We start from the raw sequence: 55,960 nt of genomic DNA, 5'->3' as shown, positions 1-55,960 counted from the left end.
CTGGTGTTCATTCCCCTTGCCGAGCGGATCGGCCTGATCGGCAAGCTGGGCCAGTGGGTCATCGACGAGGCCTGCCGCCAGATTGCCGAATGGGGACGCGATGGCCTGCGCATGCGCGTGTCGGTCAACCTGTCGCCACACCAGCTGCGCGACAAGGGCCTGGTCGACCGCATCGGCCAGACCCTGCAAGAGCATGGCCTGGACGCCACCCAGCTGCTGTGCGAGATCACGGAGACCGTGGCCATGGAAGACATCAAGGCCGTGCAGCGCACCTTCGAGGGGCTGGGCGCGATCGGTGTGTTCCTGTCCATCGACGACTTCGGCACCGGCTATTCCAGCCTGCGCTACCTGAGCCAGTTGCCGGCCCAGCAACTCAAGATCGACCGCAGCTTCGTGAGCGACCTGGAGCACAGCGCCAATGCGCGCGCCGTGGTCGCCGCCGTGGTGGGCCTGGCCCATGCCCTGGGCCTGCGCGTGGTGGCCGAGGGCGTGGAGACGGTGCTCCAGCGCGACATCCTGCTGGCCATGGACTGCGATGAGCTGCAGGGCTTTCTGTTTGCCCGGCCCCTGCTGCCCGCAGCCCTGCTCGCCTGGGCCCACGGCGCCAAGCCCGAGGGCGCGGCGGACTTCACGCCCTCGGTGGTGGGGGCACTGTCCCCGCTTTGAGGCGCCCGCCCGGCCCGGCAAGCGCTGCGGCTGCGCAAATCCCCCTGGTGTTTGGTTTATGGTCGGCGGATGGATGGAGAATCCCCCTCCGGCGCCTGAACGCATCCGGCAGCGTCTGCGCGCCCGGGGCCGCCCCCGCATGTGCCGCCACCCGGCCGCCGAAAAATTTATAAGTTGTTGATTTCAATGGACAAAGTGGATCTTTCCTCGCATACGCCGATGATTCAGCAGTACTTCACCCTGAAGGCTGCGCACCCGGACACGCTCGTCTTCTACCGCATGGGCGACTTCTACGAGCTGTTCTATGCCGATGCGGAGAAGGCCGCGCGCCTTTTGGATATCACGCTGACCCAGCGCGGCCAGTCCGGCGGCCAGCCCGTCATCATGGCCGGCGTGCCCTTCCATGCGCTGGAGAACTACCTGGGCCGGCTCATCAAGATGGGCGAGTCGGTCGCCATCTGCGAGCAGGTGGGCGACGTGGCCACGGCCAAGGGACCGGTGGAACGCAAGGTGGTGCGCGTGGTCACCCCGGGCACGCTGACCGACAGCGAGCTGCTCTCGGACAAGGCCGAATCCCTGCTGCTGGCCGTGCACCAGGGCCCGCGCGCGCGCTGCGGCCTGGCCTGGCTGAGCGTGACCCAGGGCCGGGTCTACCTGGCCGAATGCACGCAGGACGAGGTCGGCACCTGGCTGGCGCGCGTGGCGCCCAGCGAGGTGATCTACAGCGCCGGCGTGACCGAGCGCTTCGAGCAGCAGCTGCAGGTGCTGCGCCAGGGCGGCGCCTTCACCTGCCCCATGGGCCCGCGGCCGGACTGGCAGTTCGACGCCACGCTGGGCGAGCGCAAGCTGCTCGAGCACCTGGGCGCGGCCAGCCTGCAGGCCTGGGGCGCGCAGGACCTGGCGCAGGCCCATGCCGCCGCCGCCGGCCTGCTGGCCTATGCCGAACACACCCAGGGCCGCACTTTGACCCACGTGCACAGCGTGCAGGTGCAGCGCGGTGACGACCTGATCGACCTGCCCGCCAGCACGCGGCGCAACCTCGAGATCACGCGCACGCTGCGCGGCGAGGACGCGCCCACGCTGTTCTCGCTGCTGGACACCTGCATGACCGGCATGGGCAGCCGCCTGCTCAAGACCTGGCTGCTGGAGCCCCCGCGCGAGCGCACGGCCGCGCGCCGGCGCCTGGCCGCCACCGCTGCGCTGCGCGGTGCGGCGGGCGCGGGCGGCGGCAGCGGCCCCTGGGCCACGCTGCGCGGCGAACTCAAGGGCGTGAGCGATGTGGAGCGCATCACCGCGCGCATCGCCCTGCGCCAGGTACGCCCGCGCGAACTCGTGGCCCTGTGCAAGACGCTGCACAAGGCGGCCTTGCTGGCGCAGGCCGGCCAGGCGGCCGAGCCCTACCTGGCGGAGATCTTCGGCCAGCTGCACCCGCCGGTGGACTGCCCCGAGCTGCTGCTGCGCGCCATCACCGAAGAACCTGCCGCGCTGGTGCGTGACGGCGGCGTGATCGCCACGGGCTTCGACAGCGAGCTCGACGAGCTGCGCGCCATCCAGACCAACTGCGACGCCTTCCTGCTCGACCTGGAAACGCGCGAGAAGGCGCGCACCGGCATCGCCAACCTGCGCGTGCAGTTCAACAAGGTGCATGGCTTCTATATCGAAGTGACCAGCAGCAACCTGGACAAGGTGCCCGACGACTACCGCCGCCGCCAGACGCTGAAGAACGCCGAGCGCTTCATCACGCCCGAGCTCAAGACCTTCGAAGACAAGGCCCTGTCGGCCAGCGAGCGCGCGCTGGCGCGCGAGAAATGGCTGTACGAGCAGGTGCTGGACCAGTTGCAGCCCCATGTGCCCGCCCTCACCCGCCTGGCCCAGGCACTGGCCGCCCTGGACGTGCTGTGCACGCTGGCCGAGCGTTCGCTCACGCTGAACTGGTGCGCGCCGCAGTTCGTGGCCGAGCCCTGCATCGAGATCGAGGACGGCCGCCACCCCGTGGTGGAAGCGCGCCTGGCCGAGATCTCGGCCGGCAGCTTCATCGCCAACCACACGCGGCTCAACGCCAACACGCGCATGCAGGTCATCACCGGCCCCAACATGGGCGGCAAGTCGACCTACATGCGCCAGGTGGCGCTCATCGTGCTCCTGGCCAGCATGGGCAGCCATGTGCCGGCCAGCGCCTGCCGCCTGGGACCCATTGATGCCATCCACACCCGCATTGGCGCGGCCGACGACCTGGCCAACGCGCAGTCGACCTTCATGCTGGAGATGACCGAGGCCGCACAGATTTTGCACGCCGCCACGCCGCACAGCCTGGTGCTGATGGACGAGATCGGCCGCGGCACCAGCACCTTCGACGGCCTGGCCCTGGCCAGCGGCATCGCCACGCACCTGCACGACAAGACACGCGCCTTCACGCTGTTCGCAACGCACTACTTCGAGCTGACCGAGCTGCCCGCCAAGGCCAGGCATGCGGTCAACATGCATGTGAGCGCAGCCGAGGCGGGGGCCGACATCGTCTTTTTGCACGAAATACAGCCCGGCCCCGCGAGCCGCAGCTACGGCATCCAGGTGGCCAAGCTCGCGGGCGTGCCCGGCCCGGTGCTCAGCCACGCGCGCCACGCGCTGGCCGCGCTGGAGGAACGCGCGGGCGAGGACGAGCTGCAGGTGGACCTGTTCGCGGTGCCGGCCATGCCCGAGAGCGCGGGCGCCAGCCCGGTCGAGGCCCTGCTGGCCAGCATCCAGCCCGACGCGCTGAGCCCGCGCGAGGCGCTCGACGCGCTCTACCAGCTCAAGAAGCTGGTGGGGTGATGGAAGCTCATTCCAGCTTCAAACCAATGTCCTTGATGAGCTGGCCCCAGCGCGCGCGCTCGACCTTGGCGTAGGCGTTCATCTGCTCGGGGGTGCCGGGTACGGCCTCCACGCCCAGGGTCTGGAAGCGGGCCTTGACCGGGGTGGAGTTCAGGGCCTGCTGCAGGGCCGCATTCAGGCGCTGCACCTCGGCGGCGGGCATGGCGGCGTTGACCGACAGGCCCTGCCAGGCAAAGGCCTCGAAATCCTTCACGCCCTGCTCCCTCAGCGTGGGCACCTCGGGCAGGGTCTCCATGCGTTTGGCGCTGGCCACGGCGATGGCGCGCAGGTTGCCGCCCGTGATGTTGGGCATGCCGCCGGCCGATTCGACGAACATGAAGGGCACCTGGCCGCCCATGATGTCCTGGATGGCGGGGGTCACGCCGCGGTAGGGCACATGCGTCATCTTCAGGCCTGTGCGCTGGCGCAGCAGCTCCATGGCCAGGTGGTGGGGCGTGCCCGCGCCGGGGGATGCGAAGTTCACGCCCTCGGGCTGGGCCTTGGCCCAGGCCAGGAACTCCTGGAAGTTGCGCACCGGCAGCTTGGGCGAGACCACCAGGATCAGCGGAAAGCGCACCAGCATGCCCACCGAGGACAGGTCCTTGTCCACGTTGTAGCTGAGTTTGCTGTAGAGCCAGGGGTTGGTGGCCAGCACCGCGTAGTCGCCCGTGAGCAGCAGATTGCCCGGCGTGGCCGAACGCGCCACATAGTCGGCCGCGATGTTGTGCGCGGCGCCGGGCTTGTTGACCACCACGATGGGCTGGCCCAGGGTCTTTGCCATCTGGTCGGCCACGGAGCGGGCCACGATGTCGCTGCCGCCGCCAGGGGCCATGCCCACCACCCATTCGAGTGGGCGCTTGTCCTGGGCGCTGGCCAGCGGGGACAGGCAGGCGATGGTGAGCGCGGCGGCAGCGCACAGGGCGGAACGGCGGGTGGAAGGGCGGATCGTTGGCATGGTTTGTCTCCTCACGGTGTGGTGGGTTGGAAGGCGCGGGATGGGTTGAATTAATAAATTAATTAACTAGCTCATTGATGAAATGAAAGCCGTAGTGGTGCCTTGGAAGGGCGCCGGTTCAGTAGGGGCTGGACTGCGCCGCAGCCTGCACCGGCGCGCGCTGCGCGAAATGCCCGGCCAGCTCGGTCGCGGCACGCACCAGCAGCGTGGTGTCCACCCCCACGGCGACGAACAAGGCCCCGGCGTCCAGGTAGGTCTGCGCCAGCGCCCGGTCGGCCATGAGGATGCCGGCGGCCTTGCCGGCCCGCCTCACGGTGGCGATGCCGTCCAGGATGGCGCGCTGCACCGCGGGGTGCCCGGGCTGGCCCCGGTAGCCCATGGAGGCGGACAGGTCGGCTGGGCCAAAGAACACGCCGTCGACGCCCTCGGTGTCGGCAATGGCCTGCAGGTTCTGCAGCGCCAGTGGCGTCTCGGCCTGCACCAGCAGGCACATCTGGCCGTTGGCGCGATTCAGGTAGTCCTCCACCTGGTTCCAGCGCGAGGCGCGGGCCAGCGCGGCACCCATGCCGCGCACGCCCTCGGGCGCATAGCGCATGGCGCGCACCATCAGCGCGGCCTGCTCGGGCGTGTCCACCGTGGGGATGAGCAGGGTCTGCGCTCCCACGTCCAGGTACTGCTTGACCAGGGCCACATCGCCCTGCACCGGGCGCACCACGGGGTGCACCGAGTAGGGCGCCACGGCGCGCAACTGGTCGAGCACGGTGCGCACGTCGTTGGGTGCATGCTCGCCATCGAGCAGCAGCCAGTCGAAGCCGCAGCCGGCCAGGGCCTCGGCGGCGTTGGCATCGGCCAAGCCGACCCACAGGCCGATCTGCGGGCGGCCTGCGCGCAGCGCGTTGCGGAAATGGTTTTCAGGGATCTGCTGCATGGCGTGTGTGCTCAGGCAAAACGGAACGACACCGAGCCCAGCGGCCCGTAGTCCACATGGAAGTTGTCGCCCTGCGCGGCCGCCACGGGCCGTGTGAACGAGCCGGCCAGCACCACGTCGCCCGCGTTGAGCTGTTCGCCATGCGGCGCGATCTTGTTGGCCAGCCAGGCCACGCCCGTGGCCGGGTGGTTGAGCACCGCGGCCGCCAGGCCCGTCTCCTCGATCACGCCGTTCTTGTGCAGCAGCGCGCCCACCCAGCGCAGATCCACGTCCATGGGCTTCACGGGGCGCCCGCCGAGCACAATGCCCGCATTGGCGGCAAAGTCCGAGATGGTGTCGAACACCTTGCGCATGGCCTTGGTGTCGCGGTCGAACTGCTCGATGCGCGCGTCGATGATCTCCACGGCCGGCACCACGTAGTCGGTGGCCGAGAGCACGTCGAACAGCGTCACGCCCGGGCCCTTGAGCGGCCGTGCCAGGATGAAGGCCAGCTCTACCTCCACGCGGGGGGCGATGAAGCGCTTGAAAGGGATGTCGCCGCCCGCGTCGAAGAACATGTCGTCCATCAGCGGTGCGTAGTCGGGCTCGGTGATCTGGCTGGCCTGCTGCATGGCACGCGAGGTCAGGCCGATCTTGCGGCCCTTGATCGTGCGGCCGTCGGCCAGCTCCAGCTGCACCCAGGCGCGCTGGATGGCGTAGCCGTCTTCGATGGTCATGCCGGGGTGCTGGGCCGAGAAATGGCGCAGTTGCGTGCGCTCTTTGCGCGCCTCGTAGAGCTGCTGCGCCAGGGCGGTGATGGTGTCGTTGGAAAGCATGGATGGTCAGCCCTGTGCAGGCTTGTGGAACAGGGGATGAAGGGAGCTGTGCTTGGCGTCGAAGACCTCGGGGCCCTCGTCGATCTGCAGGGTGACGCCGACAGGGCGCGACGCGAGCAGCGGTGCGAAATGCGCCTTGGCCACGGCCGACAGCGCCTGCCCCACGGCCTGGTGCGTCGCGGCGCTGCGGCCCCGGCCCATGCGCAGGTTCAGGTACACGAAGCCATAGCCCGGCGAGGGGCCGCCGGCGGGCGCGGCATCCCCCTCGTCTGCCACCGCATGGTGGGCGGCCGGGTAGGCCAGCACGCGGATGCCGCCGGTGGGGAACACCGGCTTGCCCGCCTCGTCCACCTGCTGGCGCATGGCAGTGGCCAGGGTGCGGCACAGCGCGCCCATGTCGCTGCCGCCCAGCGCCACGGGCCGGTCCAGGTCGGGGGTGTAGAGGATCACCAGGTGGGGCATGGCACGCTCCTCACAGCCGGCTGGCCGATGGCTGCTGGCTCGACGCCTGCGGCCCGGGCACGGCAGCGCCCGTCTGCGGCGTGACCGGGAACACGGCATTGATCTGCCCCGTGCCCGAGGCGCCGAAGTACGGCGTGAGCACCTCGGCGCGGCCGGTGTAGTCCGACCAGCCCAGCGCGCCCATGAGCATGGCGGTGTCGTGCATGAAGCCCTCGCCATGGCCCTTGGCCGCGTACTCGGGCAGCATGGCGCAGAAGGTGGCCCAGTCTCCCTGCTCCCACATCTCGATGACGCGCTGGTCCAGGGTTTCGAGGAAGGGGCTCCAGATCTTCGTGGCGAAGTCGGGCGCCGTGCCGTTCTGCGCGAAACGGTGGCTCAGGCTGCCGCTGGCCAGGATGGCCACCGTGCCCTCGTACTGCTCCTCGATGGCCTGGCGCATGGCCCAGCCCAGGCGCGCGCTGTCGTTGAGGTAGTGCACCTGGCACAGGGCCGAGACCGAGACCACCTTGAAATGCTGGTCCGCGTTCATGTAGCGCATGGGCACCAGGGTGCCGTACTCGGGCGCCAGCGTGGTCGCAGGGTGGGCCAGCGTTTCCACGCCCTGGGCGCAGCAGGCCTTTGCCAGCAGTTGCCCCAGCGCCGGGTTGCCCGGGAAGGCATAGCGCATATTGCTGATGAAGTGCGGCAGCTCGTTGCTGGTGTACACACCTTCGAAATGCGGCGCGCAGTTGATGTGGTAGTTGGCGTTCACCAGCCAGTGCGTGTCGAACACCACGATGGTGTCCACGCCCAGTTCGCGGCAGCGCCGGCCGATCTCCACATGGCCGTCGATGGCCGCCTGGCGAAAGCCCTTGCGCGGGCCGTCGAGCTCGCTCAGGTACATGGACGGCACATGCGTGATCTTGGCGGCCAGTGCGAGGGTACCCATGCTCAGACTCCCCAGTGTGGAATGTGGTGGCTGCCCAGCGAAACGGCGACGTTCTTGGGCTCCAGAAAGACCTCGTAGCTCCAGGTGCCGCCCTCGCGCCCGGTGCCGCTGCCCTTGGTGCCGCCGAAGGGCTGGCGCAGGTCGCGCACATTCTGGCTGTTGACGAAACACATGCCGGCCTCGATGCCCGCGGCCACGCGGTGGGCACGGCCGATGTTCTCGGTCCACACATAGCTCGACAGGCCGTACTGCGTGTCGTTGGCCAGGCGGATGGCCTCGGCCTCGTCGGCAAACGGGATCAGGCAGGCCACGGGGCCGAAGATCTCCTCCTGCGCGATCTTCATGCGGTTGTCCACGTCGGCGAACACGGTGGGGCGCACGAAGTTACCCCGCTGCAGGTGGGCCGGCAGGTCCGGCGCCTCCAGCCCACCGCACAGCAGCGTGGCGCCTTCCTTGGGCCCCAGCTCGATGTAGCTGCGCACCTTGGCCAGGTGGGCCTGGCTGATCATGGGGCCGATGGTGGTCTTGTCGTCCATCGGGTCGCCCACGGTGATGCGCCGGGCGCGCGCCGCGAACTTCTCGGCGAAGTCGGCGTAGATCGACTTCTGCACCAGGATGCGCGAGCCCGCGGTGCAGCGCTCGCCGTTGTTCGAGAAGATCATGAACACGGCGGCATCGAGCGCGCGGTCCAGGTCCGCGTCGTCAAAGATGACGAAGGGGCTCTTGCCGCCCAGCTCCATGCTGAATTTTTTCAGGCCCGCGGCCTGCACGATGCGGTTGCCCGTGGCCGTGGAGCCAGTGAACGAGATGGCGCGCACATCGGGGTGGGCGCACAGCGGCTCGCCCGCCTCCTTGCCAAAGCCGTGCACCACGTTGAGCACGCCGGCCGGGATGCCGGCTTCGAGCGCCAGCTCGCCCAGGCGCGCGGCCGTGAGCGGCGACAGCTCGCTCATCTTGAGCACCGCCGTGTTGCCGAAGGCCAGCGCAGGCGCAACCTTCCACGTGGAGGTCATGAAAGGCACGTTCCACGGCGAGATCAGCGCGCACACGCCCACGGGGTGGAACAGCGTGTAGTTCAGGTGCGTGGGCGTGGGGTAGGTGTGGCCGTCCACGCGCGTGCACATCTCGGCAAAGTAGTAGAAGTTGTCGGCCGCGCGCGGAATCAGCGCCTTGCCCGTCTGGGCGATGACCTGGCCGGTGTCGCGCGTTTCGGTGGCGGCTATCTGCGGCACCTCGGCCGCGATCAGGTCGCCGAGCTTGCGGATGAGCTTGGCGCGCTCGGGCGCGGGCAGGCCGGCCCAGGCGGGAAAGGCGTCCTTGGCCGCGGCAACGGCCGCGTTCACCTCGGCCGCGCCGCCGCTGGCAACTTCGGCCAGCACCTCTTGCGTGGCGGGGTTGACGGTCTCGAAATACTCGCGGCCCGCGATGGGCTTGCCGGCGATCAGGTGGTCTATGCGCATGGGATCAGTCTCCAGAAATTCAGTGGCAGGGCTCAGCGCCCGAAAGCTCCATCGCCCACGATGGTGTTGACCAGGCTGCCAATGCCCTCGATCTCACACACCACCTCGTCGCCCACGTCGACGTTGACCACGCCCTCGGGCGTGCCGGTCAGGATCACGTCGCCCGCACGCAGGGTCATGAAGCTGCTCAGGTAGGCGATCAGCTCGGGGATGTCGTTGACCATGTTGCCGGTATGGCCCTGCTGGGTCACCTGGCCATCGACCAGGGTGCGCAGCCTGAGGTCGTGCGGGTCGGGCACATCGGCCGCATCCACGAACCAGGGGCCCAGCACGGTGCAGCCGTCGCGGTTCTTCACACGCAGGTTGGGGCGGTACCAGTTCTCCAGGTAGTCGCGGATGGCGTAGTCGTTGCACACGGTGTAGCCGGCCACATGCTGCAGGGCATCGGCCCGCGCCACATGGCGCGCGGTCTGGCCGATCACCACGGCCAGCTCACACTCGTAGTGCATGAAGCCAACACCCGCTGGGCGGCGCGTCTGGCCGCGGTGACCGATCAGCGTGCCCGGGCCCTTGAGAAAGACCAGCGGCTCGTCCTTGGCAGTGACGGTGAGCTCGCCCGACAGCTCCTTGAGGTGGTCGGCGTAGTTGAGCCCCAGCGCAATGATGGTGCCCACCTCGAACGGCGGCAGCCAGACCACGGCGTCTTCTGCGAGCACGCGACCATCGGCCAGGCGGATCTGCCCGGTGCCATGCGGCGTGGCTTCGTGGATCGCGCCCGCGTACGCAACTTTCGCCCGCTTCATGGCGCGCCTCCTTCGGCAATGAAATGGTTGTGCAACTCCCCCAGGCCCTCGATGGCAATGCGGGTGCGCTGGCCTGCACGCACGCGCGGTGCGCCGGCCGAGGCCCCGAGCAGCAGCACATCGCCGGGCGAGAGGGTCATGAACGCGCTGACCTCGGCCAGCAGCTGCGCCACCGGGCGGCGGCGTTCGCCCGTGGTGGTGGCCTGCACCAGGGCGCCATCGACCTCCACGCGCACGGCCAGTGCATCGGGGTCCGCGATCTCGCTGCGCGGCACCACACGGGGCCCCATGGGGCAAAAGCCATCGCGCGCCTTGAAGCGCACCGACGGCCGGTAGAACACCCCATGCGGCACGCTGATGTCGCCCACGATGGTGTAGCCCGCCACATGGGCCAGCGCATCGCGCTCGGCGACGCCGCAGGCGGTGCGGCCGACCACGATGCCCAGCGAGGCGCCGATCTCCAGCTCCGGCGCATCGCCCGGCACCACGATGGCGTCGCCATCGCCGGCCAGCGTGTTGCGTGGCTTCACATAGAGCACGGGCGCCACGGCCGGGGCCTTGTAGGGCGGCTGGTGCGCCGCATCGCCCAGCGCCTCCAGGGCCGGCTGGTGGTTGAGCAAGGCGCCGTAGACGACGCCGGACAGGCGAAAGGGCGCGATGCCGAACTCCAGGCGGCAGGGGGCACTTTGCGGGGTCTGGTACATTGCTAACATGTGAGTAGTTTATTTACTAACATGCGAGTAAGTCAACCGATCGCTTGTGCCTTTTTGTCCGGGTTTGTACCGAGGGGCGCCCTGGCGCCCCGCTTTCAAGGATGATTCCGCCCCATGGCTTCCCCACCCCCGCAGCTGACCCATCGCAACCTGCCGCTCTTGTTCCTGCAGGCGCGCGAGAGCGTGTTTGCACGCTTTCGCCCCATTCTTCACACGGTCGGCCTGACCGAGCAGCAATGGCGCGTGGTGCGCGCCTTGCTCGACCACGGCCCGCTGGAGCCGCGCCAGATCGGCGACATCTGCCGCCTGTCGAGCCCGAGCCTGGCCGGCATCCTGGCGCGCATGGCGGACCTGGGCCTGGTGCTGCGCGAGCGGCTGGAGCACGACCAGCGCCGGGTGATGGTGTCGGTCACCCCAGAGGGCAAGGCGCTGGCCGCCAAGCTGGCGCCCACCATCGAGGCGACCTACCGCGCGCTGGAGGAGGAAATGGGGGTGGAGTTCATCGCGCAGCTGTATGCCACGCTCGATGCGGTCATCGCGCGCCTGGGCGAAGCGCCCGGGGGCGAGGACGGCGGATGAGAAAGCCGCCCCGCTCCGGGGGCGGCATCCCAAAAGGGATCAGAGATCCTGCGCCACCGGCGCCAGCTGGCCCAGCATGTAGTTGAGGAAGGGCGGCACGCAGCCGATGTGGCTGGACGGCACGGCAGGGCAGTCGACCAGGGTCACGAGATCGCCCGCACCCTGGGCGCGCATGGCCTGGAGGGTGCTGACCGAGCTGCCATAAGGCACGGTGACATCGTCGCGGCCGTGGTACAGGCGCACGGGCACCTGCGGCTTCCAGTCGTGCACGCTGCTCACGCGCGCCACGGCCTGTACGTCGTCGGCCAGGAAGTTGTCGATGAACTGGTTGTCGAACGTCACGTCGGCATCGTCGGGCAGCAGGGCTTTGAGCAGTGCGCGGCGCACCTCGCGCTGCACGCTGCCGCCCAGGTAGCGCAGGAAGCCGGGGTTGATCAGCGCGCCCAGCACGGGCTCGCGGTCGCGCACCACGTTCACCAGGCCATCGAGCGTGGCCTGCACGTTGTAGGGCCCGGCACCCGTCACCACCATGCGCAGTGCCTGGCGCTCGGGCGCATTGCCGGCCTGCAGGGCGCGGTGGGCCGCCATGGTGGCATAGCCGCCTTCCGAATAGCCGGTGAGGAACAGCTGGCCATTGTCGGCCGCGTTGCCCTGGGCACGCCAGGTGCGCGCCGCTGTGAGCATGTCGAGCGTGGACGCCGCCGTGGGCGCCGACAGCAGGTAGGGGTGGGGCGTGCCCTTGGAGACGCCATAGCCCACATAGTCCGGCGCCACCACGATGTAACCCAGAGAAGCCATGACCACCGCCACCTCCGAGCCCACGGCATTGTTGCTCGGGGCCTCGGCGCTCTTGAAGATGGTGCCGTGCTGGTAGCTCAGCACAGGGCTTTTCGCACCCAGGGCCTTTACGGGCACGCTCACCAGACCCGAAGCGCGCACCTCCTTGCCCTGGGCGTCGGAGGTCATGTACTCCAGCCGGTAGGAGGTGACGGCGTAACGCGGCACGATGCCCTGCACCTTGGAGGCATCCTTGGACAGGGCCTCGGTGATCTGCGCGGGTGTGATGGTGTTGAGCAGGGCGGCCGACTTGAGCTCTCCCGCTGTGGCGACCGGCGGTGGCGGCGTGGTATTGCCGCCCCCATCGCTCTTGCTGTCCCCGCCCCCACAGGCGACCAGGGACACGGTAGCCGCCAGCAGGGCCGTGCGGGCCAGCCATGCGGCGGGCAGGACGGGGGTAGAAAAGTGGAACAAGATGCAGCCTCCCTGTATGAAATGTGAATGATAGTAAGTGCCTGCGCCGGGGCTTGTAACGTCAGGCAACAGGCCGCTGCAATGTCGGACATGTCCCACCTGGAAGCGCCCCACCGGACAACCCGGCGGCACGGCAGCGGCCGATTCGCCCTAAAATCGGGGATCGCTGCCGCACTGCCCGGGCCGTTTTGCTATTGTTTTCATAGTATGCGGCGCATTGCAGGGGCACCACCCCGACGCAGGCCCCGGCCCGCGACGGATGCATCACAACGATTTCCTACTTGCCGTCTTTGCCCCCATGACGTATTGCGTCGCCATCAAACTCAATGCCGGGCTGGTTTTCCTGTCCGATTCCCGCACCAATGCGGGCCTGGACCAGATCAGCTCGTTCCGCAAGATGATGCTGTACGAGAAGGCGGGCGACCGCTTCATGGTGCTGCTGTCGGCCGGCAATTTGTCGATCTCGCAGTCGGTGCGCGAGATCCTGCAGACCGAGCACATCGTCGACCGCGACGAGGAAGAGCCCATCACCATCTGGAACGCCAAGAGCATGTTCGATGCCGCACGCGTGCTGGGCGCCGCCGTGCGCCATGTGCACGAGCGCGATGGCGCGGCGCTCAAGCGCTCGGGCGTGGACTTCAATGTCTCCATGGTCTTCGGCGGCCAGATCAAGGGCGAGGGCATGCGCCTGTTCCAGGTGTACTCGGCCGGCAACTTCATCGAGGCCACCTCCGAGACGCCCTACTTCCAGGTCGGCGAGTCCAAGTACGGCAAGCCGGTGCTGGACCGCGTGCTCACCCCCGAAACCCCGCTGGACGAGGCCGCCAAGTGCGCCCTGGTGTCCATGGACAGCACACTCAAGTCCAACCTCTCGGTGGGCCTGCCGCTGGACTTGGTGGTCTACGAGGTGGACCGCTTCGCCACCGACAAGATCATCTGCATCGACGAGCACAACCCCTACTTTCGCATGCTGCACGACAGCTGGGGGCAAAAGCTGCGCCAGGTGTTCGACAGCATCGAGGACCCGGCCTGGGGCGGCGGCGACACGACCGTGCCCATCATGGTGAACCCGGCGCGCAGCAAGCCGCTCAAGAAGATCACCAACCACCTGGACAAGCTCATCTGAGGGCCTTGCGCGCATGCCAGGGGGTGGCCTGCCGCCCTGGGTGGTTGTGCGCGCCTTCCCGACCCACCTCCCGCCCATGCTCCCCATCGTCTTCTCGCACGCCAACAGCTTTCCTGCGGGCACCTACCGCCTTCTCTTCAAGCTGCTGCGCCAGCGCGGCTTCGACATCAGCGCGGTGGAGCGCTTCGGGCATGAGCCCGAGTATCCGGTGTCCAACAACTGGCCGCACCTGGTCCAGCACCTGGCGGACTTTGCGGGCGAGCAGGTCCAGCGCCTGGGCGAGCCGGTGTTCCTGGTGGGGCACTCGCTGGGCGGCTTCCTGAGCGTGATGGCCGCGGCGCGCCACCCGCAGCTGGTGCGCGGCGTGCTGCTGATCGACTCGCCGCTGATCGGCGGCTGGCGCGCCAATGCGCTGGACGTGGCCAAGCGCACCCAGGTGGTGGGCTCCATCTCGCCCGGCAAGATCAGCCGCCAGCGCCGCAACACCTGGGCCAGCAACGAGGAAGCGCTGGAACACTTCCGGCGCAAGAAGGCCTTTGCGCGCTGGCACCCCGAGGTGTTGCACGATTACATCACCCATGGCCTGGCCGACCAGGACGGCAAGCGCGTGCTGGGCTTCGACCGCGCGGTGGAAACCGCCATCTACAACACCCTGCCGCACAACCTGGGGCGCCTGCTCGCCCGGCACCCGCTGCAATGCCCGGCCGCCTTCATCGGCGGACGCGACTCCGAGGAGATGAGGCAGGTCGGCATGGCCATGACGCTGCGCATCACCGAGGGGCGCACCATGATGCTCGACGGCAGCCACCTGTTTCCCATGGAGCAGCCCCAGGCCACGGCCGCGGCCATCGAAGCCTCGCTGCTGAACCTGGCGGCCGTGGCGGCACGCTGAGGCCCCGGGCCTTCCGCAAGGCCCAGGTTTTTTGCACATGGAGCACCCCCTGAATGGGGGTGCCTCTAATCCTTCCTGTCTATTCACGCCCAAAGGCATTGGCCCCACAATGCCTGAACCGATAAATAGAGGGAGAAAAGCGCGCAGTTGGCGGCTTCTCAGTGCAAACAAGCAGGGGATGTGTCGCAACAATCCCCTACACTGGGGGTTTGTAACAGCGTGTACATATTCATGCCTGCTTCCAATCTGCTGACCGTCCGGCTGCCCGTGCTGGTCTTCGCCCTGGTATCCGCCGCGTTGATCTACACCTCCATCGGCCCCGGCAAGGGCGTCACCCTGGCCATTGCAGTGGCTTCGGTACTGATGTTCGCCGCCACCTGGGCCAGCGCCGCGCGGCTGCTGGGAGCGTCCGCCGCCCTGCGCTTCCTGCTGATCGCCGTCAGTCTGGGCTGGTTCGCCGAGCAGATGGGCAGCACCCACGGCTGGTTCTTCGGCAGCTACACCTACACCGAGGTGCTGGGCCTGCGCTGCGTGGGCGTGCCCGTGGTCATCCCCATGATGTGGTTCGCGCTGACCTATGCCGCCTATGTGATCAGCAACCTCATCGTCTGGCAGGCGCCCGTGGACGGGGCGCCCGGCGTGGGCAATGCGGTCTTCCTCTCGTTCCTGGCCGCCATGATCGTCACGGCCTTCGACCTCGGGGCCGACCCCTACCTGGTCTACGTGCTCAAGGCCTGGATCATGACCAAGACCGACGGCGCCTGGTTCGGCGAAACCGTGCAGGGCTTCTTCGGCTGGGTCTTCGTGAGCTTCTGCATTCTCTGCGCCTTCCGCTTTGCCACGCGCAAGATGGCGCTCAAAGCCGGCTCGGTGAACTTTCTGCCGCGCCACGCCACCGTACCGCTGGGCATCTACAGCGCCGGCCTGGTGTTCCAGGTGTTCCTGGGCCACCCGGTCGAAATCAAATCCATCGCCCCGTTTGCCATGGGCATCCCGCTGCTGTGCGCCCTTGCCGGCCTGCAGCGCTGGCGCAACCAGCTGAAGGCCGTCTGATGAGCACCCACCCCACACCGGCCATTTCCGATGCGGACCTGGCCTCCATGCAGCAGCATGCCGATCCGCTGGCCGACAAGACCATCGCCGACATCCTGGGCCCCTGGCCCCCGGGCCTGCCTCCGGACGACGCGCCGCAGTGGACACAGATCAAGACCGTCAACCGCCTGTTCGGCGAGTGGACCACCAATGCCAGCATCCAGGGCTGGAAGGCCACGGGCGATGGCGTGAACGAGGAGATGGCCAAGGCGCTGCAGGACTACCTGGCCCAGGGCCAGGTGCTGCCCGCATGGGCTGACGCGCACAAGATCGAGCGCGCCGAGAAGATCTTCTTCGACCACGGCGCGCTCTCGTGCATCCTGCTGTTCTGCGCCAGCCTGCCCGAGTGCTATGTGATTCCCGATCTCTCCAGCGTGCTGCACACCGCAGGCCAGCTTGAGGAGCACACCGAGTACCGCATCCGCTCCACCGCGGCCATGATCTTCCCGGTGATGATGCACGGCGGCCTGACCCGTGGCGACGGTGCGGGCGTGGCACAGATCCTCAAGGTGCGCCTGATCCATGCCACCATCCGCAACCTGATACTGCGCGGCACGCCCGAGGCGGCCGTGCAGCACCTGCAGGCCCAGCAGAACATCGTCGGCGCGGGCCAGCTCGGCAAGCTGCCGGGCCTGCCGCCCAAGCACAGCATGTACCAGGCGCTGTTCGCGCGCGGCTGGGATGTGGCCGGCGACGGCCTGCCCTGCAACCAGGAAGAGCTGGCCTACACGCTGCTCACCTTCGGCTACGTGTTCCTGCGCAGCATGCGCCGCCTGGGCATCGGCCTGCCCCGGCACGATGAAGAGGCCTACCTGCATGCCTGGAACGTGGTCGGCCACATCCTGGGCATCGAGCGCGGGCTCATGGTCGAGACCATGGACCAGGGCGAGGAACTCATGGCCCGCATGCAGGCCCGCGGCCGTGCCGAACCCGTGACGCCCGACCCGCGCCCGGGCCTGGGTCAGGCGCTCATGGCCACCATGGCCAATTCCATCCCCTGGAACATCGCCAAGCCCATGCCCCAGCTGATGACGCGCTTCCTGTGCGGCAAGGCCACGGCCGGCGACCTGGGCCTGACCCAGCCCGTGCCCTGGTCCTCGGCCCTGCTGTTCTGGGGCGTGCTGCTGGTGGCCCGGGTCATCGACTGGGTGCTGCGCCTGGTGCTGCCGCGCTTTTCCATCGTGCGCACGCTCACGCGCATCCTGGGCTACCACTTCATGAGCCGCGTGCTAATGAGCCAGACCCGGCCGCTGCAGCTCCCCAGCGAGCTGCTCAACCAGGTGGACGGCGTGGTGCACAACTGGAGCGACGACCCGCATGTGCCCAAATGGATCAACCGCATCGAGGACCGCCTGACCACCCAGGGCACCTGGAGCCTGAAGCTGGCCGCCAGCGCCCGCCCGGCCACCGCAGCCTCCCAGCCTGCCGCCACGCCGCAGGAGACGGCGTAGCCCCCATGGCCCGGCACTCCACCGCCCCCCACCGCACGCCGGCAGGCGCCGCGCGCCAGACGCCCGCGGAATGCAGTGCATGGTGGCGGCGGATGGCATGGCTGGCCCTGGCACTGCTCTGGCCGGTGATCTCGGCCACGGCCGCACCGGCCGACCAGCCGCTGGTGCTGGTCGATCGGCAGCCCTCGGTGAATGCCTGGCCCCATGTGCGCATGCTGCCCGACGCCAGCCGGCATCTCGGCGTGCAGCACATGCTCGCCCGCCTGCCCGAGTTCACTCCCCCCACCGGTGCCGAAGGCACGCTGGGCGTGCGCCAGGATGCGGTGTGGCTGCACCTGCCGCTGAGCGTGGCACAGGCCCCGGCCCATCCCTGGATCCTGAGCATCGACTACCCCGTGCTCAACGAGGTGGACGTCTACCTCATCGCGAATGGCGCGGTGGTGCAGCAGGCCCTGATGGGCAATCTGCGCCCCTTCTCCGACCGGCCGCTGCGCGGGCGCACGCCCTCGATGATGCTGAACCTGCAGCCCGGCCAGCAATACGACCTGCTGGTGCGCGTGCGCACCGGGGGCGCGATGATCGTGCCGCTGGTGGTCAGCAAGGCCCCGGTGCTGCTGCCGCTGGCGTTGCGCGAGCAGATGCTGCAGGGCCTGCTGGCCGGCCTGGCGCTGTGCCTGGTGGTCTACAGTCTGACCCAGTGGGCCAGCCAGCGCGAGAAGCTGTTTCTCTTCTACGCCCTGCTGGTCACCGGCAGCGCCGGCTTTTCCGTTCAGTTCTTCGGCATCGGCAGCCAGTTCCTGTGGAGCGACAACCACTGGATGGAGGTCCACGCCGCCAGCGCCGCCGGGCTGCTGGCGCTGGGGGCGTCGTTCCTGTTCATGGGCCATGCGCTGGCGGGGGACCAGCCACGCAGCCGCTTCCTGGCCATCATGCACGGCGGTGCCACGCTGTGCGGCCTGGTGGGCATCGCCTTCCTCACCGACCTCATCGACACCCGGCAGGCCACGGCCTTCCTGAGCCTCTTCGGCCCGCTGCCCTCGCTGCTCAGCCTGCCGCTGGCCATCAAGCGGGTGCGCCAGGGCGACACCGTGAGCGCCACGCTGCTGGCCGCCTGGCTCGCCTACTTCGTGGCAGCCGCCGTGATGGTGGGCCTGGTGCAGGGCTGGGCCCCGCTGTCGTTCTGGACCCTGCACTCCTTCCAGATCGGCGCCACGGTGGACATGCTGCTCTTTCTGCGCGTGCTGGCCCTGCGCACCGATGCGCTGCGCACCGCCACCGACGACGCGCTGCGCGAGCGCGACGCCATGCGCGCCCTGGCCTACACCGATGCGCTCACGGGTCTGCCCAACCGGCGCGGCCTGCAGCTGGCCCTGAACTCGGCCATCTCGCTGTGCGCACCCAACCGCCTGGTGGCGGTGTACCTGCTGGACCTCGATGGCTTCAAGCCCATCAACGACCTGCATGGCCACGACGTGGGCGACGACCTGCTGGTGGCCGTGAGCCACCGCCTGCAGGACCATGTGCGCCGCAAGACCGACGTGGTGGCACGCCTGGGCGGCGACGAATTCATCATCATGGCCGCCGACCTGCTGCGCGCCGAGCAGGCCGAGGACCTGGGCAACGCGCTGCTGCACGCCTTCCGCGAGCCCTTCGTGATGAGCCACCTGCAGATGCACGTGGGCCTGACCATAGGCTATGCCCTGGCCCCCATCGACGCCGCAGAGCCCCGCGAACTGATCCGCCTGGCCGACGCCGCCATGTACAAGGGCAAGCAAAGCGGCAAGCACTGCCTCATCCGCAACGATGCCAGCATGGCATTGACGGCCTGATGACCCCGATGCGCCTGCCCAGCCCAGCAGCCTCCATGGCCGGCACGCCTTGTGCACAGGCATGGCGTTCCGCAGGCATACTGGTTGACCTGCCATCCAGGCCCGCCACCGCACCTGTTGTCCCCTGAGCACCATGTCCAGCGCCCTGCCCTCCTGCCTTGCCGATGCGCCGGCGCCACTGCGGTGGCGCATGGCGGGTTGCGGACATGGGGCCCTCTCCGCAGGTGTGCAATGACAATCAGTGTGCTGCCCGGGTTCATGCGCTCGATGGCCCGCCGCGCCGCCATGGCGGCCGTGGTGGTGCTGTGCCTGCTCATGCTCACGGGACTGCCTGCACACGCCGCCACGGCGCTCGTGCTCACCCCCGGCACCCAGAGCCTGGACGCCTGGAGCGTCGCCAGCCTGCAGGCCGATGCCTCGCGCGAGCGCACGGCCGGCGACATGCTGCGCCGGCTCGACCGGTTCGAGGCCCCGCCCCACCGCGGCGGCTCAATCGGAGCGCACCCGGAAGCCATGTGGCTGCGCATTCCGCTGGCCGTGCCCGAGGCCCCCACGCACCAGTGGATCGTCAACCTCGACTACGGCGCCCTGCAGGAGGTCGACATCTACCTGGCCCAGGGCGGCCAGGTGCTGCAGCAGGCGCTGCTGGGCTACCTGCGCGCGCCCGGCAAGGCCGCCGATGCCAGCCGGACCCCGGGCCTGGCCCTGGACCTGCAGGCCGGGCAGGCCTATGAGCTGCTGATCCGCGTGCGCACGCTGGGGCCGATGATCCTGCCGATCACGGTCAGCGAGTCCCCCTACCGCCTGAAGATGGCGTTGCGCGAGCAGATGCTGCAGGGCCTGCTCCACGGCCTGGCCTTCTGGCTGCTACTGTACAGCCTGCTCCAGTGGGCTGGCCAGCGCGACCGCCTTTTTGCGTGCTACGCCCTGGTGGTGCTGGGCAGCGCCGGCTTTTCGCTGCAGTTCTTCGGCATCGGCGTGCAGTTCCTCTGGCCAGGCAATGTGTGGATGGAGATGCACGGGGCCGTCATCTTCGGCCTGACGGCGCTGGCGGGCTCCTTTCTCTTTCTGCGCCAAGCGATGGCGGGCGACGCCCCGGACAGCCGCTATGCCCGCACCATGCAGGGGGGCGCAGCGCTCACAGCCCTGGTGTGCCTGGCCTTCGTGTTCGACCTGCTGAGCGTCAAGGCCGCCACCGTCTTCATGAGCCTGTTCGGCATGGCGCCAAGCCTGCTGAGCCTGCCCGCCGCGCTGCGCCAGGCGCGCCAGGGGAACCCCATCGGCGCCACGCTGCTGGTGGCCTGGACCGTCTACGGCGCCGCCGCCCTCGTGATGGCGGCCCTGGTCCAGGGCTGGGTGCCGGTGAATTTCTGGACCCTGCATGCCTTCCAGTTCGGCGCCACGCTGGACATGCTGCTCTTCCTGCGCGTGCTGGGACTGCGCTCGGAGGCCTTACGCCAGGCCACGCTCGATGCCCAGCGCGAGCGCGATGCCATGCGCTCGCTGGCCCACACCGACCCGCTCACGGGCCTGCCCAACCGCCGCGGCATGCAGATCGCGCTGAACTCGGCCCTCCAGCAATGTGCGCCCGACCGCATGGTGGCGGTGTTCCTGCTCGACCTGGACGGTTTCAAGCCCGTCAACGACACGCACGGCCACGATGTGGGCGATGACCTGCTGGTGGCCGTGGGGCAGCGCCTGTCGGCCCATGTGCGGCGCCAGACCGACCTGGTGGCGCGCCCGGGCGGAGACGAGTTCATCATCCTGGCCCCCCATCTCACACGGCCCGAGCAGGCGCGGGAGATCGGCGAAGGCCTGCTGCACGCATTCCGCGAGCCATTCACGCTGCGCAACCTGCGCGTGCACGTGGGCCTGACCATCGGCTATGTGCTGGCCCCCTTCGACGGCAAGGACGTGCGCGAGCTCCTCGGCAAGGCCGACGCCGCCATGTACCGGGGCAAGCAGACCGGCAAGCACTGCCTGCTGCGCGGCGACGGCCCTGCCGCGCTGGCCTCCTGAGATGCAAGCCATGGCCCACCACCCCACCGCCCACCCGCAGCCCGCCTGGCGCAGGTTCTGGAAGGTCCTTGCGGGGTTGGTGCTGCTGGGCCTGCTGTCCGGCGCCCACGCAGCACAGCCCCTGGTGCTGCACGACAGCGCCGGCTCGGTCGAGGTCTGGCCGGCCGTGAGCATGCTGTCTGACCCCACGCTCCGGCTTGGGCTGGAGGACGTGCAGGCCCGCGCCGGCGACTTCACCCCCCCGCCCTCCCGGGGCGCCACGCTGGGCGTGCGCTCGGACGCCATCTGGCTGCGCGCACCGCTGTCGGTGCACCTGACCTCCGATGGCCGCTGGACACTGGACATCAACCACCCCGATTTGAACCGGGTCGACGTCTTCGTGCTCAGCGCGGGCCATGTGACCCGGCACGTGGTGCTGGGCAGCCTGCAACCCTATTCCGAGCGGCCGCTGCAAAGCCGCTCGCACGCCGTGGCGCTGGAGCTTCTGCCTGGCCAGGCCTACGAACTGCTGATGCGCGTGGAAACCCGGGCCGCCATGATCCTGCCCATCACGCTCAACAAGTCCTCGGCCATGCTCGCCACGGCCGTGGACGAGCAGATGCTGCAGGGCGTGCTCACGGGCCTGGCGCTGTGCCTGCTGATCTACAGCCTGGCCCAGTGGGCCAGCCTGCGCGAGCCCTTGTTCATCTTCTACGCACTGCTCATCTCGGGCAGCCTGATGTTCTCGCTGCACCTGTTCGGCATCGGCCGGCAGTACCTGTGGAGCAACAGCCTGTGGTTCACCGAGCACGCGGCAGGCCTGTCGGCACTGCTGGCCACCTGTGGATCCTTCCTGTTCATCAGCCAGGCCCTGGCGGGAGACCAGCCCAAGAGCCGCTTCCTGCGCGCCATGCGCTGCGGCGCCGTGCTCTGCGTGGTGCTGGGCATCGCCTACAGCCTCGATGTGCTGAGCACGCGCGCCATCGCCGCCATCGTGAGCATTCTGGGCCTGGTGCCCGCGCTGATGGGCATCCCGGGCGCGGTGCGCAAGGCCCTCGCGGGCGATGGTGTGGGCACCAGCCTGCTGGCGGCCTGGCTGATCTACTTCGTGACCACGGCCGTGATGATCGGCGTCATCAACGGCTGGGTGCCCGTGAACTTCTGGACGCTGCACTCCTTCCAGTTCGGGGCCACCATCGACATGCTGCTGTTCATGCGCGTGCTCGGCCTGCGCACGCATGCCCTGCAGCTGGAGGCCCTGCACGCCAACCGCGAGCGCGATGCCATGCACTCGCTGGCACACACCGACCCGCTCACCGGCCTGCCCAACCGGCGCGGCCTGAACATGGCGCTGGCCGCCGCCCTGCCGCGCTGCGGCAAGAACGACCTGCTGGCCGTCTACATGATGGACCTGGACGGCTTCAAGCCCGTGAACGACCAGCACGGCCACGATGTTGGCGACGAGCTGCTGGTGGCCGTCACGCGGCGCCTGCAGGGCCATGTGCGGCAAAGCGATGTGGTCGCGCGCCTGGGCGGCGACGAGTTCGTGGTGATGGCCGGCCACCTGGCGGGTGCCCAGCAGGCCCAGGAACTGGGGCTCAAGCTGCTCGAGGCTTTCCGCCTGCCCTTCTCGCTGGGGAGCATCCAGGTCCACGTGGGCCTGACCGTGGGCTATGCCATCGCCCCCGACGACAGCAGCGACGCCGCCGGCCTGCTCAAGCTCGCCGATGCCGCCATGTACAGCGGCAAGCAAAGCGGCAAGTTCTGCCTGCGCCGCAACACCGGGGACCTGGCCCTCTCGTCGGCCTAGGCACCTGGGGAATCCATTGCTGGTCAAACGCCGGGGGTTCCGTTACACAGGAGGCCTCGCAACTTCCCAACGGATCCCGAGCCATGGCCCATCGCAAAAGCCCCGCCCGCATTGCCAAAGCTGCGCGTGTCGCGCAATTCCACGCCCTTGCCGCTTCGGCGGCCGATGCGGCGGGAGGCGCCGGCGAGACCTCCGACACCGCCATCGCGCTGGAATCGCTGGCCCACCTGGAGCACATGCTGGTGGGCCGGGTGGTGCTGCCCTCGAGCCCCGACTACAACCAGGCCCGCCAGGAGTCGAACCCCGCCTTCCAGTCGTTTCCCAAGATCATCGTGTACTGTGCCGTCGAGAACGATGTGCTCGAATGCCTGGCCGTGGCGCGCAAGTACAAGGTGCCCGTGGCCGTGCGCTGCGGCGGCCACAGCACGGCCGGCTACTCGGTCAACAACGGCATGGTGATCGACCTGAGCGACATCCAGGGCGTAGTGCTGGACCCGCCGAACCAGCGCGTGCACGTGCGGCCCGGCACCGACTTCGACCACTTCAACGGCGCCATGAACCACACCGGCTGGCATGTGCCCACGGGCGCCTGCGGCAGCGTCTGCGTGGGCGGCTTCGTGCAGGGCGGGGGCTATGGCTATACCTCGCGGCGCTACGGCATCCAGAGCGACCTGGTGGAGTCGCTGCGCGTGGCCCTGGCCGACGGGACCATCGTCACGGCCAGCGAGACCGAGAACCCGCTGCTGTACTGGTCCATGCGCGGAGGCACGGGCGGCAACTTCGGCGTATTGCTGCAGGTCACCTACACCATGGTGCCGCTGGACACCGTGTGGGCCTGGTCCATCGGCTGGGACATGTCCCAGGCCGCCAACGTGCTGACCATGATGCAACAGCGCTACATGCAAAGCGGCGCGCCCGATGCGCTGGGCTACATGATGAACCTGGGCTACTACGGCGGCCAGCCGGTGGCCATGGTGCAGGGCATGTTCTGCGGTACGCGCGAGGCCGGCCTGCAGGCGATTGCCCCGCTGATGGAGATCCCGAGCGCCCAGCTGCTGGTGGACAAGACCGGCACCTACCCGGACATGAACGTCTGGCTCGAAGACCATCCCTACTCCCTGCCCGACAACCTGCCCGACGGCATCGCCGAGAGCAAGGCCTCGGGCTACATCGGCCGCCCGCTCACCACGGCGGACTGGCAGTCCATCATCGACTACTTCAAGACCTCGCCCAACCAGTGGTCGCTGGCCTACCTGGAGCCCTACGGCGGCGCCATCAACCGCTACCCCATCGAGGCCAGCGCCTTCATCCACCGCCGCGTGGATGCCGACCTGGTGGTCGACGTGTTCTGGCGCAACCCGGCCGAACGCGCACAGACAGAGGCCTGGCTGGCCGGCTTCATGCAACTGGTGCAACCCTTCTTGAACGGGCATGTGTACCAGAACTACCCCGATGCCAGCCTGCAGGACTTCGAGAATGCCTACTGGGGCCCGGCCTACCCGACCCTGCAGCAGGCCAAGCGCGCCTACGACCCGACCAATTTCTTCAAGTTCCAGCAGAGCATCCGCCTGCCCAAGGAAGAGTAGGGCAAGGTCCGGCGCTGCTCACTGCAGCGCCGGCTGGGCGTAGTGCAGGCGCCCCTTGCCGGCACGCTTGGCGGAGTACATGGCCTGGTCGGCGCGGTTCATGAGGGCATCGATCTCGCCCTCCAGCGGGGGGTGCATGGCCACGCCGATGCTGGCACCGATGTGCAGGGCGCGCCCGTCCACCCACATGGGCTCGTGCAGCGCGTGGATGATGCGCTGGCCGATGCCGTCGGTCACGTCGCGCGTGACCTCGCGGTCCAGCATCACCAGGAACTCATCGCCCCCCAGGCGGGCAATGGTGTCGCCCGCACGCACCATGGACGACAGGCGCTGGGCCACGATGCGCAGCACTTCGTCGCCCGCGCTGTGGCCTTCCAGGTCATTGACGCGCTTGAAGCCGTCCAGGTCGATGAACAGCAGCGCCACCGACCCGGCGCTGCGGCGCGCCCGGGCCAGGGACTGCTCCAGCCGGTTGTGGAAGGCCGCACGGTTGTACAGCCCGGTCAGCGAGTCGTGGTTGGCCAGGTACTGCTGCTGGCGCGCGATCTGGATCTTGGCCGACACATCTTCCACCAGGGCCATGATGGAGGTCACCCGCCCCTCGGTATCGGTCAGCGCGGAATTGAACCACTCGCAATGCACCTCCAGGCCATCGCCGCGAACGAAGGAGGTTTCCGCCCGGTTCTGCGCCTCCTGCCCGGCCTGCAGCCGCTGCAGGGCCTGGTGCAGGCCTTCGTCCGAGGTGTGGCCCAGCAGGTCGACGAGCGACTGCCCTTCCAGGTGGGCCACGGGCAGCCAGCCCATCAGCTGCACGGCCCGCTGCGAGCAGTGCAACAGGCGCAGGTCCTGGTCCATCTCGAGCACGGCCAGGGGGCTGTTCTCCATGTGCGAGGACAAGCGCTGGTTGGCGGTGCGCAGGGCATCCATCGTGACCTGCAGCTCGTGCACGTCCAGTGCGGTGGTGATGAAGCCGTCGATGACGCCGTTGCGCGCCGGCCAGGGCGTCAGGCAGATGGTGCGCCACTCATCGAAGCCGTACGGCGTGCGCAGAAGACGCTGGTATTGCACCCGCTCACCACGGAGCACCCGCTCGACAAAGGGCATGAACCGCGCGCAATCGTGCTCGCCATACAGATCGACCAGGGTCTTGCCCACCAGGCGCTCGGGCGTGCTGTCGAACCAGCGCGCATATTCCTCGTTCACGTAGATCATCCGCAGATTGCGGTCCACGGCCGCCAGCGTGGCGCCCACGCTGCGCGTGATCAGATCGAGCAGTTCTTCGGCCGACCAGTCCGTGGGCCTGGCAATGGGGTGCGCAATCTCTGGCTCGTCTGGCGTCATGTGGCGAAAGTCCCGGGGCAAGGGTCGTCGGCAGGCAGGCGGAAACAGGCTGCGCGAACGGACAGCGCAACCATGCGTTACAGCTTATCACTTCCAGGCCCCGAAGACCCTCCGGACATTGCCACCCCGGGCAGGGTGTGCCGCAGAGGTGCTCACGCGGATCCGTTGTCTAGTGCGCCACGCGCCACCCACGACGCACGAAACGGGCGCAGCTCAAGCCAGTGCTCCCGCGCAAGGGCCGCCCCGCCGCGCTGGGAGCGTCCCCCTCCCAGATTGCGAAGCAATATGAGAGAGGGGCTGAGGGCCGTGGCTCCAAGCCTGCCTGCGCAGGCTTGGACGTGCCCGAAGAGCGGCCGCCTCCGGCGGACGCACCGAGGCGCAAAGCGCCTCAGGGGGTGCTCCGAACTATTCAGCCCACTGCACCCAACCCATCCAGGCCGTGAGCAGCACCACGATGCCGAACACGATGCGGTAGTAGGCAAACGGCACGAAGCTGTGCGTGCTGATGTAGCGCAGCAGCCAGCGCACGCACAGCCAGGCGCTGATGAAGGAGAACACCAGCCCGGTGGCGAACATCGGGATGTCGGCCACCGACAGCAGGGCGCGCTCCTTGTAAAGGCTGTACACGCCGGCACCGATCAGCGTGGGCATGGCCAGGAAGAAGGAGAAATCCGTGGCCGCCTTGCGCGACAGCCCGAGCAGCATGCCGCCGATGATGGTAGCGCCGCTGCGGCTGGTGCCCGGCACCATGGCCAGGCACTGCACCAGGCCGACCTTGAGCGCGTCCAGCGGCGTCATGTCGTCCACCTCGTGGATGCGCATGGCCGCGGCCGGGCGCTTTTCGGCCCAGAGGATGATGAAGCCGCCCACGATGAAGGTGCTGGCCACTACCACCGGGATGAACAGGTGCGCCTTGATCGCCTTGCCCAGCAGCAGGCCCAGCACCACCGCCGGCAGAAAGCCGATGAGCACATTGAGCACCAGGCGCTGCGCGCTGCGCTCGCGCGGCAGCGCCACCAGGGTGGCGCGGATCTTCTGCCAGTAGACCAGGATGACGGCGAAGATGGCGCCGGTCTGGATGGCGATGTCGAAGACCTTGGCCTTGGCATCGTCGAAACCGAGCAGGGACCCCGCAAGGATCAGGTGGCCGGTGGAAGAGATGGGGAGAAATTCGGTCAGGCCTTCGACCACGCCCATGAGGGCGGCCTTGGCCAGCAAAACGAGGTCCACGCGTGCGTCCTTTTGGCCCACAGGGCCGGCAAAAGCTGCCGATTATCCCTGCCGCCTGCTCCCGGCTGGCGCCAAAACACCTGCACTTTGCTCCGGTGCGCTGCATTTCGCGCCCCCGCCCCTGCATTCCGTCGCAGGCCGATGGCAGGTCCGGCAGGCGATCGGCACAGTACGTCCATCGCCGAACACCGCCCCACCGGAGCCCACCATGCAGATCACCCCCGCCATCGCCATCCACCTGGCCGCCGCACTGGCCGCCGTTGCCATCGGCCCGCTGGCGCTGTGGGCCCGGCGCGCCCGCGACCAGCGCCCGCGCCTGCACCGCGCCGCTGGCTATGCCTGGGTCACGCTGATGGTGATGGTGGCCGTCTCGGCCATCTTCATCAGCGGCGACAAGGGCCCGCGCCTGGCCGGCTTTGGCGTGATCCACCTGCTGGTCCCCATCACGCTGGGCCTGATCGCCCTGTCGTTTTACTTCCTGTCGCGCGGCAACGTGAAAGCGCACCGCATGCTCATGCAGGGCACCTACATCGGCTCCTGCCTCGTGGCCGGTGCCTTCACCCTGCTGCCCGACCGCCTGCTCGGCCAGTGGCTGTGGAGCCAGCTGGGCATTGCCTGAACCCCTCGTCCCGCCACCTTCGCCCCAAATTCTTCGTCCCCCTACCGGAGCAACGCCATGATCATCGACCTTCTGATCCACCACCCCGAAGCCCTGCCCACCGTCCTGCAAAAGACCCCCACCTGGGTCTGGGGCCTGCTGGCCGCACTCGTCGCCCTGGGCGCCAGCCAGCTCGTGGCCCGCACCGCCAGCCTGACCCGCGTGGCCGTGATGCCCGTGGCCATGACCCTGTTCTCGGTCTATGGGCTGGTATCGGCCTTTGGCGGCTCCGGCCAGGTGCTGGGTACCCTGGCCGCCTGGCTCGCCGCGGCCGCCGCCGTGGCCACCCTCACCCTGGTGCTGCGGCCCGCCGTGCCGGCCGGCACCCGCTACCTGGCCGATGCGCGCAGCTTCCACCTGCCCGGCAGCTCCCTGCCCCTGCTGCTGATCCTGGGCATCTTCCTGACCAAGTACCTGGTCGGCATCGAACTGGCCATGCAGCCTGCCCTGGCCCACGACGCCACCTTCGACCTGCAGATCGCCGCACTCTACGGCGTGTTCAACGGCCTGTTCATCGCCCGCTCGGCCCGCCTGTGGCGCATGGCCCTGGCGCCCCAGGCTGCGCATAGCGCACCCTGCCACGCTACTGCCTGACCCCCTTCCCTACCGTCCATTCCCCAAGGAGAACCACCATGTCCCGCCGCTACCCCCTGTCCAACGACCCCATCGAAAACCTGGCCCGCCGCCGCGCAGGAGCCAAGCTGGGCTGGCTCATCCATGCCACCGTCTATGTGCTGGTCAACCTGCTGCTGGTCTCGCTGTCCCTGTCCAGCGGCCGCCACTGGGCGGTGTTCCCCGCCGCGGGCTGGGGCATCGGCCTGCTGGTGCACGGCATGGTGGTGTATTTCATCGCAGGCGGCTCGAACTGGCATGAACGCATGGTCCAATCCGAGCGCGACCGCATTGCCCAGAACAACAACCGCGCCTGAACACGGCACGGCAAAGGAGACCGACATGCACCATCCCATCCATCTGGCATTGGCAGGCCTGCTGGCCTTGTCCGCCAGCCTGGCCCAGGCCGGGATCGGCCTCAGGGAGATCGCCGGGCTGCAAGGCGATGGCCCGGTGACGGTCTACTACCCCAGCAGCGCCGCCGACCAGCCCCTGCAGCGCGGCCCCTTCCACCTGCAACTGGCCTGGCAAGGAACGCCGGTGGCGGGCAACGGCCGGCTCGTGGTGGTCTCGCACGGCTCGGGCGGCAACCCCTGGGTCTACTCGGACCTGGCGCGCGCCCTGGTGGCTGCCGGCTTCGTGGTGGCCATGCCCGAGCATGCGGGCGACAACGCCAAGGACCCCTCCAAGCCTGGGCCCGACAGCTGGAAGAAGCGCCCGGCCGAGGTCTCGCGCGCCATCGATGCCGTGGCCCAGGATGCCGCGCTGGCGCCCCTGCTCTCGCTCGACCGGGTGGGCATGTACGGCATGTCTGCCGGCGGCCACACGGCCCTGAGTCTGGCCGGCGGGCGCTGGTCGCCCGCCCTGTACAAGCAGCATTGTGAAACGAACATCGCAGACGATTTCTCCACCTGCGTCGGCCTGCTCACCGAACTCAAGGGCAATTTCCTCGATGGCGTGAAGAAGAGCGTCGCCGTGGGCGTGATCCGCCAGCGCTACGACGACGCCACCTGGTACACGCACGACGAGCCGCGCATCGCCGCCGTCGTCTCGGGCGTGCCCGCGGCCGCCGACTTCGACATGGCATCGCTGGCAAAGCCGCGCGTGCCGCTGGCGCTGATCACCTCGGGCAAGGACCTGTGGCTGGTGCCGCGCTTCCACAGCGAACGCGTGCTCGCATCATGCGCCGAGCGCTGCACCGTGCTGGCTGCCCTGCCCGATGCCGGCCATGGTGCCCTGCTCTCGCCCCAGCCACCGCTGGCCCAGATGTCCGACCTGGCCGTGCGCCTGCTGGGCGACCCGCCCGGCTTCGACCGCGGCCAGATGCGCGCGGTGGACACGAAGATCGTGCGCTACTTCGAGCAGCACCTGCCGGTGGCCGTCGCCCCCGCGCCCGTCAAGGCACCGTGAGCCCAGCGCAGGACACTCCCATGCTGTCGATCCTCACCCTGCTCGCCCTGCTCGGCCTGTTGCCGCAGGACCACCCGCTGCGCCGCACGGCGTGCCGCGCAGCATCGGCCATCGTGCTGGCATGCACGCTGCGGCTGCCCTGCGCGGGCTGGCAAAGCCGCCACGCAGCAGCCTAGAATCCCCCTATCCATGACCGCCCCCCTGACCCCTGAAGCCATCGAAAAACTCGCCCGCAAGCGCGCCGGCGCCAAGCTCGGCTGGTATCTGCATGCCGTGCTGTTCGTGGTGGTCAACGTCGTGGTGTTTTCCATGTCGCGCTACGGCTTCGGCAACCGCCCCTGGTCGGTCTACCCGCTGCTGGGCTGGGGCCTGGGGCTGGCCTTGCACGGCGTCTCGGTCTTCGTGCTGGGCACGGGCAGTGGCCTGCGCGAGCGCATGGTGCAGAAAGAGCGCGAGCGGATCCTGCGCCAACGCGACGGCGGCTGACCCACCACCGGCCCATCGCCATGAAGATCGACTGGCTCGACAAGCTCCAGCGCCTGCTGCAGACCCTGGCCTTCTGCCTGGCGATCTCGGGCATCCAGTACGCCTTCCGCCCCGAGAAGCCCTACTACATTCCCGCCACCTACTCGCTGGCCATCGGCACGCTGACCTGGGCGCTGATCGATTTCGGCCGCCACCTGTTTCCCTCCAGCCACGAATACGGCTGGCCCAAGGGCGTGGCCGGCGTGGCGCTGCCCCTGGTCGGCATCGTGCTGGGCTACCTGGGCGGCACCCTGCTGGCGGACTGGTGGTGCGGTGTCTCGTCGTGGGATACCGAAGGGCGCGCCCAGTTGCGCATCTCGATCGGCATCACCGTGGTGGCAGGCACCATCATCAGCTACTACTTCTACGTGAACGGCAAGAGCGCCTGGCTGCAGGCGCGCATGGCAGAAGTGCACAGCCAGGCCACCGAGGCCCAGCTCAAGCTGCTGGAGACGCAGCTGGAGCCGCACATGCTGTTCAACACCCTGGCCAACCTGCGCGTGCTGATCGGCACCGACCCGGCGCGCGCGCAGGAGATGCTGGACCGCATGATCGCCTACCTGCGCGCCACGCTGAATGCCTCGCGCAGCACCCTGCATCCGCTGGCCGACGAGTTCCAGCGCCTGACAGACTACCTGGAACTCATGGCCGTGCGCATGGGCCCGCGCATGGCCTACACGCTGGACCTGCCCGAGGCCCTGCGCGAGCTGCCCGTGCCCCCGCTGCTGCTACAGCCGCTGGTGGAGAACGCCATCCGCCACGGGCTCGAGCCCGAGGTGGAAGGCGGCCACATCACCGTGCAGGCGCGCACCCAGACCGGCCCGGCGGGCCGCACGCTGCTGGTGCTGGAGGTGAGCGACACCGGCGCCGGGCTGGATGCAAGCCCACCGCCCGCCCCTGCCAGCCCGGGCACCAGCTTCGGCCTGGCCCAGGTGCGCGAACGCCTGGCCACACTGCACGGGGATGCAGGCCACTTCGTGCTGCTGCCCAACACCCCCAAGGGCACGCGCGCCACCATTACCTACCCCCTGGGCATCTCCGCATGAACACCACCACAGCCACCCCGCGCGCCCTGATCGCCGAAGACGAACCCCTGCTCGCCGCGGCCCTGCAGCAGGAGCTGGCCCGCGCCTGGCCCGGGCTGCAGATTGCCGCCACCGTGGGCGATGGACGCTCGGCCGTGCGCCAGGCGCTGGCGCTGCAGCCCGAAGTGCTGTTCTTCGACATCCGCATGCCGGGCCAGACCGGGCTGGACGCCGCCGTGGAGCTGGCCGATGCCTGGCCCGCGGACAAGCCCTTTCCGGCGCTGGTCTTCGTGACCGCCTACGACCAGTACGCCGTGCAGGCCTTCGAGGCCCAGGCCGTGGACTACCTGCTCAAGCCCGTGCAGGCTTCGCGCCTGCAGAAGACCGTGCAGAAGCTGCAGCAGGCCCTCACCGCCAAGGCCCCCGCCGCCGATGCGCTGGAGGCCACCATGGCCCAGCTGCGCCATCTGCTGGCCGCCCCCGGCGTGGCGGCGGCCGCGCCTGCCAGCCCCCCCGCCGCGGCCGGTCCCCTTAGCATGATCCAGGCCAGCAGCGGCAACCAGATCCACATGGTGCCGGTGGCCGAGGTGCTGTACTTCGAGGCCGCCGACAAGTACGTGCGCGTGCTCACGGCCGCGCGCGAGTTCCTGATCCGCACGCCGCTCAAGGAGCTCACCGAGCAGCTCGATGCCAGCGTGTTCTGGCAAATCCACCGCAGCACCCTGGTGCGCGCCAGTGCCATCACCACCGTGACGCGCGACGAGGCCGGCAAGCTGCACCTGGCGCTGGCGGGGCGGCCCGAGAAGCTGGCCGTGAGCCGGCTCTACGCCCACCTGTTCAAGGCCATGTAGGCCGGGTTTACCCCTTCTGTTAAAATGGGGGCTGGGTGTTCGTGCTGCGAGGGCGCGACAGGTTCAGCGTCGGTCGGGCCGCCACGCGGTCTGTCTGCGACTGGAATTTCTGCCCATGCAAGCCCACACCATCCACTGGATTGCCGCCGCCCTCTTCGGCATCGCCCTGCTCCACACCTTTGCCGCCGGCCTTTTCGAGCACCTGGCGCACCGCTATCCGCGCCATTCCGGCCTGTTCCATCTGCTCGGCGAGGTCGAGGTCGTTTTCGGCTTATGGGCCATCGTGCTGGTGGTCACCATGGCCTTTGTCTCGGGCGGCAACCAGGCGCTGGAGTACGCCGAGTCGCGCAACTACACCGAGCCCCTGTTCGTCTTCGTGGTCATGGTGATCGCCGCCTCCAGCCCGGTGCTGCGCAGCGTGGTGGCCGTGGTCGACACCGTGGCGCGGCGCCTGCCCGTGGCCACGCCGCTGGCCACCGCCTGGCTGGGCCTGGCGGCCGTGCCTCTGCTCGGCTCGCTGATCACCGAGCCGGCGGCCATGACCATTGCCGCACTGATGCTGGCGCCGCAGATCTTTCGCCGCGCCGTGCCTGAGCGTGTGAAGTACTTCGCACTGGGCACGCTGTTCGTCAACGTGTCCATCGGCGGCACGCTCACCTCCTACGCCGCGCCGCCGGTGCTCATGGTGGCCAGCACCTGGCAGTGGGACAGCGCCTTCATGCTGGCCCACTTCGGCTGGAAGGCCGCACTGGCCGTGCTGCTCAACGCCACGCTCTGCACCTTCGTGCTGCGCCGCCACCTGCGGCCAGCACAGGGCGCGGACAAGCCCACCGCGGCACCCGCCGTGCCCCTGGCCGTGGTGGCTGTGCACCTGGGCCTGCTGGCCGCCGTGGTGGTGTTCGCGCACCACCCGGTGGTGTTCCTGGCGCTGTTCCTGATGTTCCTGGGCTACACCCAGGCCTATGCAGAGCACCAATCGCCGCTGATCCTCAAGGAAGCGCTGCTCGTGGGCTTCTTCCTCGCGGGCCTGGTGGTGCTGGGCGGCATGCAGCAGTGGTGGCTGCAGCCCATCGTCGAGGGCCTTCAGCCACTGGCCCTGTTCGCGGGCGCCCTGGGCCTCACGGCCATCACCGACAACGCGGCGCTGACCTACCTGGGCTCGCTGATCGAAGGCATCTCCGACCCCGCCAAGTACATGCTGGTGGCCGGAGCCGTGGCCGGCGGCGGCCTCACGGTGATCGCCAACGCGCCCAACCCGGCCGGCGTGGCCCTGCTCAAAGGCGGCTTCACCGACGGCAGCGTGGGCGCGGGTGGGCTGCTGCTGGGGGCACTGCTGCCCACCGCGGTGGCGGCCGCCGCCTTCCTGATCCTGTGATGGATCAGTCTGCCTTGAGCTGCATGGACGGGCGCGCCTGCACCCGGGCCAGCCAAGCCTGCACATGCGGGTGCGAGGCCACGGGCGCACCGATGTAGGCGCTGTAGCCAATGACCGCGCCCACGATCAGGTCCACCAGCGAGAAGTCGGCACCCATCATCCAGGGCTGCGCGGCCAGGCGTGCATCGAGCAGGGCCAGCAACTGGTCCAGGCCGCTGCGCGCCGCATCCGCCCAGACTTCGCTGCGCAGCGCCGCGTCGCCCTGCGTGGACAGTTGCAGGCGCACCAGCACGGCGCCGTAGGTCACATAGGCCCAGGTCGCCCAGGACATGGCCTGCAGGCGCTCGGGCGTGTCCTCCTGGGGCCACAGGCCGCGCTCCACACCGTACTTGCCGGCCAGCCAGAAGTGGATGGCCAGGGTCTCGAACATGGGGTTGCCGTCCACCACCACGGTGGGCACCTTGCCGTTGGGATTGAGGGCCAGGAACTCGGGGCGGCGCTGGTCGCCGGCCTGCAGGTCCAGCGTGACGCGTTCATGCGGCAGGCCGAGCTCGACCAGGGCATTGGCAATGGGGGTGGCGCTGGACATGGGGTGCCAGTAGAGGACGATGGACATGGAAGGCTCCTTGAAGGGGTGTGTTGAGGGGAGGGTTCAATCGTTTCGGCCCGGCGCCGTGAACGTGGATGCAATGTAGGATGCATTGCGGACAGATTCCGCCCTCGATTCGACGTACATTCATTTCCATGCTGTCCTCGTCCTCCCGCCTCTTGCGCGTACTCTCCCTGCTGCAGACCCGCAGCCACTGGACCGGCCCCAAGCTGGCCGAGCGCCTGGAAATCCACCCGCGCACCCTGCGCCGCGACATCGACCGGCTGCGCGAGCTGGGCTACCCCATCCACGCCAGCAGCGGCGTGGCCGGCGGCTATGCCTTTCGCGCCGGGCAGGCGCTGCCGCCGCTGCTGCTCGACGACGAGGAGGCCCTGGCCGTGGCGATTGCCCTGCGCATGGCCACGGCCGGCACCGTGGGCGGGGTGGAGGAAAGCTCGCTGCGCGCCCTGGTCAAGCTCGAACAGGTGATGCCCACGCGCCTGCGCAAGCGCATCGACGCGCTGCGCTCGGCCATCCTGCCCACCGAGCACATGGGCCCCACGGTGCAGGCCGCCGCACTGGCGGTGCTGGCCGCCGCCTGCCGCGACCAGTTGCGCGTGGCCTTCGCCTACCTGGACGCCAAAGGCCAGGCCAGCCAGCGCACGGTGGAGCCCCAGGGTCTGGTGCACACCGGCCAGCGCTGGTACCTGGTGGCTTGGGACCCGGCGCGCAGCGACTGGCGCAGCTTTCGCATCGACCGCATGGTGGGCGAGGCCGTGGCCGGCGCCCACTTCGCGCCACGCCCCGGGCCGGATGGGGGTGACCTCAGAGGGTACGTGTCGCGCTCGGTGGCACTGTCGCAGTTTCCGCAGCAGGCCCGCGTGGTGCTGCACCAGCCCCTGGCTACCATGGCGCGGCGCATTCCGGCCTCGGCCGGCGTGCTGCAGGCCCTGGACGCCGAGCGCTGCGTGCTGGAGTGCGGCGCCCACCAGCAGGGCACCCTGGTGTACTGGCTGCTGGCGCTGCAGGTGGAGTTCGAGGTGCTGGAGCCGCCCAGCCTGCGTGCGTACCTGCGGGAGTCCACGGAGCGCGTGGCGCGCGGCTTGGCGCGTGGCTCTGGCAATATGGCGCCCTTGCCATGAACACCATGCCCTACCCCGACCTGTTCCAGATGCTGGGCCGCCCGCTCCGGCCCACGGACGCGGTGGACCCGCAGGCCATCGCCAAGGCCGAGCAGTCCCTGGACACCACCGCGCCACAGGCGCTGCGCGACTTCTACCTGCTGGCCGGCAACGCGCGCGAATTCACCACGGTGTACGACCAGTTCCTGCCGCCCGCCGACTGGAGCCTGCAGGAGGGCAAGCTCGTCTTTCTCGAAGAGAACCAGGACGTGGTGCGCTACGGCGTGGACTGCGGCCCTGCAGCTGGCGACGACCCGCCCGTGTGGATCACCACCACCGGCGATGCCACCGAGTGGCACCCGGTGTGCGAGCGCTGCTCGGAGTTCATCGCCACCATGCTGGTCTGGCAATGCGGCTTCGGCGAAGCCCTGCCGCATGGCGCTTCGGGCCTGGCGGGGCCCGGCACCGAAGCCGCTCTGCAGGCTGGCTGGCGCCATGTCGGTACGGTCAACGAGATGCGCGCCTATGTGCAGCTCGGGCGCGTTGCCTGCGTGGTGGAATGGAGCGACGGCCTGCGCGTCTTCGTGGGTGCGCTGAGCGACGAAGCGCTGTGGGCTCTGGAAGATGCGCTGGACGTGGCGCTGGAATCCGAAGATTGAGCGGCTACGCGAGCAAACAGGCCAGCACCTTGGCCAGCAGGTCGTGCACATCGGCAGCCGGCACGGCCCCCGGCAGCTGCACGCCGCCATAGAGCTCGAACACCGGCTTGCCCCATTTGAGGCCCAGGGCCATCTCGGACAGGGTGCCCAGGTTGCTGCCGATGGCCACCAGGCAGACGCCAGCGCGCGCGACGATGGCGTTGCGCATCTCGCCCATGCCGGTGGGCACGGCCACACTCAGCCACTCGTTGGCGTTGGAGTCGTCGTCCTCGGGCAGGATGCCCACGGCCATGCCGCCGGCCTCGGTGGCGCCGCGCGATGCGGCCGCCATGACACCGCCGCGCCCGCCGCAAATGACCACCATGCCGGCGCCGGCCAGCGCATGCGCCACGGCATGGGCGGCCGCGCACTCGGCCACGCCTGCGTCACCCGGTCCGATCACGGCCACGGGCTGGCGGTGACGCCCCGGCCCCTTCTGCCGTTCGGCCAGGCGCTGCAGCGCCTGCACCACCGGTTCCGGCCAGGCCTCAATGGCCTGCACGGCGCTCGCGTTGTCGCGTAAAGACATCACCCACTCCCATCACCACCACACACACCACCATCAGCACCAGCGACAAGGCCGCCGCCACCGCGAAATCCGAGCCGCCGTCGCTGACCTGCGCCAGCAGCATCAGCGGCAGGATGTTGAGCTGCGTGCCCACCAGCGCCAGCGCCGTGCCATAGGTGCCCATGGCAATGGCGGCCACCATGCAGGCGTTGGACAGCACCGAGGGCGCCACCTCGGGCACCACCGTGTCCCAGAAGGCCCGCGCGCGCGATGCGCCCAGCGTGCGCGCCGCCTGCGCGGGGCGCAGGTCCAGGTTGGCGAACACCGGGTACAGCGACAGCGCCACGCGCGGGATCAGGTAGTAGGCATACGCCACGCCCAGGCCCGAGACGCTGTAGATCCAGCTGCCGATCACCGCCGGGTCGCCGCCCAGGCCCGCCAGCAACTGCGTGACGAAGCCCGCGCGCCCGAAGGCCAGGATGAAGCCGTAGGCGATCACCAGACCCGAAAAGGCCAACGGCAGGCCCAGCAAGGCCATCATCCATTGGCGCCGCGCCGCAGGCTGACGCGCCAGTTCGATGGCGATGCAGGTACCCACCAGCGCCGACACGGCCCCCGCCGCCAACCCCAAGGCCAGCGTGTTGCGCAGCGCGCCCATGAACAGCGGGTTGCCGAACAGCCGCCCGAAGGCGCTGGCGCCATCGCCAAAGGCCTCGGGCAGCAGCGCGGCCAGCGGCACCGCAAAGAAGAGCGCCATGAAAGCCCACGCGGGCCAGGCGCCGAAACGTCGCATAAGGCTTGATCTGCCTACGACTTGTTGCCCAGCGCGGCCTGCGCCCACAGGCGGTCCACATCGGCCTTGCGCTCGGAGGCCTTGACCACGTCGAGCGGGCGGATCTGCGGCGCGGCCGGCATCTTGGCGGCCACGTCAGCGGCCAACGGCGTGCCGGGCACGGCGGGGCGCACGAAGCCCTGGGCAAACAGCGATTGGCCGGCCTCGCTCATGATGAAGTTGAGCCAGAGCTTGCCGGCGTTGGGGTTGGGCCCGTTCTTCACCAGGCTGATCGCATAAGGCGCGGCCACACTTGCCTCCTTGGGGATGACGACTTCCACCGCATCGCCCATGCCATCCACGTGCTTGGCCTTGAGGCCGTCGTTCTCGTAGCTGATCCACACGGGGATCTCGCCCTTCAAGAACTTGGCGTAGGGCGTGGTGCCTTCCACGCGCAGCACATTGCCGGCCGCATGGAGCTTGCCCAGGTAGTCGGTGCCGGGCTGCACGTTGTCCACGCCGCCGCCATTGGCATACGCCGCCGCAAAGGTCAGCACCTGACCGATGCCGGTGGAGCGCGGGTCCAAGTAGACCACGGTGTTCTTGAACTCGGGCTTGAGCAGGTCGGCCCAGCCGGTGGGCACATTCTTCACCAGCTTCTTGTTGACCAGGAAGGCGATGTTCAGCGTGTGGATGGTGAACCAGCGGCCCTCGGCCTCGCGGAACACGGGCGGCAGCTTGTCGAAGTTGACGGGTTTGAAGGGCGCGACCACGTCCTTCTTCGCAGCGTCCACCGCCGATGCGGCAAAGTAGTAGGCCGTGTCGGCCTGCGGGCGGCGCTTGGTCTTTTCGAGCGCGACCACGGTGGCGGCCGAGCCGATGTCGTTGTAGGTCAGCTCGATCTCGGGGTAGCGCTTCTTGAAATCGCGGAACAGCGACTTCCAGTTGGCCCACTCGGGGCCGGTATCGAAGGAGACGCACAGGCCTTCCTTCTGCGCCTCGGCGTACAAGGCCTTTTCGCCCGCATAGAGCTCGGGGCCGTCGAAGGCAAAGGCGGTGCGGGCGGCGAGCGTCGCCAGGGGCAGTGCGCCGGCGGCCTGGATCAGTTGTCTGCGTTGCATGGTGTGGCTCCTCGGTTTCGGGTTGGGAGAGGTAAGAGAGAAATCAGTGGTCCAAAAGGCGGATGTGCTCGGGGGCGATGGCAATCGCCTCGGCGGCCGGCAGGGCCGACTCGGCGAGGAATGGCTTGCCCGCACCGGGCACTTCAAAGTCGTAACGCGTAAGCGCGCCCAGGTAGCGCTGGGCACCGGTGCGCCCTTCCAATCGGTTCACGCTGCCGGGCGCCGGGTCGGCGCGCACATGCTCGGGGCGCACCATCGCGTGCAGCGTCGTGCCCACGGCCCGGCCGCCGGTGTGGGCGTGGATTTCGGCAAAACCCAGGTCCACCCGGCCCGGCGCGCTGACCTTGCCCGGCAGGATGGTGGACAGGCCCACGAATTCGGCGACCGCACGGCTCGCGGGTTGCTCGTAGAGTTCGCGGGGTGTGGCGATCTGCAGGAGGCGTCCGTCCTTGAGCATGGCCACGCGGTCGGCCATGACCAGGGCCTCCTCCTGGTCGTGCGTGACCAGCAAGGTGGTGGCGCCAAAGCGCTGCTGGATGGCGCGGATCTCGTCGCGCAGGTGGCCGCGCACGCTGGCATCCAGGGCCGAGAGCGGTTCGTCGAGCAGCAGGGCCTGCGGGTCGATGGCCAGGGCCCGCGCCAGCGCCACACGCTGCTGCTGCCCGCCCGAAAGCTGGCCAATGCCGCGCTGCGCGTAGCCCGCCAGGCCGACGATATCGAGCAACTCCTGCGCACGCCGATGGCGCTCGGCCACGGGCACCTTGCGCAGCTTGAGACCATAAGCCACGTTGTCCAGCACCGACAGGTGCGGGAACAGCGCATAGTTCTGGAACACCATGCCCATGCGGCGCTGGTGCACAGGCGTGGCCGACATGTCCTGCCCGCCGAAGACGATGCGGCCGGTGTGGCCGGTTTCCAACCCGGACACCAGCTTGAGCAAGGTGGACTTGCCCGAGCCGCTGGGCCCGATCACGGCCACCAGCTCGCCGGCACGCACGTCCAGGGAGACTTCGTGCAGGCCGTGCGTGCTCCCGGGGTAGTGGTAGCTGACGTTATCGAGGACGAGGCTCATGGCTGGACTTTGCGGGCTTGGACGAGGGAGGACGACAGCAGGGCCGATGCGCCTGCCAGCACCAGCAGGACCACCGTGGCGGCGCAGGCAAAGCCCGTGGCGCCGTAGAAGGCCTGCAGCAGCACGACAGGGTAGGTGCGGTTCTGGAAGCTGGTGAGCAGGTTGGAGACACCGAACTCGCCCACCGAGATCGCCGCCACCATCACCAGGCCGCTGAGCAGGCTCTGGCGCAGGCTGGGCAACACGATGCCCGTGAACTGCTGCCAGCCCGAGGCGCCCAGCGTGGCCGCGGCCTGCTCCAGCCGGTGCAGGTCCAGGTGGCGCAAGTCGGTCAGCAAGGTGTTGGTGAGGTAGGGCAGCGTGAGGATGGCATGCGCCGCGATGAGCAGCGGCATGGAGCCCAGCCAGGGCGCGAGGTCGGTGTTGAACACCACCATGTAGCCGAAGGCCAGGGTGATGGCGGGCACGGCCACGGGCATGGCGCTCACGATGCGCGCCGCCAGGCCTCCGCCGCGCCGTGCGCCGTGGTACAGCGCATAGGCCAGCGGCAGCGCCAGCACCGTGTTGATGGCACAGGCCGACAGTGCCACCACCAGGCTGCTCACGAAGGCCTTGCGGAACGAGCTGTCCAGCCACAGGTCCTGGTACCACTGGCCGGTGACGCCGCTGGGCAGGAGCGTGTTGGTCCAGCTGCCGCCCACGCTGCCCACCAGCAGCAGTGCGATGGGCAGCAGCAGGTAAACGCCATAGACGAGGGAAATTCCGCGGATCACCTTGTTGTCTCCACTATCCTAATTGCCGGCATACTTTCCGAATGCGCTACTGTTTACCCAGAGGGCGCTGCAGCACTGGCCAAATTCTAGGGAGAGACCGCCCCGCGATGGGTGAAACCTGGATGAGGATACTTGAGCAATTGGAAAACGTTTTTCACACAGTTTTCATCAACCCCGGCTATGAAACGCGACTGTCCCACCATCCAGGAACTGCTGGCCTTTGACGCCGTGGCGCGCCACCAGAGCATCACCTTGGCGTCGGGTGCGCTGTGCATCACGGCCAGCGCGGTCAGCAAGCAGGTGGCGGGGCTCGAAGCCTTTCTGAGCCGCCAGCTGCTGCAGAAGAACGGGCGCGGCGTGGAGCTCACGCCCCAGGGCCGGGTGTACTGGCAGAAGATCTCGGGCGGACTGCGCGCCATCGAGGCCGCGACCTTCGAGGCGCGCTCGGGCGATGCCGGGGCGGGCCTGCTCACACTGGCCAGCGTGCCCACCTTTCTCACCAAGTGGCTGATCCCGCGGCTGCCGGCCTTCAGCCAGCAAAGCCGCCATGTGATGCTGAGCTTCAGCCGCCACCTGGAGCCCAGCGACGGCATCCCCGCTGGGGTGGACGCCGCCATCCGCTATGGCCCCGACGGCTGGCCGGGCGTGGTGTCGGAGTACATCGCGGGGCGCGAGTTCGTGCTCATCGTGGCGCGCAGCCTGGTCGAGGGGCGCCACCGCATCACCCAGCCCACGGACATCCTGGGCCACACCCTGCTGCACCACGAGGGCGCACCCACCGCCTGGCGCCAATGGGCCGCCCAGCACAGCGTGCCCGAGGTGCAGACGCTGGCGGGCCCGCGCTTCGCCCAGTACTCGGCCCTGATCCAGGCCGCACTCAACGGCCTGGGCATCGGCCTGGTGCCTGCCCTGCTGGTGCAAAAGGAAGTGGCCGAGGGCGCATTGCTCAGCCCCTGCGGCAGCCCGGTGCGTGTGGACCAGGGCCACTACCTGTGCTACCGGCCCGACCGGCTGGACCTGCCGGCGTTTGCGGCCTTCCGCACATGGTTGCTTGATGAAGGCGCGCAGTCGCGCGGAGGCAGCACGGAATGACCGCACCGAACATCCACTGGACACCCTTGCTGCGCACCCTGTGCGAAGAACTGACGAGGGATGGCAGCAACCACACCTTGTTGCTCTACGGGTCACGGGCCGCTGGCACCGCGGACAAGGACAGCGACTACGACATCGCCGCCTTCGGCCCGCGCGACAGCACAGGCCGTGACACGCGCATCATCGACGGCGCCTTTCTCGACGTATTCCTGTACCCGGAGTCAACGCTGGTGCAGCGTGGCCCTGAGTGGCTCAAGCTGCGCGGCAGCGTGGTGCTGCTGCAGCGGGGACAGGAGGCGGATCGATTCCTGCAGGGGCTGGATTCCGTCTTCACACAAGGCCCGCCCCCGCTGCCCGCCGACGAGATCAGCGCTCGCACCACTTGGGCCTGGAAGATGGCAGCCCGCATGGAGCGCGGCGATGCCGAAGGCGACTACCGCCGCGCCTGGCTGCTGACGGCCTTGCTGGAAGACTATTTCGCCCTGCGCACACAGTGGTTCGAAGGACCCAAGAAAGCCTTGCAATGGCTCCAGGCGCACGACCCCGAGACGGCACAGGCACTGCAGGCCGCCTTGCGTCCGGATGCCTCGCATGCCAGCATCCGCCAAGCGGTGGCCCGGGTGGCTGGCCCCGCACCCAATCCAGGAGGCGGTCCATGCCCGTGAGCGCTGATACAGCTGGCGAGATCCGGCACTTCTTCGATGCCTTCGTGGCGGCCTTCGCTGAATTCGACGGCCCCCTCGTGGCCCAGCGCTATGCCGTGCCTAGCATCGCCGTGGACGCACAGGGGGCGGTACGGGCCTTCCATACAGCGCAGGAAGTTGGCGACTACTTCCAGGCGGTGCTCACCACCTACCATGGCCAGGGCTGCCGCTCGTGCCGCTTCAGCGATCTGCACGTCGTACCCATGGGCACGCTCAGCGCGCTGGCCAGTGTTTCCTGGGAGTTGCTGCGCGCCGATGGCAGCGTGGCCAGCGGCTGGCGCGAGTCCTACCACCTGCTGCGCACCGGCCAGGGCTGGCGGGTGGTGGCCTCCACCGACCACGCGGGCTGAGCCGCTCGCACCGCTTCACCTGGCAAGCGGCTCCCAGTTCCCTGCCACGTTCTTGAGCAGGGTGTTCACAGCCACCAGGCGGCGGTTCTTCACATCGATCAGGCTGCGCTGCGAGGACAACACCGAGGCCTGGGCCGTGATCACATTGAGAAAGCCCACCGTGCCCGCGCGGTACTGGTTGTTCACCACGTCCAGCGCGCGCTGGGAGGCGGCCAGGGCTTCGGTCTGCAGTTGCTGCTCCTGCGCCAGGGCGGTAGCGGCCGTGAGGTTGTCCTCCACCTCCTGCAGTGCCGTGAGCACCGTCTGGCGGTAGGCGGCGGCGGCCTGCTCGTTGCTCGCACGCGCCGACTCCACCGCGGCATTGCGTGCGCCACCATCGAACAGCGACACCGCGAGCGCCGGGCCCAGCGACCAGAACAGGTTGGGCGCGCTCAGCAGGTTGGACAGCTCCGAGCCCCGGTAGCCGGCCGAGCCCGACAGCGTGAGCGCCGGGAAGAAGGCCGCGCGCGCCACGCCGATCTGCGCGTTGGCGGCGGCCACGCGGCGCTCGGCCGCGGCGATGTCGGGGCGGCGCTCCAGCAGTTGCGAAGGCAGTTGCGCGGGCACGGGCGGCGGGGCCGGCAGCTCGGCCGTGGCGGGCAGGCTGAAGGCCGCAGGCGCCTGGCCCACCAGGGCTGCCAGCGCATGTTCGAGCTGGTTGCGGTTGGTCTCGGATTCGAGCAGCTGCACCTGGGTGCCCTTGTACTGCGCCTCGGCCTGGGCCACGTCGGCCAACGAGGCCACGCCCGCCGCCTGGCGGTTGCGCGTGAGCTCCCAGCTGCGCGCATAGGCATCGAGCGTCTCGCGCAGCAGCCGGGCCTGGGCCTCGGCCGCGCGCAAAGAGAAATAGGTTTGCGCCACCGTAGCCTGCACCGACAGGCGCATGGCGGCCAGGTCGTCGGCACTGGCCTGGGCGCTGGCGCGGGCCGCATCCACCGAGCCCGAGATGCGGCCCCACAGGTCCAGCTCCCAGCTCGCGTTCAGGCCCAGCGAATGGCTGGTGCTGATGCGCGCATTGCTGCTGCCATCGGCCTGCAGCGTGCTGCCGCTGCGCGAGCGTGAACTGCTGGCGCTGGCCCCCAGGCTGGGCAGCAGGCTGGCGCTGCTGCTGGCCACGGCCGCCTGCGCGGCGCGCAGGCGGGCCACGCTCTGCGCGATGTTCTGGTTGCCGGCGGCGGCCTGCTGTTGCAGGGCATCGAGCGTCGCGTCGCCATACAGCGACCACCATGCCGCAGGCACGGCCTCGCCGCCGCCGGGCTGGGCCGGCTGCCACAGGCCCTGGGCCGCGGCGCCGCTCTCCTTGAACGCCGGTGGGATGTCCATGGCCGGGCGCTCGTAGGGTTGCTTGCTGGCGCAGGCGCCGAGCAGGGCCAGCACCGCCAGCGACAGCGCCAGGCGTGCGGGAGAAGGGAAGAAAAGGGTCGAAGGCATCATCAATCGTTTCCTTGAAGCGCCACGCCCTGGTCCGGCGCGGGACCTGGGTGCTTGCGGCGCCAGCGGCGCACCATGCGGTGGGCGCCCATGCGCAGGCGGTCCAGCGCCACGTAGACCACGGGCGTCGTGTAGAGCGTGAGCACCTGGCTGAACAGCAGCCCACCCACGATGGCGATGCCCAGGGGCTGGCGCAGCTCGGCCCCGTCGGCCCGACCCAGGGCCAGGGGCAGCGCGCCGAAGATGGCGGCCATGGTGGTCATGAGGATGGGGCGCAGGCGCAGGTTGCAGGCACGGTAGATGGCTTGGGCGGCGCTCACATGCCCGCCACGCTGGCGCACCAGCGCGAAGTCGATCATCATGATCGCATTCTTCTTGACGATGCCGATGAGCAATATCACCCCGATCAGCGCGATCAGCGAGAACTCGGTCTTGAACAGCATCAGCGCCAGCAACGCCCCCACGCCGGCCGAGGGCAGCGTGGACAAGATGGTGAGCGGGTGCACCAGGTTCTCGTACAGGATGCCCAGCACCAGGTAGATGGTGATGATGGCCGCCAGGATCAGCAGGGGCTGCCCCGCCAGCGCATCCTGGAAGGCCCCCGCCGTGCCGCCGAAGGTGCCGCGGATGCCCACGGGCACGCCCAGTTCGGACACCGCGTTGTGCACCGCATCGGTGGCTTGCGAGAGCGAGACGCCGGGCGCCAGGCTGAAGCTCACCGTGCTGGCCGGCGTGCCCCGGTCGTGGCTGACCGACAGCGGCGTGTTGGTCTGCGTGATGCGCGCAAACGCCGTGAGCGGGATCTGCTGGCCCTGGTTGTTCACGAAGAAGAAGCTGCGCAGGGTCTCGGGGTCCTGCAGGTACTGGGGCGCGGCCTCCATCACCACGCGGTACTGGTTGAGCGGGTTGTAGATCACGCCCACCTGGCGCTGGCCGAAGGCGTCGTTCAGGGTAGCGTCGATGGTCGACACCGTGAGCCCCAGGCGCGACGCCGCGTCGCGGTCGATCACCAGCGTGGTCTGCAGGCCGTAGTCCTGCACGTCGCTGTTCACGTCTTCCAGTTCGGGCAGCTGCGACAGGGCCTGGCGGATGCGCGGCTCCCAGGTGCGCAGCTCGGCGATGTCGTCGGCCTGCAGCGTGTAGTCGAACGAGGCACTGCTCTGCCGCCCGCCGATGCGGATGTCGCGCTGGGGCGTCATGAACAAACGCGCGCCGGGCTCGTTCTTGAGCTGCTCGCGCAGGCGGTTGATCACCGTCTCGGAGCTCTCCTGCCCCGGCCCGCGCTTGAGCGACATGAACATCATGGCCGCGTTGCGCTGCCAGCCGCCCGTGAAGCCGGTGACATGCTCCACGGCCGGGTCGGCCTGCACGATGGCCAGAAAGCGCTGCAGCCGCTGCTCCATGGCCTGGAACGAAGTGGCCTGGTCGGCGCGGATGAAGCCCGAGATGCGGCCCGTGTCCTGCTCGGGCATGAAGCCCTTGTCGATGGCGGTGTAGAGGTAGACGTTGCTTGCCACCACGCCGGCCAGCACCAGCAGCACCACGGGCTGGTGGCGCAGGCACCAGGCCAGGCTGCGGCGGTAAGCGCGCAGGGCGCGGTCCTGCAGCCGGTCGACCCAGCGCGAAAAGCGCGCCCAGCGGGACGGGCTCTGCACCTTGGGGGCCCGGTGCTGCTTGAGCAGGGCCGCGCACATCATGGGCGTAGTGGTCAGAGAGACCAGCAGCGACACCAGGATGGCGGCCGACATGACGATGGCGAACTCGCGGAAGAACCGCCCCACGATGCCGCCCATGAACAAAATGGGCACGAACACCGCGATCAGCGAGATGCTCATGGACACCACGGTGAAGCCGATCTCGCGCGCCCCGTCGAGCGAGGCCTGCAGCGCGGTCTTGCCGCGCTCCATGTGGCGCATGATGTTCTCCAGCACCACGATGGCATCGTCCACCACGAAACCGGTGGCCACGGTGAGCGCCATCAGCGAGAGGTTGTCGAGCGTGTAGCCCGCCAGGTACATGATGCCGAAGGTGCCCGCCAGCGACACCGGCACCGCCACGCTGGGAATGAGCGTGGCGCGCGCATTGCGCAGGAACAAAAACACCACCAGGATCACCAGCGCCACGGCGATCACCAGGGCGCGCTCCACCTCCTTGACCGAGGCGCGCAGCGTGGGCGTACGGTCCGAGACGATCTCGATGTCGATGGCCGCGGGGATGGAGGCCTTGAGCGCCGGCAGCAGTGCGCGCACGCGCTCCACGGCCTCGAGGATGTTGGCGCCCGGCTGTTTGTACACCTGCAGCAGGATGGCCGGCTTGCCGTTGGCCACGCCGAAGTTGCGCACGTCCTGCACCGAGTCGGTGACCTGGGCCACATCGGCCAGGCGGATGGCGTTGCCGTCCTTCCAGCGCAGCACCAGGGGCGCGTAGTCGGCCGCGACGCGCGCCTGGTCGTTGGCCGTCACCTGCCAGTAGTGGTCTTCGCGCTCCACCGAGCCCAGCGGGCGGTTGGCGTTGGTGCTGGTGATGGCCGCGCGCACCTGCTCCAGCGAGACCCCGTTGGCCGCCAGGCGCAGCGGGTCGAGCTGCACGCGCACGGCCGGCAGCGCGCCGCCGCTGATGGACGCCTGGCCCACGCCCTCGACCTGCGAGAGCTTTTGCGCCATGACGGTGGAGGCCGCGTCGTACATCTGCCCGCGCGTGAGCGAGTCCGACGTGAGCGCCAGGATCATGATGGGCGAATCCGCCGGGTTCACCTTGCGGTAGGTCGGGTTGCTCGGCATGCCCGTGGGCAGCAATGTACGCGAGGCGTTGATGGCCGCCTGCACGTCGCGCGCGGCGCTGTCCACCGTGCGGCTCAGGTCGAACTGCAGCGTGATGGAGGTGCTGCCCAGCGTGGAGCGCGAGGTGATCTCGTTGACGCCCGCGATCGCGCCCAGCGCCCGCTCCAGCGGCGTGGCCACGGTGGCTGCAATGGTGTCGGGGCTGGCCCCGGGCAGGCTGGCCGAGACCGAGATGGTCGGGTAGTCCACCTGCGGCAGCGGTGCCACGGGCAACAGGAAGTACGACACCGCCCCCGCCAGCGCCAGGCCGATGGTGAGCAGCATGGTGGCGATGGGCCTGTGGATAAAGGGGGTGGAGATGCTCACAGTACCCCCTCGCCCTGGCGGGCCAGGCTACGCATGGCTGGCCCCTTCGGCCTGTGCTGCTTTGGCGGCGCGGCGCGCGCGCCAGCGCTCGGCCGCGTTCTCGAAGGTCAGGTAGATCACGGGCGTGGTGAACAGGGTCAGCAGCTGGCTCACGATGAGGCCGCTCACCATGGTTACGCCGAGCGGATGCCGCAGCTCGCTGCCCACACCCGTGCCCAGCATCAGCGGCAACGCGCCCAGCAAGGCCGCCAAGGTGGTCATCAGGATCGGGCGGAAACGCAGCAGGCAGGCCTGGTAGATGGCTTCGCGCGCGGGCAGGCCTTGGTCGCGCTGGGCCTCCAGCGCGAAGTCGATCATCATGATCGCGTTCTTCTTGACGATGCCGATGAGCAGCACGATGCCGATGATGGCGATGATGTCCACGTCGAGCCCCGTGACCAGCAGCGCCAGCAGCGCGCCCACGCCAGCCGAGGGCAGAGTGGAGAGGATGGTGACCGGATGGATGGTGCTCTCGTACAGCACGCCGAGCACGATGTACATGGTGACCACCGCCGCCAGGATGAGCAGCAGTGTGTTCGACAGCGAGGCCTGAAAGGCCAGCGCCGCGCCCTGGAAGCTGGTCTCCACCGACAGCGGCAACAGGCCCGCCTCCTTGGCGCCGGCCTGCTCGGCCTGGATGGCCTTGACTGCATCGCCCAGCGCCACGCCGGGCGCGGTGTTGAAGGAGATGGTAGCCGCCGGCAGCTGGCCCACGTGGTTCACGCCCAGGGCCATGGGCCGCTCCTCGATGCGCGCCACGGTGGACAGCGCCACCGGCTTGCCCGCCGTGGAGGTGACGTAGATGTTGTTCAGCGCCTCGGGCCCGATCTTGAACTGCGGCGCCACCTCCAGCACCACCCGGTACTGGTTGGACTGGGTAAAGATGGTGGAGATCAGGCGCTGGCCGAAGGCGTTGTACAGCGCCGTGTCGATGCCCGACACCGTAACCCCCAGGCGGCTGGCCTGGGCCCGGTCGATCTGCACGAAGGCCTGCAGGCCCTGGCTCTGCAGGTCGCTGGCCACGTCGGCCAGTTGAGGCAGGCCGCGCATGCGCCGCACCAGCTCGGTGGTGCTGGTCTGCAGCTGCGCGGCATCGGGCGAGGAGACCAGCAACTGGTACTGGGTGCGCGCCACGCGGTCTTCGATGGTCAAGTCCTGCACCGGCTGGGCGTACAGGCGGATGCCCGGCATGTCGGCCGTGTCGTCGGCCAGGCGGCGCACCACGGCCGAGGCCTTGTCGCGCTCGCCATGGGGTTTGAGGTCGATCAACAGGCGCCCGGTGTTGAGCGTGGTGTTGGCGCCATCCACCCCGATGAAGGACGAGACGCTCTTCACCGCCGGGTCGCGCAGGATGCGCTCGGCCAGCTGCTGCTGGCGCTCGGCCATGGCGGCGAACGAGATCGACTGGTCGGCCTCGGTGGTCGCCTGCAGCGTGCCCGTGTCCTGCACCGGGAAGAAACCTTTGGGCACCACCATGTAGAGCAGCACCGTGAGCGCCAGCGTGGCGATGAACACCACCCAGGTCAGCAGCTGGTGGTCCAGCACCCAGTTCAGCGCGCGGCCGTACTGGGCGATGGTGCGGTCGAAGAAGCGGCCCGTGGCCTGGTACAGGCGGCCATGGCTCTCTTCGGGCGTGTGGCGCAGCAGGCGCGCGCACAGCATGGGCGTGAGCGTGAGCGAGACCACGGCCGAGATCAGGATGGCCACGGCCATGGTGATCGCGAATTCGTGGAACAGCCGGCCCACCACGTCGCCCATGAAGAGCAGCGGGATCAGCACCGCGATCAGCGAGATGGTCAGCGAGATGATGGTGAAGCCGATCTGCTTGGCGCCCTTGAGCGCGGCCTGCAGCGGGTGCTCGCCCTCTTCCACGTAGCGTGCGATGTTCTCGATCATCACGATGGCATCGTCCACCACGAAGCCGGTGGAAATGGTCAGCGCCATCAGCGTGAGGTTGTTGATGGAGAACCCCGCCAGGTACATGATGCCGAAGGTGCCCACCAGCGACAGCGGCACCGCCACGCTGGGGATGAGCGTGGCCGAGGCGCTGCGCAGGAAGACGAAGATCACCGCCACCACCAGGCCGATCGCCAGGGCCAGCTCGACCTGCATGTCCTTGACCGAGGAGCGGATGGTCACCGTGCGGTCGGTCAGGATCTGCACGTCCAGCGAGGCCGGCAGCGTGCTCTGCAGCTGCGGCAGCAAGGCCTTGATGCGGTCCACCGTCTCGATCACGTTGGCACCGGGCTGGCGCCGGATGTTGAGGATCACGCCGGCGCGCGCACCCGTCTCGGGCGTGCCGGCCCAGGCGGCCAGACGGGCGTTCTCGGCGTCGTCCACCGTGGTGGCCACGTCGCGCAGGCGCACGGGCGTGCCGTTGCGCAGCGCGATCACCAGGTTCTGGTACTCGGCGGCGGACTGCAGCTGGTCGTTGGCATCGATGGTCGATGCGCGCGCCGGCCCGTCGAAGCCGCCCTTGGCCTGCTTGACGTTGGATGCCGCGATCACGCCGCGCACGTCTTCCAGCGTCATGCCCACCGCGGCCAGGGCCACCGGGTTGACCTGGATGCGCACGGCCGGCCGGCGCCCGCCCGCAATGGCCACCAGGCCCACGCCCTTGACCTGCGAGAGCTTGGGCGCCAGGCGGTTTTCCACCAGGTCGTTGACGCGGATCACCGGCAGCGAGGGCGAGGTGATGGCCAGCGTAAGGATGGGTGCGTCCGCCGGGTTCACCTTGCTGTAGATGGGCGGCATGGGCAGGTCATTGGGCAGCAGATTGCTGCCGGCATTGATGGCCGCCTGCACCTGCTGCTCGGCCACGTCCATGGCCATGTCCAGCGCAAAGCGCAGGGTGATGACCGAGGCCCCGCCCGAGCTGGTGGAGGACATCTGCTCCAGCCCCGGCATCTGGCCGAACTGGCGCTCCAGCGGCGCAGTGACGTTGGAGGTCATCACGTCGGGGCTGGCGCCCGGGTACAGCGTGGTGACCTGGATGGTGGGGTAATCCACCTCGGGCAGGGCCGAGATGGGCAGCAGCCGGTAGGCCAGCAGGCCCGCAATCAGCAGCGCCACCATCAGCAGCGAGGTGGCGATGGGGCGCAGGATGAAGATGCGCGAAAGGTTCATGGCGGCGGTGCCCGCTTCAGAGGAGTCGGGACGGCATCAGCGCGAGGCTGCGGCGCCAGGGGCCGCGACACCGGCGGCCTGCATCTTGCCGCGGATGTAGGCGCGGCGCTCGTCGGGCGCCATGGCCTGCAGCTTCTGACGCTCCTCGGGGCTCATCTTTTCGAGCAGGGCCCGCACCTCGGGCGACATGCCGGGGCGGCGTTCACCATCGGGGGCACCGCCTTCGGCACGCGGGCCGCCGTCAGCGCGCGGGCCGGGCGTTTCACGCGGCGCACCGTCCTGCGCGCCCCGGGGGCCTTCGGCGCTGCGGCCACTGGCAGGGCGCGACGCGCCCGGCGCAGGGGCCGATGCACCGGCCGCAGGCGCTGCCGCCTCACCGCCCACCGTGCCACTGGCTGCGCCCGCAGGCCCGGCGGCACCGGGCTGGTTGCGCTTGCTGCGGAAGAAGGCGCGGCGTTCCTCCTGCGTCATCTTGGCGAGCTTGTCGCGCTCTTCCTGCGTCAGGTTGCGCATCATCGCGGCGCGCCGCGCGCCGGCGTCCTGCGCGGCTTCGTCCGCGCGGGCGGCGGCGCCCGAATCGATCACGGCCACCTTGGCGCCTTCGCGCAGGCGGTCAATGCCGTCTACCACCACTTGGTCGCCGTCCTTGAGCTCGCCCTCGACCGCCACGCGGTCGCCGTCGGCCACGCCCACGCGGATGCGCCGCTGCGTCACCGTGCCATCGGGCTGCACCAGGTAGACGTAGTTGTTCTGGATGGCCGTGCCCGGCACGGTGACCGCGTCCTGCAGCAGGTTGACCTGCAGGCGCACGTTGACGAACTGGTTGGGAAACAGGGTGCCGTCTTCGTTGCCGAAGGTGGCCTTGACCTTGATGGTGCCGGTGGTCGCGTCGATGGCGTTGTCCAGCGCGCCCACCTTGCCGCGGCCCAGGCGGCGCTTTTGCTCGCGGTCCCACAGCTCCACGGGCAGCTCGGCGCCCTCACCCAGGCGCTGGTTGATCTGCGCCAGGTGCGCCTCGGGCACGGAGAACACCGCGTCGATGGGGCGCACCAGGTTGATGGTGACGATACCGTTGGCGTCCGAAGGGCCGACCACGTTGCCCCGGTCGGCCTGGCGCAGGCCCAGGCGCCCGGCAATGGGCGCGGTGATGCGGGTGTAGCTCAGCTGCAGTTTGGCGGCATCCACCTGGGCCTGGTCGGCCGCCACCGTGCCTTCGAGCTGGCGCACCTGGGCGGCCTGGGTGTCCACCTGCTGGCTGGCGATGGAATCCTTGGCCAGCAGGTCCTGGTAGCGCTTGAGGTCGAGCTGGGCATTCTTGAGCAGGGCCTGGTCGCGCGCGAGGTTGCCCTGCACCTGGCCCAGCGAGGCCTGGTAGCTGCGCGGGTCGATCTCGGCCAGCAATTGCCCGGCCTTGACCTCGTCGCCTTCCTTGAAGTGCAACTTGACCAGCTCGCCGCTGACCTTGGCACGCACCACGGCCGTGGCGCGCGCGCTCATGGTGCCGATGGCATTGACCTGCACGCGCACGTCCTGGCGCCGCACGGTGCCCACCGACACCGGCTGCGTCTGCCCACCGGCGCTGAAGCGTGCCGGCCCGCGGCCACCACCAGGGCCGCCACGCCCTGCCGGGCCCGCCTCGGCTGCAGCGGGCGTCGCCTGGCGCTGCTTCCACCACCAGCCCCCGCCCGCAGCGGCGGCAATCACCACCAGCAGCACGATCCACCACAGGGCACGCCCCTGTTGGCGCAAAAGGGGCCGCAAGGGCACAGACGGAAGGCGATGGGAAGGCATGGTGCAGGTAACAAATGGAATCGAGGCTATGGTAGCCACCCGCCAAGTCACTCCAGCGCCCGGACAAAAGGATTTACCCTGCCTTTACCCTCGGTTTACGGCGCTTTCAAGCCCGAAACGCAATTCAGCGGTTCGTGGCAAGCAGCAGGCCGCCGGCCCCCATGAAGAAACCGCCCGTGGCCTTGTTCAGGCGCACCACCCCGCGCGAGGTGCGGATGAAGCGGCGGATCTGCCGCCCGCCGGCCGCATACACGGCCGTGGCAACGAACTCGGCCGCCAGGTACACGCTGCCCAGCACCAGGAACTGCCGCGCCGCCGGCTGGGTGGGGTCGATGAACTGCGGAAAGATGGCCGCGAACAGAATGATGGCCTTGGGATTGGTGATGCCCAGCAGAAACTCCTGCGTGACCAGCGACCAAAGCCGTACGGGCGCAGCCCCGCTGGCAGCCACCTCGGCGCCATCGGCCACCTCCAACCCGTTGAACTCGCGGCTGCGCCAGGCGCGCCAGCCCAGCCAGAACAGGTAGCAGGCCCCCACCCACTTCACGGCGGTGAAGGCCGCCTCGGACGCCAGCAGCATCGCGCCCAGCCCCACGGCCGACACGGTGAGAAAGATCGCAAACGCCGCGGCCCGCCCGATGGTGCCCACCAGGGCCGCACCCACGCCGGCACGGATGCCGTTGTTGAGGCCGCAGAAGTTGTTGGGACCGGGCGTGAGCGCGATGGCCACGGCGACGGGGGCGAAAAGCAGGGCGTCCATGGGGGAAATATCCGGAAAAACGGCCGCTGCCGCGGCCCAGGTCGCCAGTTTAGGGCTTTGCGCCCTGCCCCGCCTGGCGCTCGGGCATCACCGCTCAGGCAGAGCGATGGTGGTTTGCCAAGGCACGCCCACAAGTGCATCGTAGTGCGCGACCACGATGGCCCGGTCCGCCGCGCCCGCCAAGGCAGCCAGAGCCTGCTGCAGGTACTGGATGGAGGGCTTGTCCAGCCCTGCCACGGGCTCGTCGAGCAGCGTGAGCGCAGCGCCCGAGGCCAGCGCCCCGGCCATCCACACCTTGCGCCGCGTGCCGGTGGACAGCATCAGAAAGCGCTTGGAGAGGTGCTCGTGCAGGTCAAAACCCTCGATGTGCCGAGCCAGCTCTGCTGCGTCGAATCGCGGGTGGCGCGCGGGCAGCGCGGCCAGCCAGTCCTGCACGCCCTGCTCGTCCAGTGCGGCAGAGCGCGGGTCGCCCCAGAAGACCCGGGCCCGGTAGTCGGCGGGTGCCGACTGCAAAGACACCCCCTGCAGCACCAGTTGGCCCGCTGCCGCAGGCAACTCGCCCGCCAGCAGGCGCAGCAAGGTGGTCTTGCCGCTGCTGTCGCCCCCCAGCACCAGCGTGGCACCCGCCAGCACCTGGGCGGACAGGCCATCGAACAGCGGGACCTCAGGGTAGGCAAAGCGCAGGCCATCGATGTGCAGGAGGGGGCTGGTAGAAGGCATGGGGCGGGAGCGGAGAAGGAGAAAACGCCCATTTTAGGAATGGCGCCCGCCCTGCTGAGACAATGCACGCCCCGCTCGCCCACCCCGCCGCACCATGCCCCTGCACTACCTCGATTTCGACTACAGCGAAGATTACGAAGGCACGGGCACCTTCGACGCCATGGCCGCCGCCAACCCGGCGCAGCTGCCGGCCGTGCACGCCGAGGTGGCCCAGGTGCTGGCCTGGGCGCATGCCCATTTCCCGGATACCTTCGGGCCGGCGGAGGAAGGGGGCGAATGGGACTATGACCTCTCGGCCGTGCAGGAGGTATCCACGCCCCTGGCGCTGGAGTTCGACAGCGCCACGGGCCGCATTGCGGCCCACCCCGGCGCGCCGGGCGCCCCGCGCACCACCGTGACCCTGTCCATCAGCGGCAGCAGCGCCTTCTGCGCAGCACTGCGCGAGGCGTTCGAGCTGGGTTGACCTGCAACAGCAGGCAACGCGCGTCAGCAACCGCGCCGGGGAGTGACAGGCTGTATGCCTACATACAGCTCTGGGGCCAGCACGTACTCTGAACAGGCTGCGGCGTGCCGGTATGGCAGGCCGTGGACAGCCCCCTCTACCAGAGACCTCCACCATGCTCGCGCAAGCGTCGTCCCCTTCCATCGCCACCGCCTTCAACCCGCTGGCCGCACGGCTGCCCTTCCAGGCCGCCAATGGCGAGCCCGATGACACGGCCGTACCCCTACCGGGCACCAGTGTGCACCCGGCCTCGGCAGAGCCCCTGCCCGCCACCCGGGCCCCCTTCATGGCACACACGCGGGTGCGGCTGGAGCTCGATATCGAGCTCAACTACGAAATCGACCAGCACGGCGCAGACTTCGTGTTCAACATCCACGCCGCGCACACGCCCAGCCAAGCCATCCGCAACGAGCGCCTGGGCATCAACCAGAACGTGCCGCGCCAGATACATACCGACCCGGCCACGGGCAACCGCTACCTGCGCCTGAGGGGCGAGCCGGGGGCGCTGAAGGTGGCCTATTCGGCCACGGTGGACATCAGCCACCACTGCGCCGACCCGGCCCAGCTGGCCGAGGTGCCCATCCGCCAGCTGCCGCAGGATGTGCTGGGCTACATCTACCCCAGCCGCTACTGCCAGTCCGACCGCCTGCTGCGCCTGGCCGGCACGGAGTTCGGCGCCTTGCCGCAGGGCCACCGCCGGGTGCAGGCCATCCGCGACTGGGTGCAGCGCCACGTGGCCTTCACGTCCAACGCGTCGAACTCCAACACATCGGCCGTGGACACCCTGGTGGAGAAGGTGGGCGTGTGCCGCGACTTCGCCCACCTGATGATCGCACTGTGCCGCGCGGTGAACATCCCCGCGCGCTTCACCACAGGCACCGACTATGGCGCCGACCCCAGCCTCGGCCCGCCCGACTTCCATGCCTATGTGGAGGCCTACATCGGCGACCGCTGGTACCTGTTCGACCCCTCGGGCACGGCCATCCCCATGGGGCTGATCCGCTTTGGCACGGGGCGCGATGCTGCCGACGTGGCGTTTGCCACCATTTTTGGCGGCGTGAGGGCGCAACCTCCGGTGATACGGGCCAGGGCGGTGGAAGACGCGGGGCGCGGGTTTGTGCTGCCCCACCACTGCTGCGAAGCGCTGTCCACCGACCATGGGGCGGCTTTTGCGACCCGGTTCACGGGTGTCTGAAGCTCTGGCGAAACACCTCGAAAAACCACGCTGCTGGGCTTTTTGGCCGATCTATGGCCTAATACGCGTTTTTCCACCAATTTTTTCCAGAGAATCTCCATGGGCAACAAGATCGTCACCGAAGCAGACCGCAAGCGCAGCCCCCGTCCCACGCCCGTGGCCGGCTACACCCTGCCCACCGGTGGCCGCGGCCAACGCGTGAGCCTGGAGCGCGGCGTCGCCACGCGCAGCAAGAAGAACCCTGGCAAGCGCTCCAAGAAGGGCGGCTGATCACCTGATCGGCACGGGCCGCACGCGGCCCCTTGCAAGCAACGAAGCCCTCGCAAGAGGGCTTTGTGCTTTCTGGCGCAGCCGCAACATCGCTCAGGCGACATTGGCCGCGCGGCTGCCACACGGAAACGACGGGGTAGGCCCTAAGATGGCCGGATGATCACCGTCCACCACCTCGAAACCTCGCGCTCGCAGCGCGTCCTCTGGCTGCTCGAAGAACTGGGCGTGCCCTACGAGCTCAAGATCTACCAGCGCGACAAGGCCACCAAGCTGGCCCCACCCGAGCTCAAGAAGATCCACCCGCTGGGCAAGTCGCCCGTCATCACCGATGGCGACGAGGTGGTCGCCGAATCGGCCGCCATCATCGAATACCTGGTGGAAACCTATGGCGCGCAGGCCACGGGCGAGCTGGCCCACCTGCAGCCCACGCGCGGCACGCCCGAGTACCGCCAGTGCCGCTTCTGGATGCACTACGCCGAGGGCTCGCTGATGAACTGGCTGGTGATGAAGCTGGTGTTCATGACCATTCCGCGCCAGCCCATGCCCTTCTTCGTCAAGCCCATTGCCAAGGCCCTGTGCGGCAAGGTGCTCGACAAGGTGGTGGACCCGAACGTGAACACCGCCATGGACTTCATGGAAAAGCACCTGGGCCAGCACACCTGGTTTGCGGGCGGGCACTTGACCATGGCCGACTTCCAGATGAGCTTTGCGGTCGAGGCCGCCCTGTCGCGCTCCGAAAAGGCCGGCAATTGCCCGAACCTGCAGGCCTACAAAAAGCGCATGGAGGCCCGCCCGGCCTACCAGCGCGGCATCCAGAAGGGCGGCCCGGTGGTGATGGGCTGAACCCCGGTTGCGGGGGGGGGGGGGGGGGGGGGGGGGGGGGGGGGGGGGGGGGGGGGGGGGGGGGGGGGGGGGGGGGGGTG

Annotated in this window: 52 protein-coding genes (1 of these 52 cut by a window edge); 29 read left to right on the top strand and 23 right to left on the bottom strand. The window is 68.9% G+C overall.

Annotated elements, in window-relative coordinates:
* Together AC3WOH_RS27795 and mutS are read left to right on the top strand one after the other, a co-directional pair.
* Positions 1-666: the 3' end of a putative bifunctional diguanylate cyclase/phosphodiesterase gene (locus AC3WOH_RS27795; RefSeq protein WP_492232542.1), read on the top strand. It extends 1,497 nt beyond the left edge of the window; 666 of the gene's 2,163 nt are visible here — the last part of the coding sequence; its start codon lies off the left edge, out of view; the stop codon is at positions 664-666.
* A 186-nt stretch (positions 667-852) separates the two neighbouring features.
* Positions 853-3,474, top strand: coding sequence for a DNA mismatch repair protein MutS (gene mutS / locus AC3WOH_RS27790; protein ID WP_492232541.1), 2,622 nt, complete (start codon positions 853-855; stop codon positions 3,472-3,474).
* Between the two features lie 7 nt (positions 3,475-3,481).
* Here the strand turns inward: mutS and AC3WOH_RS27785 are convergent, their stop codons facing one another.
* The 8 genes from AC3WOH_RS27785 to AC3WOH_RS27750 form a co-directional block, all read right to left on the bottom strand.
* Positions 3,482-4,468 carry a Bug family tripartite tricarboxylate transporter substrate binding protein gene (locus tag AC3WOH_RS27785; protein WP_492232540.1) on the bottom strand — a complete coding sequence of 329 codons (987 nt, stop codon included), beginning with the start codon at positions 4,466-4,468 and terminating at the stop codon, positions 3,482-3,484.
* Positions 4,469-4,586: 118 nt separating this feature from the next.
* Entirely contained in the window at positions 4,587-5,396 is an 810-nt protein-coding gene (gene hpaI, locus AC3WOH_RS27780) for a 4-hydroxy-2-oxoheptanedioate aldolase (protein WP_492232539.1), read from the bottom strand.
* Positions 5,397-5,407: 11 nt separating this feature from the next.
* Positions 5,408-6,211: a 2-oxo-hept-4-ene-1,7-dioate hydratase gene (gene hpaH / locus AC3WOH_RS27775; protein ID WP_492232538.1), complete on the bottom strand. Its 804-nt coding sequence runs from the start codon at positions 6,209-6,211 to the stop codon at positions 5,408-5,410.
* Between the two features lie 6 nt (positions 6,212-6,217).
* Positions 6,218-6,673, bottom strand: coding sequence for a 5-carboxymethyl-2-hydroxymuconate isomerase (locus AC3WOH_RS27770; RefSeq protein ID WP_492232537.1), 456 nt, complete (start codon positions 6,671-6,673; stop codon positions 6,218-6,220).
* Positions 6,674-6,683: 10 nt separating this feature from the next.
* On the bottom strand, positions 6,684-7,601 hold the full coding sequence (gene hpaD, locus AC3WOH_RS27765; protein WP_492232536.1) for a 3,4-dihydroxyphenylacetate 2,3-dioxygenase: 918 nt from the start codon (positions 7,599-7,601) through the stop codon (positions 6,684-6,686).
* Positions 7,602-7,603: 2 nt separating this feature from the next.
* Positions 7,604-9,061 carry a 5-carboxymethyl-2-hydroxymuconate semialdehyde dehydrogenase gene (gene hpaE / locus AC3WOH_RS27760; protein ID WP_492232535.1) on the bottom strand — a complete coding sequence of 486 codons (1,458 nt, stop codon included), beginning with the start codon at positions 9,059-9,061 and terminating at the stop codon, positions 7,604-7,606.
* Positions 9,062-9,093: 32 nt separating this feature from the next.
* Positions 9,094-9,864: a fumarylacetoacetate hydrolase family protein gene (locus tag AC3WOH_RS27755; protein WP_492232534.1), complete on the bottom strand. Its 771-nt coding sequence runs from the start codon at positions 9,862-9,864 to the stop codon at positions 9,094-9,096.
* Positions 9,861-10,568 (bottom strand): fumarylacetoacetate hydrolase family protein, encoded by a 708-nt coding sequence (locus tag AC3WOH_RS27750; protein ID WP_492232533.1) that lies wholly within the window; start codon positions 10,566-10,568, stop codon positions 9,861-9,863. Before AC3WOH_RS27750 ends, AC3WOH_RS27755 begins: the two co-directional genes overlap by 4 nt.
* A gap of 123 nt (positions 10,569-10,691) precedes the next feature.
* On the opposite strand from AC3WOH_RS27750, the gene hpaR reads away from it, so the two are divergent.
* Positions 10,692-11,156 (top strand): homoprotocatechuate degradation operon regulator HpaR, encoded by a 465-nt coding sequence (hpaR, locus tag AC3WOH_RS27745; RefSeq protein ID WP_492232531.1) that lies wholly within the window; start codon positions 10,692-10,694, stop codon positions 11,154-11,156.
* Positions 11,157-11,195: 39 nt separating this feature from the next.
* Here hpaR and AC3WOH_RS27740 read toward each other — a convergent pair whose 3' ends face one another.
* Positions 11,196-12,407 carry an alpha/beta hydrolase family protein gene (locus AC3WOH_RS27740; protein WP_492232530.1) on the bottom strand — a complete coding sequence of 404 codons (1,212 nt, stop codon included), beginning with the start codon at positions 12,405-12,407 and terminating at the stop codon, positions 11,196-11,198.
* Between the two features lie 298 nt (positions 12,408-12,705).
* Here AC3WOH_RS27740 and AC3WOH_RS27735 point away from each other — a divergent pair, with 298 nt between their 5' ends.
* From AC3WOH_RS27735 to AC3WOH_RS27700, 8 genes are all read left to right on the top strand, one after another.
* Positions 12,706-13,533, top strand: a complete 828-nt coding sequence (locus AC3WOH_RS27735) for a proteasome-type protease (RefSeq protein WP_184856572.1) — start codon at positions 12,706-12,708, stop codon at positions 13,531-13,533.
* A gap of 76 nt (positions 13,534-13,609) precedes the next feature.
* Entirely contained in the window at positions 13,610-14,425 is an 816-nt protein-coding gene (locus tag AC3WOH_RS27730; protein ID WP_184856573.1) for an alpha/beta fold hydrolase, read from the top strand.
* 231 nt (positions 14,426-14,656) lie between these two features.
* Positions 14,657-15,478 carry a carotenoid biosynthesis protein gene (locus tag AC3WOH_RS27725; protein ID WP_492232528.1) on the top strand — a complete coding sequence of 274 codons (822 nt, stop codon included), beginning with the start codon at positions 14,657-14,659 and terminating at the stop codon, positions 15,476-15,478.
* On the top strand, positions 15,478-16,968 hold the full coding sequence (locus AC3WOH_RS27720) for an oxygenase MpaB family protein (RefSeq protein ID WP_492232527.1): 1,491 nt from the start codon (positions 15,478-15,480) through the stop codon (positions 16,966-16,968). Before AC3WOH_RS27725 ends, AC3WOH_RS27720 begins: the two co-directional genes overlap by 1 nt.
* A gap of 92 nt (positions 16,969-17,060) precedes the next feature.
* A complete protein-coding gene (locus tag AC3WOH_RS27715) occupies positions 17,061-18,797 on the top strand; it encodes a diguanylate cyclase domain-containing protein (RefSeq protein ID WP_492232526.1) in 1,737 nt (578 codons plus the stop codon).
* Positions 18,798-19,028: 231 nt separating this feature from the next.
* Positions 19,029-20,816: a diguanylate cyclase domain-containing protein gene (locus AC3WOH_RS27710; RefSeq protein ID WP_492232525.1), complete on the top strand. Its 1,788-nt coding sequence runs from the start codon at positions 19,029-19,031 to the stop codon at positions 20,814-20,816.
* 10 nt (positions 20,817-20,826) lie between these two features.
* Positions 20,827-22,605, top strand: coding sequence for a diguanylate cyclase domain-containing protein (locus AC3WOH_RS27705; protein WP_492232524.1), 1,779 nt, complete (start codon positions 20,827-20,829; stop codon positions 22,603-22,605).
* 83 nt (positions 22,606-22,688) lie between these two features.
* Positions 22,689-24,191: an FAD-binding oxidoreductase gene (locus AC3WOH_RS27700; RefSeq protein WP_492232523.1), complete on the top strand. Its 1,503-nt coding sequence runs from the start codon at positions 22,689-22,691 to the stop codon at positions 24,189-24,191.
* 18 nt (positions 24,192-24,209) lie between these two features.
* Here the strand turns inward: AC3WOH_RS27700 and AC3WOH_RS27695 are convergent, their stop codons facing one another.
* Both AC3WOH_RS27695 and AC3WOH_RS27690 read right to left on the bottom strand, forming a co-directional pair.
* Positions 24,210-25,532, bottom strand: coding sequence for a diguanylate cyclase domain-containing protein (locus AC3WOH_RS27695; protein ID WP_492232522.1), 1,323 nt, complete (start codon positions 25,530-25,532; stop codon positions 24,210-24,212).
* A 405-nt stretch (positions 25,533-25,937) separates the two neighbouring features.
* Positions 25,938-26,762: an undecaprenyl-diphosphate phosphatase gene (locus AC3WOH_RS27690; protein ID WP_492232521.1), complete on the bottom strand. Its 825-nt coding sequence runs from the start codon at positions 26,760-26,762 to the stop codon at positions 25,938-25,940.
* A 208-nt stretch (positions 26,763-26,970) separates the two neighbouring features.
* Here AC3WOH_RS27690 and AC3WOH_RS27685 point away from each other — a divergent pair, with 208 nt between their 5' ends.
* From AC3WOH_RS27685 to AC3WOH_RS27645, 9 genes are all read left to right on the top strand, one after another.
* The gene (locus AC3WOH_RS27685) at positions 26,971-27,381 is read left to right on the top strand and encodes a DUF2306 domain-containing protein (RefSeq protein ID WP_492232520.1); all 411 of its coding nucleotides are present in this window, start codon (positions 26,971-26,973) and stop codon (positions 27,379-27,381) included.
* Between the two features lie 57 nt (positions 27,382-27,438).
* The gene (locus AC3WOH_RS27680) at positions 27,439-28,014 is read left to right on the top strand and encodes a DUF6622 family protein (RefSeq protein WP_492232519.1); all 576 of its coding nucleotides are present in this window, start codon (positions 27,439-27,441) and stop codon (positions 28,012-28,014) included.
* Positions 28,015-28,052: 38 nt separating this feature from the next.
* A complete protein-coding gene (locus AC3WOH_RS27675) occupies positions 28,053-28,349 on the top strand; it encodes a 2TM domain-containing protein (RefSeq protein ID WP_184856584.1) in 297 nt (98 codons plus the stop codon).
* Positions 28,350-28,374: 25 nt separating this feature from the next.
* Entirely contained in the window at positions 28,375-29,442 is a 1,068-nt protein-coding gene (locus tag AC3WOH_RS27670) for an alpha/beta hydrolase family protein (RefSeq protein ID WP_492232518.1), read from the top strand.
* Between the two features lie 20 nt (positions 29,443-29,462).
* Entirely contained in the window at positions 29,463-29,618 is a 156-nt protein-coding gene (locus tag AC3WOH_RS27665) for a hypothetical protein (RefSeq protein WP_492232517.1), read from the top strand.
* 13 nt (positions 29,619-29,631) lie between these two features.
* Complete coding sequence (locus AC3WOH_RS27660; protein WP_492232516.1) at positions 29,632-29,928, top strand: 2TM domain-containing protein; 297 nt, start codon at positions 29,632-29,634, stop codon at positions 29,926-29,928.
* Between the two features lie 20 nt (positions 29,929-29,948).
* Entirely contained in the window at positions 29,949-31,013 is a 1,065-nt protein-coding gene (locus tag AC3WOH_RS27655) for a sensor histidine kinase (RefSeq protein ID WP_492232515.1), read from the top strand.
* Complete coding sequence (locus AC3WOH_RS27650) at positions 31,010-31,843, top strand: LytR/AlgR family response regulator transcription factor (protein ID WP_492232514.1); 834 nt, start codon at positions 31,010-31,012, stop codon at positions 31,841-31,843. Before AC3WOH_RS27655 ends, AC3WOH_RS27650 begins: the two co-directional genes overlap by 4 nt.
* Positions 31,844-31,958: 115 nt before the next feature.
* Positions 31,959-33,218 (top strand): putative Na+/H+ antiporter, encoded by a 1,260-nt coding sequence (locus AC3WOH_RS27645; RefSeq protein ID WP_492232513.1) that lies wholly within the window; start codon positions 31,959-31,961, stop codon positions 33,216-33,218.
* A gap of 4 nt (positions 33,219-33,222) precedes the next feature.
* On the opposite strand, the gene AC3WOH_RS27640 is transcribed toward AC3WOH_RS27645, so the two are convergent.
* Positions 33,223-33,834 (bottom strand): glutathione S-transferase family protein, encoded by a 612-nt coding sequence (locus tag AC3WOH_RS27640; protein ID WP_492232512.1) that lies wholly within the window; start codon positions 33,832-33,834, stop codon positions 33,223-33,225.
* Positions 33,835-33,962: 128 nt separating this feature from the next.
* Between AC3WOH_RS27640 and AC3WOH_RS27635 the strand changes: the two genes are divergently transcribed.
* Both AC3WOH_RS27635 and AC3WOH_RS27630 read left to right on the top strand, forming a co-directional pair.
* Positions 33,963-34,949 (top strand): helix-turn-helix transcriptional regulator, encoded by a 987-nt coding sequence (locus tag AC3WOH_RS27635; protein WP_492232511.1) that lies wholly within the window; start codon positions 33,963-33,965, stop codon positions 34,947-34,949.
* Positions 34,946-35,587 carry an SMI1/KNR4 family protein gene (locus AC3WOH_RS27630; RefSeq protein ID WP_492232510.1) on the top strand — a complete coding sequence of 214 codons (642 nt, stop codon included), beginning with the start codon at positions 34,946-34,948 and terminating at the stop codon, positions 35,585-35,587. The genes AC3WOH_RS27635 and AC3WOH_RS27630 overlap by 4 nt, the downstream gene beginning before the upstream one ends.
* A gap of 4 nt (positions 35,588-35,591) precedes the next feature.
* Here AC3WOH_RS27630 and AC3WOH_RS27625 read toward each other — a convergent pair whose 3' ends face one another.
* Genes AC3WOH_RS27625 through AC3WOH_RS27605 form a run of 5 tightly spaced genes read right to left on the bottom strand, consistent with a single transcriptional unit; the run spans position 35,592 to position 39,872 of the window.
* Complete coding sequence (locus AC3WOH_RS27625; protein WP_492232509.1) at positions 35,592-36,155, bottom strand: SLOG cluster 4 domain-containing protein; 564 nt, start codon at positions 36,153-36,155, stop codon at positions 35,592-35,594.
* On the bottom strand, positions 36,115-36,927 hold the full coding sequence (locus AC3WOH_RS27620) for an ABC transporter permease (RefSeq protein WP_492232508.1): 813 nt from the start codon (positions 36,925-36,927) through the stop codon (positions 36,115-36,117). Before AC3WOH_RS27620 ends, AC3WOH_RS27625 begins: the two co-directional genes overlap by 41 nt.
* Before the next feature lie 14 nt (positions 36,928-36,941).
* Positions 36,942-38,027, bottom strand: a complete 1,086-nt coding sequence (locus AC3WOH_RS27615) for an extracellular solute-binding protein (RefSeq protein WP_492232507.1) — start codon at positions 38,025-38,027, stop codon at positions 36,942-36,944.
* A gap of 43 nt (positions 38,028-38,070) precedes the next feature.
* The gene (locus AC3WOH_RS27610; RefSeq protein WP_492232506.1) at positions 38,071-39,099 is read right to left on the bottom strand and encodes an ABC transporter ATP-binding protein; all 1,029 of its coding nucleotides are present in this window, start codon (positions 39,097-39,099) and stop codon (positions 38,071-38,073) included.
* Complete coding sequence (locus AC3WOH_RS27605; protein ID WP_492232505.1) at positions 39,096-39,872, bottom strand: ABC transporter permease; 777 nt, start codon at positions 39,870-39,872, stop codon at positions 39,096-39,098. Before AC3WOH_RS27605 ends, AC3WOH_RS27610 begins: the two co-directional genes overlap by 4 nt.
* A gap of 180 nt (positions 39,873-40,052) precedes the next feature.
* Between AC3WOH_RS27605 and AC3WOH_RS27600 the strand changes: the two genes are divergently transcribed.
* Genes AC3WOH_RS27600 through AC3WOH_RS27590 form a run of 3 tightly spaced genes read left to right on the top strand, consistent with a single transcriptional unit; the run spans position 40,053 to position 42,018 of the window.
* Entirely contained in the window at positions 40,053-40,964 is a 912-nt protein-coding gene (locus AC3WOH_RS27600; protein ID WP_492232504.1) for a LysR substrate-binding domain-containing protein, read from the top strand.
* Positions 40,961-41,629 carry a nucleotidyltransferase domain-containing protein gene (locus AC3WOH_RS27595; protein WP_492232503.1) on the top strand — a complete coding sequence of 223 codons (669 nt, stop codon included), beginning with the start codon at positions 40,961-40,963 and terminating at the stop codon, positions 41,627-41,629. The genes AC3WOH_RS27600 and AC3WOH_RS27595 overlap by 4 nt, the downstream gene beginning before the upstream one ends.
* Positions 41,620-42,018 (top strand): DUF6841 family protein, encoded by a 399-nt coding sequence (locus tag AC3WOH_RS27590; protein WP_492232502.1) that lies wholly within the window; start codon positions 41,620-41,622, stop codon positions 42,016-42,018. Before AC3WOH_RS27595 ends, AC3WOH_RS27590 begins: the two co-directional genes overlap by 10 nt.
* Before the next feature lie 15 nt (positions 42,019-42,033).
* On the opposite strand, the gene AC3WOH_RS27585 is transcribed toward AC3WOH_RS27590, so the two are convergent.
* The 6 genes from AC3WOH_RS27585 to AC3WOH_RS27560 all read right to left on the bottom strand — a co-directional run bounded on the left by AC3WOH_RS27585 (position 42,034) and on the right by AC3WOH_RS27560 (position 53,070).
* On the bottom strand, positions 42,034-43,488 hold the full coding sequence (locus AC3WOH_RS27585) for an efflux transporter outer membrane subunit (RefSeq protein ID WP_492232501.1): 1,455 nt from the start codon (positions 43,486-43,488) through the stop codon (positions 42,034-42,036).
* 2 nt (positions 43,489-43,490) lie between these two features.
* A complete protein-coding gene (locus AC3WOH_RS27580; protein WP_492232500.1) occupies positions 43,491-46,634 on the bottom strand; it encodes an efflux RND transporter permease subunit in 3,144 nt (1,047 codons plus the stop codon).
* 27 nt (positions 46,635-46,661) lie between these two features.
* Positions 46,662-49,799 (bottom strand): MdtB/MuxB family multidrug efflux RND transporter permease subunit, encoded by a 3,138-nt coding sequence (locus AC3WOH_RS27575; protein WP_492232499.1) that lies wholly within the window; start codon positions 49,797-49,799, stop codon positions 46,662-46,664.
* A gap of 36 nt (positions 49,800-49,835) precedes the next feature.
* Positions 49,836-51,590, bottom strand: coding sequence for an MdtA/MuxA family multidrug efflux RND transporter periplasmic adaptor subunit (locus AC3WOH_RS27570; RefSeq protein WP_492232498.1), 1,755 nt, complete (start codon positions 51,588-51,590; stop codon positions 49,836-49,838).
* 124 nt (positions 51,591-51,714) lie between these two features.
* Positions 51,715-52,350, bottom strand: a complete 636-nt coding sequence (locus AC3WOH_RS27565; RefSeq protein WP_492232497.1) for a LysE family translocator — start codon at positions 52,348-52,350, stop codon at positions 51,715-51,717.
* Positions 52,351-52,437: 87 nt separating this feature from the next.
* Positions 52,438-53,070, bottom strand: a complete 633-nt coding sequence (locus AC3WOH_RS27560) for an ABC transporter ATP-binding protein (protein WP_492232496.1) — start codon at positions 53,068-53,070, stop codon at positions 52,438-52,440.
* 94 nt (positions 53,071-53,164) lie between these two features.
* On the opposite strand from AC3WOH_RS27560, the gene AC3WOH_RS27555 reads away from it, so the two are divergent.
* From AC3WOH_RS27555 to AC3WOH_RS27540, 4 genes are all read left to right on the top strand, one after another.
* Positions 53,165-53,533: a hypothetical protein gene (locus AC3WOH_RS27555; protein WP_492232495.1), complete on the top strand. Its 369-nt coding sequence runs from the start codon at positions 53,165-53,167 to the stop codon at positions 53,531-53,533.
* Positions 53,534-53,858: 325 nt separating this feature from the next.
* Positions 53,859-54,767, top strand: coding sequence for a transglutaminase-like domain-containing protein (locus tag AC3WOH_RS27550; RefSeq protein WP_492232554.1), 909 nt, complete (start codon positions 53,859-53,861; stop codon positions 54,765-54,767).
* Between the two features lie 99 nt (positions 54,768-54,866).
* Positions 54,867-55,037: a hypothetical protein gene (locus AC3WOH_RS27545; RefSeq protein ID WP_184856608.1), complete on the top strand. Its 171-nt coding sequence runs from the start codon at positions 54,867-54,869 to the stop codon at positions 55,035-55,037.
* Between the two features lie 156 nt (positions 55,038-55,193).
* Positions 55,194-55,880: a glutathione S-transferase family protein gene (locus AC3WOH_RS27540; protein ID WP_492232494.1), complete on the top strand. Its 687-nt coding sequence runs from the start codon at positions 55,194-55,196 to the stop codon at positions 55,878-55,880.
* The last annotated feature ends 80 nt before the right edge of the window (positions 55,881-55,960 follow it).

Source organism: Acidovorax sp. FW305-C-20-28 (assembly GCF_058783375.1).
This window is presented reverse-complemented; position numbering and strand designations above follow the sequence as displayed.

Coding starts and splice junctions, on each gene's coding strand:
- AC3WOH_RS27785 (WP_492232540.1), bottom strand. CDS start 4,468: ATGCCAACGATCCGCCCTTCCACCCGCCGTTCCGCCCTGTGCGCTGCC.
- AC3WOH_RS27630 (WP_492232510.1), top strand. CDS start 34,946: ATGAACACCATGCCCTACCCCGACCTGTTCCAGATGCTGGGCCGCCCG.
- AC3WOH_RS27600 (WP_492232504.1), top strand. CDS start 40,053: ATGAAACGCGACTGTCCCACCATCCAGGAACTGCTGGCCTTTGACGCC.
- AC3WOH_RS27615 (WP_492232507.1), bottom strand. CDS start 38,027: ATGCAACGCAGACAACTGATCCAGGCCGCCGGCGCACTGCCCCTGGCG.
- AC3WOH_RS27655 (WP_492232515.1), top strand. CDS start 29,949: ATGAAGATCGACTGGCTCGACAAGCTCCAGCGCCTGCTGCAGACCCTG.
- AC3WOH_RS27715 (WP_492232526.1), top strand. CDS start 17,061: ATGGCATGGCTGGCCCTGGCACTGCTCTGGCCGGTGATCTCGGCCACG.
- AC3WOH_RS27710 (WP_492232525.1), top strand. CDS start 19,029: ATGACAATCAGTGTGCTGCCCGGGTTCATGCGCTCGATGGCCCGCCGC.
- mutS (WP_492232541.1), top strand. CDS start 853: ATGGACAAAGTGGATCTTTCCTCGCATACGCCGATGATTCAGCAGTAC.
- hpaH (WP_492232538.1), bottom strand. CDS start 6,211: ATGCTTTCCAACGACACCATCACCGCCCTGGCGCAGCAGCTCTACGAG.
- AC3WOH_RS27750 (WP_492232533.1), bottom strand. CDS start 10,568: ATGTACCAGACCCCGCAAAGTGCCCCCTGCCGCCTGGAGTTCGGCATC.
- AC3WOH_RS27695 (WP_492232522.1), bottom strand. CDS start 25,532: ATGACGCCAGACGAGCCAGAGATTGCGCACCCCATTGCCAGGCCCACG.
- AC3WOH_RS27585 (WP_492232501.1), bottom strand. CDS start 43,488: ATGCCTTCGACCCTTTTCTTCCCTTCTCCCGCACGCCTGGCGCTGTCG.
- AC3WOH_RS27675 (WP_184856584.1), top strand. CDS start 28,053: ATGTCCCGCCGCTACCCCCTGTCCAACGACCCCATCGAAAACCTGGCC.
- AC3WOH_RS27560 (WP_492232496.1), bottom strand. CDS start 53,070: ATGCCTTCTACCAGCCCCCTCCTGCACATCGATGGCCTGCGCTTTGCC.
- AC3WOH_RS27665 (WP_492232517.1), top strand. CDS start 29,463: ATGCTGTCGATCCTCACCCTGCTCGCCCTGCTCGGCCTGTTGCCGCAG.
- AC3WOH_RS27735 (WP_184856572.1), top strand. CDS start 12,706: ATGACGTATTGCGTCGCCATCAAACTCAATGCCGGGCTGGTTTTCCTG.
- AC3WOH_RS27550 (WP_492232554.1), top strand. CDS start 53,859: ATGGCACACACGCGGGTGCGGCTGGAGCTCGATATCGAGCTCAACTAC.
- AC3WOH_RS27545 (WP_184856608.1), top strand. CDS start 54,867: ATGGGCAACAAGATCGTCACCGAAGCAGACCGCAAGCGCAGCCCCCGT.
- AC3WOH_RS27590 (WP_492232502.1), top strand. CDS start 41,620: ATGCCCGTGAGCGCTGATACAGCTGGCGAGATCCGGCACTTCTTCGAT.
- AC3WOH_RS27660 (WP_492232516.1), top strand. CDS start 29,632: ATGACCGCCCCCCTGACCCCTGAAGCCATCGAAAAACTCGCCCGCAAG.
- AC3WOH_RS27595 (WP_492232503.1), top strand. CDS start 40,961: ATGACCGCACCGAACATCCACTGGACACCCTTGCTGCGCACCCTGTGC.
- AC3WOH_RS27575 (WP_492232499.1), bottom strand. CDS start 49,799: ATGAACCTTTCGCGCATCTTCATCCTGCGCCCCATCGCCACCTCGCTG.
- AC3WOH_RS27555 (WP_492232495.1), top strand. CDS start 53,165: ATGCCCCTGCACTACCTCGATTTCGACTACAGCGAAGATTACGAAGGC.
- AC3WOH_RS27680 (WP_492232519.1), top strand. CDS start 27,439: ATGATCATCGACCTTCTGATCCACCACCCCGAAGCCCTGCCCACCGTC.
- AC3WOH_RS27720 (WP_492232527.1), top strand. CDS start 15,478: ATGAGCACCCACCCCACACCGGCCATTTCCGATGCGGACCTGGCCTCC.
- AC3WOH_RS27770 (WP_492232537.1), bottom strand. CDS start 6,673: ATGCCCCACCTGGTGATCCTCTACACCCCCGACCTGGACCGGCCCGTG.
- hpaR (WP_492232531.1), top strand. CDS start 10,692: ATGGCTTCCCCACCCCCGCAGCTGACCCATCGCAACCTGCCGCTCTTG.
- hpaE (WP_492232535.1), bottom strand. CDS start 9,061: ATGCGCATAGACCACCTGATCGCCGGCAAGCCCATCGCGGGCCGCGAG.
- AC3WOH_RS27705 (WP_492232524.1), top strand. CDS start 20,827: ATGGCCCACCACCCCACCGCCCACCCGCAGCCCGCCTGGCGCAGGTTC.
- AC3WOH_RS27540 (WP_492232494.1), top strand. CDS start 55,194: ATGATCACCGTCCACCACCTCGAAACCTCGCGCTCGCAGCGCGTCCTC.
- AC3WOH_RS27620 (WP_492232508.1), bottom strand. CDS start 36,927: ATGCGACGTTTCGGCGCCTGGCCCGCGTGGGCTTTCATGGCGCTCTTC.
- AC3WOH_RS27725 (WP_492232528.1), top strand. CDS start 14,657: ATGCCTGCTTCCAATCTGCTGACCGTCCGGCTGCCCGTGCTGGTCTTC.
- AC3WOH_RS27625 (WP_492232509.1), bottom strand. CDS start 36,155: ATGTCTTTACGCGACAACGCGAGCGCCGTGCAGGCCATTGAGGCCTGG.
- AC3WOH_RS27755 (WP_492232534.1), bottom strand. CDS start 9,864: ATGAAGCGGGCGAAAGTTGCGTACGCGGGCGCGATCCACGAAGCCACG.
- AC3WOH_RS27610 (WP_492232506.1), bottom strand. CDS start 39,099: ATGAGCCTCGTCCTCGATAACGTCAGCTACCACTACCCCGGGAGCACG.
- AC3WOH_RS27700 (WP_492232523.1), top strand. CDS start 22,689: ATGGCCCATCGCAAAAGCCCCGCCCGCATTGCCAAAGCTGCGCGTGTC.
- AC3WOH_RS27640 (WP_492232512.1), bottom strand. CDS start 33,834: ATGTCCATCGTCCTCTACTGGCACCCCATGTCCAGCGCCACCCCCATT.
- AC3WOH_RS27645 (WP_492232513.1), top strand. CDS start 31,959: ATGCAAGCCCACACCATCCACTGGATTGCCGCCGCCCTCTTCGGCATC.
- AC3WOH_RS27635 (WP_492232511.1), top strand. CDS start 33,963: ATGCTGTCCTCGTCCTCCCGCCTCTTGCGCGTACTCTCCCTGCTGCAG.
- hpaI (WP_492232539.1), bottom strand. CDS start 5,396: ATGCAGCAGATCCCTGAAAACCATTTCCGCAACGCGCTGCGCGCAGGC.
- AC3WOH_RS27565 (WP_492232497.1), bottom strand. CDS start 52,350: ATGGACGCCCTGCTTTTCGCCCCCGTCGCCGTGGCCATCGCGCTCACG.
- AC3WOH_RS27670 (WP_492232518.1), top strand. CDS start 28,375: ATGCACCATCCCATCCATCTGGCATTGGCAGGCCTGCTGGCCTTGTCC.
- AC3WOH_RS27570 (WP_492232498.1), bottom strand. CDS start 51,590: ATGCCTTCCCATCGCCTTCCGTCTGTGCCCTTGCGGCCCCTTTTGCGC.
- AC3WOH_RS27650 (WP_492232514.1), top strand. CDS start 31,010: ATGAACACCACCACAGCCACCCCGCGCGCCCTGATCGCCGAAGACGAA.
- AC3WOH_RS27685 (WP_492232520.1), top strand. CDS start 26,971: ATGCAGATCACCCCCGCCATCGCCATCCACCTGGCCGCCGCACTGGCC.
- AC3WOH_RS27730 (WP_184856573.1), top strand. CDS start 13,610: ATGCTCCCCATCGTCTTCTCGCACGCCAACAGCTTTCCTGCGGGCACC.
- hpaD (WP_492232536.1), bottom strand. CDS start 7,601: ATGGGTACCCTCGCACTGGCCGCCAAGATCACGCATGTGCCGTCCATG.